The sequence below is a fragment of the Escherichia sp. S10b genome (assembly GCF_028421345.1).
Taxonomy (GTDB): domain Bacteria; phylum Pseudomonadota; class Gammaproteobacteria; order Enterobacterales; family Enterobacteriaceae; genus ECMA0423.
Genome location: NZ_JAHZSO010000165.1, coordinates 1 through 57,671, shown reverse-complemented (window position 1 = coordinate 57,671; position 57,671 = coordinate 1). Strand labels below are relative to the sequence as shown.

At 50.9% G+C, this 57,671-nt stretch carries 49 protein-coding genes, 1 tRNA gene and 2 pseudogenes (1 of these 52 running past the window's edge); 27 read left to right on the top strand and 25 right to left on the bottom strand.

Features of this window, described 5'->3' with window-relative positions:
• A pseudogene (locus FTE26_RS14355) lies at positions 1 to 933 on the top strand (phosphoethanolamine transferase) (its annotated part extends 252 nt beyond the left edge of the window); the annotation flags it as partial.
• Between the two features lie 316 nt (positions 934 to 1,249).
• Here the strand turns inward: FTE26_RS14355 and FTE26_RS14350 are convergent.
• Together FTE26_RS14350 and FTE26_RS14345 are read right to left on the bottom strand one after the other, a co-directional pair.
• Positions 1,250 to 2,515 (bottom strand): tyrosine-type recombinase/integrase, encoded by a 1,266-nt coding sequence (locus FTE26_RS14350; RefSeq protein WP_001218934.1) that lies wholly within the window; start codon positions 2,513 to 2,515, stop codon positions 1,250 to 1,252.
• A 186-nt stretch (positions 2,516 to 2,701) separates the two neighbouring features.
• Positions 2,702 to 2,786, bottom strand: a tRNA-Leu gene (locus FTE26_RS14345).
• Positions 2,787 to 2,981: 195 nt separating this feature from the next.
• Between FTE26_RS14345 and ahr the strand changes: the two genes are divergently transcribed.
• The gene (gene ahr, locus FTE26_RS14340; RefSeq protein ID WP_024198508.1) at positions 2,982 to 4,001 is read left to right on the top strand and encodes an NADPH-dependent aldehyde reductase Ahr; all 1,020 of its coding nucleotides are present in this window, start codon (positions 2,982 to 2,984) and stop codon (positions 3,999 to 4,001) included.
• 3 nt (positions 4,002 to 4,004) lie between these two features.
• Here the strand turns inward: ahr and idnK are convergent, their stop codons facing one another.
• A complete protein-coding gene (idnK, locus tag FTE26_RS14335; protein ID WP_000896738.1) occupies positions 4,005 to 4,568 on the bottom strand; it encodes a gluconokinase in 564 nt (187 codons plus the stop codon).
• Between the two features lie 216 nt (positions 4,569 to 4,784).
• Here idnK and idnD point away from each other — a divergent pair, with 216 nt between their 5' ends.
• The 5 genes from idnD (at position 4,785) to FTE26_RS14310 (ending at position 10,633) form a co-directional block, all read left to right on the top strand.
• The gene (gene idnD, locus FTE26_RS14330; protein ID WP_001197418.1) at positions 4,785 to 5,816 is read left to right on the top strand and encodes an L-idonate 5-dehydrogenase; all 1,032 of its coding nucleotides are present in this window, start codon (positions 4,785 to 4,787) and stop codon (positions 5,814 to 5,816) included.
• A gap of 23 nt (positions 5,817 to 5,839) precedes the next feature.
• Complete coding sequence (gene idnO, locus FTE26_RS14325) at positions 5,840 to 6,604, top strand: gluconate 5-dehydrogenase (RefSeq protein WP_000998700.1); 765 nt, start codon at positions 5,840 to 5,842, stop codon at positions 6,602 to 6,604.
• Between the two features lie 64 nt (positions 6,605 to 6,668).
• A complete protein-coding gene (gene idnT, locus FTE26_RS14320; protein ID WP_001128332.1) occupies positions 6,669 to 7,988 on the top strand; it encodes a gnt-II system L-idonate transporter in 1,320 nt (439 codons plus the stop codon).
• Positions 7,989 to 8,054: 66 nt separating this feature from the next.
• Positions 8,055 to 9,053: a DNA-binding transcriptional regulator IdnR gene (gene idnR / locus FTE26_RS14315; RefSeq protein ID WP_001348245.1), complete on the top strand. Its 999-nt coding sequence runs from the start codon at positions 8,055 to 8,057 to the stop codon at positions 9,051 to 9,053.
• A gap of 77 nt (positions 9,054 to 9,130) precedes the next feature.
• Complete coding sequence (locus tag FTE26_RS14310; RefSeq protein ID WP_001294563.1) at positions 9,131 to 10,633, top strand: helicase HerA-like C-terminal domain-containing protein; 1,503 nt, start codon at positions 9,131 to 9,133, stop codon at positions 10,631 to 10,633.
• Between the two features lie 160 nt (positions 10,634 to 10,793).
• Here the strand turns inward: FTE26_RS14310 and lptG are convergent, their stop codons facing one another.
• The 3 genes from lptG to ytgA form a co-directional block, all read right to left on the bottom strand.
• Positions 10,794 to 11,876, bottom strand: coding sequence for an LPS export ABC transporter permease LptG (gene lptG, locus FTE26_RS14305; protein WP_001295681.1), 1,083 nt, complete (start codon positions 11,874 to 11,876; stop codon positions 10,794 to 10,796).
• A complete protein-coding gene (gene lptF, locus FTE26_RS14300; RefSeq protein WP_000584114.1) occupies positions 11,876 to 12,976 on the bottom strand; it encodes an LPS export ABC transporter permease LptF in 1,101 nt (366 codons plus the stop codon). The genes lptG and lptF overlap by 1 nt, the downstream gene beginning before the upstream one ends.
• A 62-nt stretch (positions 12,977 to 13,038) precedes the next feature.
• Positions 13,039 to 13,089, bottom strand: a complete 51-nt coding sequence (gene ytgA, locus FTE26_RS14295; protein WP_211180521.1) for a protein YtgA — start codon at positions 13,087 to 13,089, stop codon at positions 13,039 to 13,041.
• Between the two features lie 153 nt (positions 13,090 to 13,242).
• Between ytgA and pepA the strand changes: the two genes are divergently transcribed.
• The 3 genes from pepA (at position 13,243) to valS (ending at position 18,313) form a co-directional block, all read left to right on the top strand.
• Positions 13,243 to 14,754, top strand: coding sequence for a leucyl aminopeptidase (gene pepA / locus FTE26_RS14290; RefSeq protein ID WP_000397144.1), 1,512 nt, complete (start codon positions 13,243 to 13,245; stop codon positions 14,752 to 14,754).
• A gap of 260 nt (positions 14,755 to 15,014) precedes the next feature.
• Positions 15,015 to 15,458, top strand: coding sequence for a DNA polymerase III subunit chi (holC, locus tag FTE26_RS14285; RefSeq protein WP_000786397.1), 444 nt, complete (start codon positions 15,015 to 15,017; stop codon positions 15,456 to 15,458).
• Positions 15,458 to 18,313 (top strand): valine--tRNA ligase, encoded by a 2,856-nt coding sequence (gene valS, locus FTE26_RS14280; RefSeq protein ID WP_000416421.1) that lies wholly within the window; start codon positions 15,458 to 15,460, stop codon positions 18,311 to 18,313. Before holC ends, valS begins: the two co-directional genes overlap by 1 nt.
• 53 nt (positions 18,314 to 18,366) lie before the next feature.
• Here valS and FTE26_RS14275 read toward each other — a convergent pair whose 3' ends face one another.
• Entirely contained in the window at positions 18,367 to 19,563 is a 1,197-nt protein-coding gene (locus tag FTE26_RS14275) for a YjgN family protein (RefSeq protein WP_000079650.1), read from the bottom strand.
• 192 nt (positions 19,564 to 19,755) lie between these two features.
• Here FTE26_RS14275 and FTE26_RS14270 point away from each other — a divergent pair, with 192 nt between their 5' ends.
• On the top strand, positions 19,756 to 20,259 hold the full coding sequence (locus FTE26_RS14270) for a GNAT family N-acetyltransferase (RefSeq protein ID WP_001059395.1): 504 nt from the start codon (positions 19,756 to 19,758) through the stop codon (positions 20,257 to 20,259).
• Between the two features lie 46 nt (positions 20,260 to 20,305).
• On the opposite strand, the gene rraB is transcribed toward FTE26_RS14270, so the two are convergent.
• On the bottom strand, positions 20,306 to 20,722 hold the full coding sequence (gene rraB / locus FTE26_RS14265) for a ribonuclease E inhibitor RraB (protein ID WP_000002960.1): 417 nt from the start codon (positions 20,720 to 20,722) through the stop codon (positions 20,306 to 20,308).
• Between the two features lie 161 nt (positions 20,723 to 20,883).
• Here rraB and argF point away from each other — a divergent pair, with 161 nt between their 5' ends.
• Positions 20,884 to 21,888 (top strand): ornithine carbamoyltransferase, encoded by a 1,005-nt coding sequence (gene argF, locus FTE26_RS14260; protein WP_000012907.1) that lies wholly within the window; start codon positions 20,884 to 20,886, stop codon positions 21,886 to 21,888.
• 57 nt (positions 21,889 to 21,945) lie between these two features.
• On the opposite strand, the pseudogene FTE26_RS14255 reads toward argF, so the two are convergent.
• From FTE26_RS14255 to FTE26_RS14245, 3 genes and pseudogenes are all read right to left on the bottom strand, one after another.
• Positions 21,946 to 23,544 (bottom strand): annotated as a pseudogene (locus FTE26_RS14255) (DNA-binding protein).
• A 122-nt stretch (positions 23,545 to 23,666) separates the two neighbouring features.
• Positions 23,667 to 24,119 carry a toxin-antitoxin biofilm protein TabA gene (gene tabA / locus FTE26_RS14250; RefSeq protein ID WP_001348242.1) on the bottom strand — a complete coding sequence of 151 codons (453 nt, stop codon included), beginning with the start codon at positions 24,117 to 24,119 and terminating at the stop codon, positions 23,667 to 23,669.
• 144 nt (positions 24,120 to 24,263) lie between these two features.
• A complete protein-coding gene (locus FTE26_RS14245) occupies positions 24,264 to 24,857 on the bottom strand; it encodes a TetR/AcrR family transcriptional regulator (protein WP_000256659.1) in 594 nt (197 codons plus the stop codon).
• A gap of 70 nt (positions 24,858 to 24,927) precedes the next feature.
• Between FTE26_RS14245 and bdcA the strand changes: the two genes are divergently transcribed.
• The 6 genes from bdcA to ridA all read left to right on the top strand — a co-directional run bounded on the left by bdcA (position 24,928) and on the right by ridA (position 28,415).
• Positions 24,928 to 25,602 carry an SDR family oxidoreductase gene (bdcA, locus tag FTE26_RS14240; protein WP_000500729.1) on the top strand — a complete coding sequence of 225 codons (675 nt, stop codon included), beginning with the start codon at positions 24,928 to 24,930 and terminating at the stop codon, positions 25,600 to 25,602.
• Between the two features lie 130 nt (positions 25,603 to 25,732).
• Positions 25,733 to 26,128 (top strand): RidA family protein, encoded by a 396-nt coding sequence (locus FTE26_RS14235; RefSeq protein ID WP_000230269.1) that lies wholly within the window; start codon positions 25,733 to 25,735, stop codon positions 26,126 to 26,128.
• 280 nt (positions 26,129 to 26,408) lie between these two features.
• Complete coding sequence (pyrL, locus tag FTE26_RS14230; RefSeq protein WP_001296693.1) at positions 26,409 to 26,543, top strand: pyr operon leader peptide; 135 nt, start codon at positions 26,409 to 26,411, stop codon at positions 26,541 to 26,543.
• 3 nt (positions 26,544 to 26,546) lie between these two features.
• Positions 26,547 to 27,482 carry an aspartate carbamoyltransferase gene (pyrB, locus tag FTE26_RS14225; RefSeq protein WP_000013046.1) on the top strand — a complete coding sequence of 312 codons (936 nt, stop codon included), beginning with the start codon at positions 26,547 to 26,549 and terminating at the stop codon, positions 27,480 to 27,482.
• Between the two features lie 12 nt (positions 27,483 to 27,494).
• A complete protein-coding gene (gene pyrI, locus FTE26_RS14220) occupies positions 27,495 to 27,956 on the top strand; it encodes an aspartate carbamoyltransferase regulatory subunit (RefSeq protein WP_000148581.1) in 462 nt (153 codons plus the stop codon).
• Positions 27,957 to 28,028: 72 nt separating this feature from the next.
• The gene (ridA, locus tag FTE26_RS14215; protein WP_000047539.1) at positions 28,029 to 28,415 is read left to right on the top strand and encodes a 2-iminobutanoate/2-iminopropanoate deaminase; all 387 of its coding nucleotides are present in this window, start codon (positions 28,029 to 28,031) and stop codon (positions 28,413 to 28,415) included.
• 205 nt (positions 28,416 to 28,620) lie between these two features.
• On the opposite strand, the gene mgtA is transcribed toward ridA, so the two are convergent.
• Together mgtA and mgtL are read right to left on the bottom strand one after the other, a co-directional pair.
• Positions 28,621 to 31,317 (bottom strand): magnesium-translocating P-type ATPase, encoded by a 2,697-nt coding sequence (mgtA, locus tag FTE26_RS14210; RefSeq protein ID WP_000471866.1) that lies wholly within the window; start codon positions 31,315 to 31,317, stop codon positions 28,621 to 28,623.
• Between the two features lie 140 nt (positions 31,318 to 31,457).
• Complete coding sequence (mgtL, locus tag FTE26_RS14205) at positions 31,458 to 31,511, bottom strand: mgtA regulatory leader peptide MgtL (RefSeq protein WP_001387276.1); 54 nt, start codon at positions 31,509 to 31,511, stop codon at positions 31,458 to 31,460.
• Positions 31,512 to 31,695: 184 nt separating this feature from the next.
• Between mgtL and treR the strand changes: the two genes are divergently transcribed.
• From treR to nrdG, 5 genes are all read left to right on the top strand, one after another.
• The gene (treR, locus tag FTE26_RS14200) at positions 31,696 to 32,643 is read left to right on the top strand and encodes a trehalose operon repressor TreR (RefSeq protein ID WP_001181338.1); all 948 of its coding nucleotides are present in this window, start codon (positions 31,696 to 31,698) and stop codon (positions 32,641 to 32,643) included.
• Positions 32,644 to 32,761: 118 nt separating this feature from the next.
• Positions 32,762 to 34,183, top strand: a complete 1,422-nt coding sequence (gene treB / locus FTE26_RS14195) for a PTS trehalose transporter subunit IIBC (RefSeq protein ID WP_001348239.1) — start codon at positions 32,762 to 32,764, stop codon at positions 34,181 to 34,183.
• Positions 34,184 to 34,232: 49 nt separating this feature from the next.
• Entirely contained in the window at positions 34,233 to 35,888 is a 1,656-nt protein-coding gene (gene treC / locus FTE26_RS14190; protein WP_001348238.1) for an alpha,alpha-phosphotrehalase, read from the top strand.
• Positions 35,889 to 36,281: 393 nt separating this feature from the next.
• Complete coding sequence (gene nrdD / locus FTE26_RS14185) at positions 36,282 to 38,420, top strand: anaerobic ribonucleoside-triphosphate reductase (RefSeq protein ID WP_000187776.1); 2,139 nt, start codon at positions 36,282 to 36,284, stop codon at positions 38,418 to 38,420.
• A 158-nt stretch (positions 38,421 to 38,578) separates the two neighbouring features.
• The gene (gene nrdG / locus FTE26_RS14180) at positions 38,579 to 39,043 is read left to right on the top strand and encodes an anaerobic ribonucleoside-triphosphate reductase-activating protein (protein WP_001106233.1); all 465 of its coding nucleotides are present in this window, start codon (positions 38,579 to 38,581) and stop codon (positions 39,041 to 39,043) included.
• Between the two features lie 44 nt (positions 39,044 to 39,087).
• Here the strand turns inward: nrdG and cybC are convergent, their stop codons facing one another.
• Together cybC and pmbA are read right to left on the bottom strand one after the other, a co-directional pair.
• Positions 39,088 to 39,474, bottom strand: coding sequence for a cytochrome b562 (gene cybC / locus FTE26_RS14175; RefSeq protein ID WP_001232246.1), 387 nt, complete (start codon positions 39,472 to 39,474; stop codon positions 39,088 to 39,090).
• Positions 39,475 to 39,528: 54 nt separating this feature from the next.
• Complete coding sequence (pmbA, locus tag FTE26_RS14170; RefSeq protein WP_001162171.1) at positions 39,529 to 40,881, bottom strand: metalloprotease PmbA; 1,353 nt, start codon at positions 40,879 to 40,881, stop codon at positions 39,529 to 39,531.
• Between the two features lie 93 nt (positions 40,882 to 40,974).
• Between pmbA and yjgA the strand changes: the two genes are divergently transcribed.
• Positions 40,975 to 41,526, top strand: a complete 552-nt coding sequence (gene yjgA, locus FTE26_RS14165) for a ribosome biogenesis factor YjgA (protein WP_000166270.1) — start codon at positions 40,975 to 40,977, stop codon at positions 41,524 to 41,526.
• A 155-nt stretch (positions 41,527 to 41,681) separates the two neighbouring features.
• Here yjgA and mpl read toward each other — a convergent pair whose 3' ends face one another.
• Positions 41,682 to 43,055: a UDP-N-acetylmuramate:L-alanyl-gamma-D-glutamyl-meso-diaminopimelate ligase gene (gene mpl, locus FTE26_RS14160; RefSeq protein ID WP_001219792.1), complete on the bottom strand. Its 1,374-nt coding sequence runs from the start codon at positions 43,053 to 43,055 to the stop codon at positions 41,682 to 41,684.
• Positions 43,056 to 43,230: 175 nt separating this feature from the next.
• On the opposite strand from mpl, the gene fbp reads away from it, so the two are divergent.
• The gene (gene fbp / locus FTE26_RS14155) at positions 43,231 to 44,229 is read left to right on the top strand and encodes a class 1 fructose-bisphosphatase (protein ID WP_000853753.1); all 999 of its coding nucleotides are present in this window, start codon (positions 43,231 to 43,233) and stop codon (positions 44,227 to 44,229) included.
• A gap of 32 nt (positions 44,230 to 44,261) precedes the next feature.
• On the opposite strand, the gene yjfF is transcribed toward fbp, so the two are convergent.
• The 4 genes from yjfF to ytfQ all read right to left on the bottom strand — a co-directional run bounded on the left by yjfF (position 44,262) and on the right by ytfQ (position 49,048).
• A complete protein-coding gene (gene yjfF, locus FTE26_RS14150; protein WP_000595986.1) occupies positions 44,262 to 45,257 on the bottom strand; it encodes a galactofuranose ABC transporter, permease protein YjfF in 996 nt (331 codons plus the stop codon).
• A complete protein-coding gene (ytfT, locus tag FTE26_RS14145) occupies positions 45,244 to 46,266 on the bottom strand; it encodes a galactofuranose ABC transporter, ATP-binding protein YtfT (RefSeq protein WP_024198507.1) in 1,023 nt (340 codons plus the stop codon). Before ytfT ends, yjfF begins: the two co-directional genes overlap by 14 nt.
• A gap of 13 nt (positions 46,267 to 46,279) precedes the next feature.
• Positions 46,280 to 47,782: a galactofuranose ABC transporter, ATP-binding protein YtfR gene (ytfR, locus tag FTE26_RS14140; protein ID WP_000205791.1), complete on the bottom strand. Its 1,503-nt coding sequence runs from the start codon at positions 47,780 to 47,782 to the stop codon at positions 46,280 to 46,282.
• Positions 47,783 to 48,091: 309 nt separating this feature from the next.
• A complete protein-coding gene (gene ytfQ / locus FTE26_RS14135; RefSeq protein ID WP_000265933.1) occupies positions 48,092 to 49,048 on the bottom strand; it encodes a galactofuranose ABC transporter substrate-binding protein YtfQ in 957 nt (318 codons plus the stop codon).
• A 309-nt stretch (positions 49,049 to 49,357) separates the two neighbouring features.
• Between ytfQ and ppa the strand changes: the two genes are divergently transcribed.
• A complete protein-coding gene (ppa, locus tag FTE26_RS14130) occupies positions 49,358 to 49,888 on the top strand; it encodes an inorganic diphosphatase (RefSeq protein ID WP_000055072.1) in 531 nt (176 codons plus the stop codon).
• Between the two features lie 79 nt (positions 49,889 to 49,967).
• Here ppa and chpB read toward each other — a convergent pair whose 3' ends face one another.
• From chpB to tamA, 5 genes are all read right to left on the bottom strand, one after another.
• Entirely contained in the window at positions 49,968 to 50,318 is a 351-nt protein-coding gene (chpB, locus tag FTE26_RS14125) for an endoribonuclease toxin ChpB (protein ID WP_000239579.1), read from the bottom strand.
• Positions 50,312 to 50,563 (bottom strand): type II toxin-antitoxin system antitoxin ChpS, encoded by a 252-nt coding sequence (gene chpS / locus FTE26_RS14120; protein WP_001223208.1) that lies wholly within the window; start codon positions 50,561 to 50,563, stop codon positions 50,312 to 50,314. Before chpS ends, chpB begins: the two co-directional genes overlap by 7 nt.
• A 212-nt stretch (positions 50,564 to 50,775) precedes the next feature.
• On the bottom strand, positions 50,776 to 51,117 hold the full coding sequence (locus tag FTE26_RS14115) for a gamma-glutamylcyclotransferase family protein (RefSeq protein WP_001219160.1): 342 nt from the start codon (positions 51,115 to 51,117) through the stop codon (positions 50,776 to 50,778).
• 2 nt (positions 51,118 to 51,119) lie between these two features.
• Positions 51,120 to 54,899: an autotransporter assembly complex protein TamB gene (tamB, locus tag FTE26_RS14110; protein ID WP_000060921.1), complete on the bottom strand. Its 3,780-nt coding sequence runs from the start codon at positions 54,897 to 54,899 to the stop codon at positions 51,120 to 51,122.
• Complete coding sequence (gene tamA / locus FTE26_RS14105; protein WP_001269331.1) at positions 54,896 to 56,629, bottom strand: autotransporter assembly complex protein TamA; 1,734 nt, start codon at positions 56,627 to 56,629, stop codon at positions 54,896 to 54,898. Before tamA ends, tamB begins: the two co-directional genes overlap by 4 nt.
• Positions 56,630 to 56,834: 205 nt before the next feature.
• Between tamA and msrA the strand changes: the two genes are divergently transcribed.
• Positions 56,835 to 57,473 carry a peptide-methionine (S)-S-oxide reductase MsrA gene (gene msrA, locus FTE26_RS14100; protein WP_001295196.1) on the top strand — a complete coding sequence of 213 codons (639 nt, stop codon included), beginning with the start codon at positions 56,835 to 56,837 and terminating at the stop codon, positions 57,471 to 57,473.
• Positions 57,474 to 57,671 lie beyond the last annotated feature (198 nt).

Here is a 57,671-nt window from a genome sequence, read left to right as displayed (position 1 = left end):
TTATATGATACGATTGTTATTGTCACTGGTGAGAGTGTGCGCAGGGATTATATGTCAGTGTATGGCTATCCCGTACCAACCACACCGTGGCTGAATACGGCACCCGGTTTATTTATTGACGATTATACCTCGACAGCCTCCAGTACAGTGTCTTCCCTGAGCCGGACACTGATTTATGACTATGAGCAGAACCCTGATTCCGGCAACAATGTGGTGGCGCTGGCAGCAAAAGCAGGATACAGCACATGGTGGATATCCAATCAAGGAAAACTGGGGGAGCATGACACACGCATCTCTGTTATTGCTTCTGATGCGGAGCATGCCACTTTCCTCAAGAAAGGCAGCTTCGCTTCCCGTAAAACAGATGACAAACTGTTGTTACAGGAAACAGAACGTGCGCTGGCGGATACATCCTCTCCGAAGATAATTTTCCTGCACATGATGGGTTCTCATCCAAATCCGTGTGACAGCCTTAACTCCTGGCCGAATAATTACCTGGAGCAGTATCCCCGAAAAATTGCCTGTTACCTCGCCAGCATCAGTAAACTGGATAACTTTCTTGGCCAGCTTGATGGTATCCTTCGCCGGTACTCACGTCATTTCGCCATGCTTTACTTTTCTGGCCTTGGGCTGTCGGTCAGCGACAGTGCCAATCCTGTTCATCATTATGGTCATGTGCAGGGAGGCTACAGTGTGCCACTGATTATTACCGCCAGTGACATAACGTCTCATCAGCCCGTCAGTAGAAAAATCAGTGCCCGTCATTTCGCAGGTATTTTTCAGTGGATGACCGGTATTTGTACTGAAAATATACCGCCATTCAATCCGCTGACAGACGAAGATAATTAAACTGTTATGGTTTTTAAGGGAGAGAGGAATATACCGGCAGACAGTTTGAAACCTCAGCCACTTATTCTTCCTGATCACAGGTAATCATATATGGCAGACTGTAATACAGTCGCTTGTACTGAAAAGTATTCTGTATAAAATATCCGTATTCATATCAGCACAAGGGATCATCAAATCCCTGCAGCACTCCTTACGTCAGTTATCCCGCATCACCCTGTGAGTACAGGATTTTTTATGAGGTTACTTTTTTATTGAAAGTATATAAATAATGAATAACCGCGGATTCTGATAATCCCCCCTGCAGGGAGCGGTAAATAGTAAATACATCAGTTAATACCGTTTGTCTTTTTTAACAAAGAAAATAATCCTAGAATAATTCCCGGGCATTTGCCCGGGATGATTACTGTTTTAATGGATTATTAATCTTTGCATATTCAAATGGACTGATAAATCTTTCTCTGTTTACATCCAGAAAATCGGCCCACCACTGTAGCATCAATCGCCGTTCTTCCAGATGCTCTGCTTTATGGATATACGCGGCCCTCACTGAATTTCGCTCCATGTGGCTCATCTGACGTTCAACAGCATCACGAGACCACAAACCTGATTCGACCAATGAACTACAGGCCATTGTTCGAAAGCCATGACCACAAACCTCTACTTTTGTATCATACCCCATGACCCGTAACGCACTATTTACCGTATTCTCACTCATGGGTTTGTGCGAATCGTGATCACCAATAAATATCAAGTCATGGGCCCCATAAAACTGTTTTATCTGCTTTAAAATTGCAAGAGCTTGCGTTGAAAGAGGCACTAGATGCGTTGTACGCATTTTTGAGCCTCTATGGGAATGTTTCACTCCAGGAATAGGCTCCCGCTCCGGTGGGATAGTCCATATAGACGCTTCGAAATCGATCTCTGACCAACGAGCAAAACGCAGCTCACTGGACCGAATAAAGATCAGCAAAGTGAGTTCTATCGCCCATCGGGTTAGCGGCCTACCAGTATAGCTATCTATTTTTGTAAGCAACTCAGGGATGCGCTTTAATTCAAGCGCGGGACGATGTTGTCGATTACAGGAAGCAACCGCCCCAGCCATCTCTTGTGCCGGGTTATAATCAATTAACCCACTTTGCACTGCATAGCGCATGATGGCTGTAGTGCGCTGCTGAAGACGAGCGGCCACTTCAAGACGTCCAGACATTTCTACGGCCTTAATAGGTGCTAATAAATCTCGAGTTTTTAACTCAGCGATATTACGTTCACCAAGCGCTGCAAAAAGATTATCTTCAAGACTTTTTAGCACACGATGGGCGTGATCTTCAGACCACTTTTTATTGGTGCCATGCCACTCAATCGCGACTTCTTTAAAGGTTCGTGCTTTACTCTGTTCAACCTTATCATTTTTCTTTTTGTCTCCCGGATCGACGCCATTCGCAAGCAGGTTACGCGCCTCGTCACGACGTACTCTGGCATCCGCTAGTGTGATTTCAGGATAAACCCCAAGTGCCAGCATTTTTTGCTTTCCCTCATAACGGTACTGCAAACGCCAGTACTTAGAACCATTTGGATGGACAAGCAGATGCATACCGCCACCATCAGTCAGCTTATATTGCTTATCCGTTGGCTTGGCTGCTCTGACTTTGATATCTGTTAATGCCATGCGTATTCCCTCCCTGTTGGTACAAGCATTATCGAACCGGAAATACCATCATCTGTACCAACATATGTTGGTAGATGTACGTTGATATCGGTTGACCTTGAGAGAGTTAATATAGCGGGAAAGATAGATAAACCCTGGATTTCAGGCATAAAAAAAGACCTCAGTTGAGGTCTATTTACATACTTTTGGTGCCGAAGGCCGGACTCGAACCGGCACGTATTTCTACGGTTGATTTTGAATCAACTGCGTCTACCGATTTCGCCACTTCGGCACTGAAGAGGTATGCGGAAAACGTTGTGGATTATACCTGTCGCACGCCACCATGCAAGCGCCAGCTTGCTCGCACCTCGCTAAGTGCTGAAATTTTCAGCATTGCATACAGCGATGTGTAACCTTTGTCACACTCCAGGCACCCCGCCCTACCATGCTCTACACTTCCCAGACAACACCAGAGAAGGACAAAAATATGTCGATGATAAAAAGCTATGCCGCAAAAGAGGCTGGCGGTAAACTGGAAGTTTATGAGTACGATCCCGGTGAACTGAAACCACAAGATGTCGAAGTGCAGGTGGATTACTGCGGGATCTGCCATTCCGATCTGTCGATGATCGACAACGAATGGGGATTTTCACAGTATCCGCTGGTTGCCGGGCATGAGGTGATTGGGTGCGTGGTGGCGCTCGGGAGCGCCGCGCAGGATAAAGGTTTGCAGGTCGGTCAGCGTGTCGGGATTGGCTGGACGGCGCGTAGCTGTGGTCACTGCGACGCCTGTATTAGCGGTAATCAGATCAACTGTGAGCAAGGTGCGGTGCCGACGATTATGAATCGTGGCGGCTTTGCTGAGAAGTTGCGTGCGGACTGGCAATGGGTGATTCCACTGCCAGAAAATATCGACATTGAATCTGCCGGGCCACTGTTGTGCGGCGGTATCACGGTCTTTAAACCACTGTTGATGCACCATATCACTGCCACCAGCCGCGTTGGGGTAATTGGTATTGGCGGGCTGGGGCATATCGCTATAAAACTTCTGCACGCAATGGGATGCGAGGTGACGGCCTTTAGTTCGAATCCGGCGAAAGAGCAGGAGGTGCTGGCGATGGGTGCCGATAAAGTGGTGAATAGCCGCGATCCGCAGGCACTGAAGGCTCTGGCGGGGCAGTTTGATCTCATTATCAACACCGTCAACGTCAGCCTCGACTGGCAGCCTTATTTTGAGGCGCTGACGTATGGCGGTAATTTCCATACAGTCGGCGCGGTCCTCACGCCGCTGTCTGTTCCGGCCTTTACGTTAATTGCGGGCGACCGCAGCGTCTCTGGTTCAGCAACCGGTACACCTCATGAGCTGCGTAAGCTGATGCGCTTTGCCGCCCGCAGCAAGGTTGCGCCGACTACCGAACTGTTCCCGATGTCGAAAATTAACGACGCCATTCAGCATGTACGCGATGGTAAAGCGCGCTACCGCGTGGTGTTGAAAGCAGATTTTTGAAAATCATTCGCAGCGCTGATCTGAGGCGCTGCCCTCTTTCGCACATATTCTGTTTTGTCTTATCGCCAGCACAGCCTGCCGACATTGTTCGGTGACATTGGCAATATCATGGTTGATATCAATGCGCACAATATCCTGTTCATCTGCTTGTGGTCGCTCCAGCGCCTCAAACTGACTTTTTAGTAACGCTACCGGCATAAAATGCCCAGCCCGACGCTGCATTCGCGCGAGAATAGTTTCATAATCGCCATCTAACCAGAGGAAATGAACATGGGGGCTACCCTTGCGTAAAATATCACGATACTGTTTTTTTAATGATGAACAGACAATAAATCCTGTTTCATTCTTTTTATAAAGACTGTATGAAGCATCATTTAAGCGTTCCAGCCAGGGAAGTCGATCTTCATCAGATAATGGAATGCCTTGCGACATTTTATCTATATTTTTGGCTGGATGAAGATCGTCACCATCAATAAATTTCGCAGACAATAACGCGGCAACCTTGCTACCAATTAATGTTTTACCACTCCCTGATACGCCCATCAAAATAAAGCTTTCACCCGCCATTTAAAATCTCCTGAATCATCTTACCTGCGGCGATACTACGCCTGGCGGCATAATAATTTCACGTTTTTTTATTTCTGTTGATAAGAATTACAAGGCACATCACGTTATGCGTAACATAGTAATGTAACAATTTTCTGACGTGATCTTCATCACAAATAATGACAATTAAAACCGCTTAAATGCTTCCGAGGTGTCTACCTGACCAGTGAGGAATTTATGCAAGTGAAAACACAGTCCTGCGTTGTTGCGGGCAAGAAAACTGTTGCCGTTACCGAGCAGACGATAGATTGGAATAATAATGGAACATTAGTACAAATAACCCGAGGTGGAATTTGCGGTTCCGATTTACATTATTATCAGGAAGGAAAAGTAGGTAATTTCATGATAAAGGCACCGATGGTGTTAGGTCATGAAGTTATCGGTAAAGTTATTCATAGCGACTCATCAGAATTACATGAAGGGCAAACGGTAGCCATTAATCCGTCTAAACCGTGCGGTCACTGCAAATACTGTATTGAACATAACGAGAATCAGTGTACAGAGATGCGTTTTTTTGGCAGTGCCATGTATTTCCCTCATGTTGATGGTGGCTTTACCCGTTATAAAATGGTCGAAACGTCGCAATGTGTCCCTTATCCGGCCAAAGCTGACGAAAAGGTTATGGCTTTTGCCGAACCTTTAGCCGTCGCGATTCATGCCGCACATCAGGCCGGCGAGTTACAGGGCAAGCGAGTATTTATTTCCGGTGTTGGGCCCATTGGCTGCCTGATTGTCAGTGCTGTGAAAACACTGGGGGCCTCGGAAATTGTCTGTGCCGATGTGAGTCCCCGTTCCCTTTTGCTGGCCAAAGAGATGGGGGCGGATGTGCTCGTAAACCCACAAAACGACGACATGGATCACTGGAAAGCGGAAAAAGGCTATTTCGATGTCAGCTTTGAAGTGTCCGGTCATCCTTCATCAGTGAATACCTGTCTGGAGGTCACTCGTGCACGCGGCGTAATGGTGCAGGTAGGTATGGGAGGCGCGATGGCAGAATTCCCAATGATGACGTTGATTGGTAAGGAGATTTCACTCAAAGGCTCTTTCCGTTTTACCAGCGAATTTAATACCGCAGTGTCATGGCTGGCGAATGGCGTTATCAATCCACTGCCTTTACTGAGTGCTGAATATCCCTTCACTGACCTGGAAGAGGCGCTACGTTTCGCCGGTGATAAAACCCAGGCAGCAAAAGTCCAGCTTGTTTTCTAGGAGATAAATAAAGGAATAATACAATGAACGATCTATTTTCACTGGCAGGAAAAAATATCTTGATTACCGGTTCAGCACAGGGCATTGGCTTTTTACTGGCAACCGGCCTGGGTAAATATGGCGCACAAATAATTATTAATGATATTACTGCCGAACGCGCAGAACTTGCTGTAGAAAAACTCCGCCAGGAGGGTATTCGGGCCGTTGCCGCACCTTTTAATGTTACCCATAAACATGAAATTGATACCGCCGTTGAACATATCGAAAAGGACATCGGCCCCATTGATGTGCTGGTGAATAACGCCGGTATCCAGCGCCGTCATCCTTTTACTGAGTTCCCTGAACAAGAGTGGAATGATGTGATCGCAGTAAACCAGACCGCCGTGTTCCTGGTGTCGCAAGCGGTAACTCGTCACATGGTTGAACGCAAGGCGGGTAAAGTTATTAATATTTGCTCGATGCAAAGCGAACTGGGACGTGACACCATCACCCCTTATGCCGCATCGAAAGGAGCGGTAAAAATGCTCACCCGCGGCATGTGCGTCGAGCTGGCGCGCCACAATATTCAGGTCAACGGTATTGCGCCGGGCTATTTCAAAACAGAAATGACTAAAGCACTGGTTGAGGACGAAGCCTTCACCGCCTGGTTGTGCAAACGGACCCCCGCCGCACGCTGGGGCGATCCGCAGGAACTGATTGGTGCTGCGGTGTTCCTTTCTTCAAAAGCCTCTGATTTCGTAAACGGCCACCTGTTGTTTGTTGATGGCGGCATGTTGGTGGCTGTTTAACAGCCACTACCCTGCGTGCAGCGCGAAAGCGCTGCTTTTCTGGCACTAATAAGAGATAAAGACTATGCCATTAATCATTATTGCGGCAGGCGTCGCGCTGCTTCTTATCCTGATGATCGGCTTTAAAGTTAACGGCTTTATTGCCCTCGTTCTGGTAGCTGCCGTCGTCGGATTTGCCGAAGGGATGGATGCACAGGCCGTCCTGCACTCTATACAAAATGGTATCGGCAGCACGCTCGGCGGGCTGGCAATGATCCTCGGTTTCGGGGCCATGTTAGGCAAGCTGATTTCTGATACGGGCGCGGCACAACGTATCGCCACTACGCTGATTGCTACTTTTGGTAAAAAACGCGTGCAATGGGCGCTAGTGATCACCGGTCTGGTTGTGGGCCTCGCCATGTTTTTTGAAGTGGGTTTTGTCCTGCTGTTGCCGTTGGTATTTACCATCGTAGCATCATCAGGATTACCCCTGTTGTATGTTGGCGTACCAATGGTAGCAGCGCTCTCTGTAACCCACTGTTTTCTGCTGCCACATCCTGGTCCTACTGCCATCGCGACTATCTTTGAGGCTAATCTCGGAACGACTCTACTGTATGGATTTATCATTACCATTCCGACAGTTATTGTCGCAGGACCGCTGTTTTCTAAACTGCTAACTCGCTTTGAGAAAGCACCACCAGAAGGCTTATTTAATCCTCATCTGTTTAGCGAAGAGGAGATGCCCTCCTTCTGGAACAGTATTTTCGCTGCCGTGATCCCGGTCATCCTGATGGCTATCGCCGCCGTTTGTGAAATTACGTTACCGAAAACTAACACCGTGCGCCTCTTCTTTGAATTTGTCGGTAACCCTGCCGTTGCGCTGTTTATTGCCATTGTTATTGCGATTTTCACACTGGGCCGACGTAATGGACGCACCATCGAGCAAATCATGGATATCATTGGGGATTCTATAGGCGCTATCGCGATGATTGTGTTTATTATCGCTGGCGGCGGCGCGTTTAAGCAGGTATTAGTAGATAGCGGTGTCGGGCAGTATATTTCACACTTAATGACCGGAACTACGCTTTCGCCGTTATTGATGTGCTGGACTGTTGCGGCGCTGTTGCGTATCGCTCTGGGCTCTGCCACCGTCGCGGCCATTACCACCGCGGGTGTGGTGTTGCCGATTATCAACGTTACCCATGCCGATCCCGCTTTAATGGTACTGGCAACCGGTGCGGGCAGCGTGATCGCGTCACACGTAAACGACCCTGGCTTCTGGCTATTTAAAGGGTATTTTAATCTGACGGTTGGTGAAACGTTGCGTACCTGGACGGTGATGGAAACCCTTATTTCTATTATGGGTTTGCTGGGCGTGTTAGCCATTAACGCCGTATTGCACTGAAAGAATAAAATATTGTGATGTAGTTTCGGGGGAAGATTGAAGATTCCCCCGACGTTGGGAGAAGTTATGCGCAATCACAGAATTTCTTTACAGGATATCGCTACGCTGGCTGGCGTAACAAAAATGACCGTGAGTCGTTATATCCGCTCGCCGAAAAAGGTGGCAAAGGAAACAGGCGAGCGCATCGCCAAAATTATGGAAGAGATCAATTATATCCCTAATCGCGCTCCCGGCATGTTGTTGAATGCACAAAGTTATACCCTCGGTATCTTGATTCCGTCATTTCAAAATCAACTCTTCGCTGACATTCTCGCGGGAATAGAATCCGTCACCTCTGAGCATAATTATCAGACCCTTATTGCTAATTACAATTACGATCGCGATTCCGAAGAAGAGTCGGTGATTAACCTGCTCTCTTATAACATTGACGGGATTATTCTTTCGGAAAAATATCACACCATCAGGACGGTGAAATTTCTGCGTTCAGCCACCATTCCGGTCGTGGAATTGATGGATGTACAGGGAGAACGGCTGGATATGGAGGTCGGTTTTGATAATCGGCAGGCCGCTTTTGACATGGTGTGTACCATGCTGGATAAGCGAGTCAGGCGCAAAATTCTGTATCTCGGTTCCAAAGATGACACCCGCGATGAACAGCGTTATCAGGGGTATTGCGATGCGATGATGCTGCATAATCTTTCCCCGTTACGCATGAATCCACGCGCCATCTCATCCATTCATTTAGGAATGCAATTAATGCGTGATGCCCTTAGCGCAACCCCGGATTTAGACGGTGTATTTTGCACCAATGACGATATTGCGATGGGTGCGCTTCTGCTGTGCCGCGAGCGAAACCTCGCCGTGCCAGAACAAATTTCCATTGCGGGTTTTCATGGGCTGGAGATTGGCAGGCAAATGATCCCAAGCCTCGCCAGCGTAATTACTCCCCGTTTTGATATTGGTCGGATGGCCGCCCAAATGTTGCTGAGCAAAATTAAAAATAACGATCACAACCACAACACTGTTGACCTCGGGTATCAGATTTATCACGGTAACACGCTTTAGGTTATTTTCTCTTCATTACACGTATTCTCTTTGCCGGACGTTGCCTATACTCCAGGCAGGAAACTGGAGGAAATCTCATGAGCGAACCCCTGTTAATTGCCCGCACGCCGGACACAGAACTGTTTTTACTGCCGGGAATGGCTAACCGTCACGGGCTGATTACTGGCGCAACGGGGACGGGTAAAACCGTTACGCTGCAAAAACTGGCAGAGTCATTGTCGGAAATCGGTGTTCCGGTGTTTATGGCCGATGTGAAAGGTGATTTAACGGGAGTAGCGGAGGAAGGTACATCTTCGGAAAAACTGCTCGCAAGGCTTAAAAATATCGGCGTCAATGACTGGCAACCACATGCTAATCCGGTGGTGGTGTGGGATATCTTTGGCGAGAAAGGCCACCCGGTGCGGGCGACGGTTTCAGACCTGGGGCCGCTGTTGCTGGCGCGACTGTTGAATCTCAACGATGTGCAATCTGGCGTGCTGAATATTATCTTCCGCATTGCGGACGATCAGGGATTGTTGCTGCTCGACTTTAAAGATTTGCGGGCGATTACCCAGTACATCGGCGATAACGCCAAATCCTTCCAGAATCAGTACGGTAATATCAGTAGCGCATCGGTTGGTGCCATCCAGCGCGGGCTGTTATCGCTGGAACAGCAAGGCGCAGCACACTTCTTTGGTGAGCCGATGCTGGATATCAAAGACTGGATGCGTAGCGATACCAACGGTAAAGGCGTTATCAATATCCTCAGCGCCGAGAAGCTTTATCAGATGCCGAAACTGTATGCAGCCAGCCTGCTGTGGATGCTTTCAGAGTTGTATGAACAATTGCCGGAAGCAGGCGATCTGGAAAAACCAAAACTGGTGTTTTTCTTCGACGAAGCGCATCTGCTATTTAACGATGCACCGCAGGTACTGCTGGATAAGATTGAGCAGGTGATAAGGCTTATTCGCTCAAAAGGCGTGGGCGTCTGGTTCGTTTCGCAAAACCCGTCAGATATTCCGGATAATGTGCTCGGACAGCTCGGTAATCGCGTTCAACACGCTTTGCGGGCTTTTACGCCCAAAGATCAGAAAGCAGTAAAAGCTGCGGCGCAAACCATGCGGGCCAATCCGGCGTTTGATACCGAAAAGGCGATTCAGGAACTGGGGACCGGCGAGGCGTTAATCTCGTTTCTCGATGCGAAAGGAAGTCCTTCAGTGGTGGAACGGGCGATGGTGATTGCCCCCTGTTCACGAATGGGGCCGGTGACGGAAGATGAGCGTAACGGCCTGATTAATCACTCCCCGGTGTATGGCAAGTACGAGGATGACGTGGACCGGGAATCCGCCTATGAGATGTTGCAAAAAGGCTTTCAGGCCAGTACCGAGCAGCAAAATAATCCTGCCGTGAAAGGGAAAGAGGTGGCGGTGGATGACGGTATTCTTGGTGGATTGAAGGATATTTTGTTTGGCACTACCGGACCACGCGGCGGGAAGAAAGATGGTGTGGTGCAAACAATGGCGAAAAGCGCCGCCCGCCAGGTGACGAATCAGATTGTGCGTGGTGTGCTGGGGAGTTTGCTGGGGGGGAGAAGAAGGTAAGTCAGGTGCGATTTGTCTTTGCCTGATGCGACGCTGGCGCGCCTTATCATGCCTACACTACTGCAATATATTGAATTTTCATGATTTTTCAGGCATGAACGAAGCACACTTTGCTAACAATAATAAAGGGAGCTTTCGCTCCCTTTATTCGTTCATCAGGTTACGATTTTCTCATTAACAGCCACAGGCTGATTAAGAAGAAGCTGGCGCTTGGCAGCAACGCGCCGATAATCGGCGGGATGCCGTAAACCAACGTCAGCGGGCCGAAGATCTGGTCCAGTACGTAGAAGACAAAACCGAAGCTGATACCGGTGACCACACGCACGCCCATCGGTACGCTACGCAGTGGGCCAAAGATAAACGACAGCGCCATCAGCATCATCACCGCCACGGATAGCGGCTGGAAGATTTTGCTCCACATGTTGAGCTGATAACGTCCGGCATCCTGACCGCTCGACTTCAGATACTTCACATAGTTGTGCAAACCACTGATGGAGAGGGCATCCGGGTCCAGTGCCACCACGCCCAGTTTGTCCGGCGTGAGGTTGGTTTTCCAGGTACCGCTCACCGTCTGTGAACCAGTGATCTGTTTCGGATTGGTCAGATCAGATTCATCAACCTGCGACAGACGCCATACTTTATGTTCCGGGTCAAACTTCGCGGTAGCGGCATAGCGTACAGATTGCAGACGACGATTCTCATTAAAGGCATAGATACTGATGCCACCTAACTCTTCGTCACCTTTAACCCGCTCAATGTAGACGAAGTTGTTGCCATCTTTTGCCCATAAACCTTGCTGGGTAGAGAGCAACGAGCCACCGTACATCGCCTGCGCGCGGTAGTTACGCGCCATCTGCTCGCCCTGCGGTGCGACCCATTCGCCAATCGCCATCGTCAACAAGACCAGCGGAATGGCGGTTTTCATCACCGACAGCGCCACCTGCATACGGGTAAAACCAGAAGCCTGCATGACCACCAGTTCGCTGCGCTGCGCCAACATCCCAAGACCAAGCAACGCCCCAAGCAGAGCCGCCATCGGGAAGAAGATTTGCACATCTTTCGGCACGCTCAGCAAGGTATACATTCCTGCGCCTAACGCGTCGTAACTCCCCTGCCCGGCTTTTTTCAGCTGATCGACAAACTTGATAATGCCCGACAGCGACACCAGCATGAACAGCGTCATCATGATGGTGGTGAAAATAGTTTTACCGATATAGCGGTCAAGTACGCCAAAAGGTTGCATCACACCGCTCCTTTACGCGAAAAACTGGCGCGCAGGCGGCGGACCGGCACGGTGTCCCAAAGGTTGAGAACAATCGCCAAAGCCAGATAAATCAGGTTAACGGTCCACATCCACAGCGTCGGGTCCAGCTTACCTTTACCGCCGTTCGATTTCAGGGAGGTCTGGATCAGGAAGAAAAGTAGATACAGCAGCATGGCTGGCAGCATCGACAGTACGCGCCCCTGACGCGGGTTAACCACGCTCAGCGGAACGACCATAAGCGCCATCATAAACACGGTGAATACCAGCGTGATACGCCAGTTCAGTTCTGCGCGGGCACGATCGGTGTCAGTGTTCCACAATGTGCGCATGTCCATCTGGTCGGTATCGTTCGGGTCGAGCGCCACCGCCTGGTGACCAATGATCGCCTGATAATCCTGGAAGTCCGTAATGCGGAAATCGCGTAACAGTGCAGTGCCTTCGAAGCGCGTTCCCTGGTTGAGAGTGACGACCTGGGAGCCGTCGCGCAGCTGGGTTAAATGTCCGGAATCGGCCACCACCACAGAAGGACGTGCATTACCTTTTGGTCGAATTTGCGCGAGGAACACATCTTTGAAATCGCTGCCGTCAACGCTTTCGATGAACAGCACCGAGCTGCCATTAGTCGCTTGCTGGAATTGCCCTTGCGCCAGCGCTGCCATGCCAGGGTTCGCTTTCGCTTCTGCTAACACTTCATCCTGATGTCGCGATGACCACGGTCCCGCCCACATGACGTTAACCGCCGCGACGATTGCCGTGAATACCGCAAGGATCATTGCCGCTTTCACCAACACCGCTTTGCTCAGGCCGCAGGCATGCATTACCGTAATTTCACTTTCGGTATACAGTTTGCCCAGCGTCATCAGCAGCCCGAGGAACAGGCTTAATGGCAGGATAAGCTGCGCCATTTCCGGCACGCCCAACCCGAGGAGGGAGAGCACCAGATTCGCCGGAATATCGCCATCAACCGCTGCGCCGAGGATCCTCACTAACTTTTGACAGAAAAAGATCAAAAGCAAGATGAAGAGTATCGCCAGCTGGCTTTTGAGCGTCTCCCGCACCAGATATCTTATGATTATCACTTTAAATACGCCCGTAAAAACTCGTCTTTTGCAGGATTTTAGCTTGTTTCATGGCTTAAACGTCATTTATTCTCTTGAGTCGTCGAAATCGTCGCTAAGATAATTATACTCAACGGATTCACCTCTCAGATTTTGTTCTGACGTGCCAATGCCGTAATAACGTTAAGATTAACACGAAGTCATCGCAACAGCGGACATGAGTTACGAAAGCTTGCAATTCTATCTGTAGCCACCGCCGTTGTCTTTAAGATTCAGGAGCGTAGTGCATGGAGTTTAGTGTAAAAAGCGGTAGCCCGGAGAAACAGCGGAGTGCCTGCATCGTCGTGGGCGTCTTCGAACCACGTCGCCTTTCTCCGATTGCAGAACAGCTCGATAAAATCAGCGATGGGTACATCAGCGCCCTGCTGCGTCGGGGCGAACTGGAAGGAAAACCAGGGCAGACACTGTTGCTGCACCATGTTCCAAATGTACTTTCCGAGCGAATTCTCCTCATCGGTTGCGGTAAAGAACGTGAACTCGATGAGCGCCAGTACAAACAAGTCATTCAGAAAACCATTAACACGCTGAATGATACTGGCTCAATGGAAGCGGTCTGTTTCCTGACCGAACTGCACGTTAAAGGCCGTAACAACTACTGGAAAGTGCGTCAGGCTGTCGAGACGGCAAAAGAGACGCTCTACAGTTTCGATCAGCTGAAAACGAACAAGAGCGAGCCGCGTCGTCCGCTGCGTAAGATGGTGTTCAACGTGCCGACCCGCCGTGAACTGACCAGCGGCGAGCGCGCGATCCAGCACGGTCTGGCGATTGCCGCCGGGATAAAAGCAGCGAAAGATCTCGGTAATATGCCGCCGAATATCTGTAACGCCGCTTATCTCGCCTCTCAGGCGCGCCAGCTGGCTGACAGCTACAGCAAGAATGTCATCACCCGCGTTATCGGCGAACAGCAGATGAAAGAGCTGGGGATGCATTCCTATCTGGCGGTCGGTCAGGGTTCGCAAAACGAATCGCTGATGTCGGTGATTGAGTACAAAGGCAACGCGTCGGAAGATGCACGCCCAATCGTGCTGGTCGGTAAAGGTTTAACCTTCGACTCCGGCGGTATCTCCATCAAGCCTTCAGAAGGCATGGATGAGATGAAGTATGATATGTGCGGTGCGGCGGCGGTTTACGGCGTGATGCGTATGGTCGCGGAGCTGCAACTGCCGATTAACGTTATCGGCGTGCTGGCAGGTTGCGAAAACATGCCTGGCGGCCGAGCCTATCGTCCGGGCGATGTGTTAACCACCATGTCCGGTCAAACCGTTGAAGTGCTGAACACCGACGCCGAAGGCCGTCTGGTACTGTGCGACGTGTTAACTTACGTTGAGCGTTTTGAGCCGGAAGCGGTGATTGACGTGGCGACGCTGACCGGTGCCTGCGTTATCGCGCTAGGCCATCACATTACCGGTCTGATGGCGAACCACAATCCGCTGGCCCATGAGCTGATTGCTGCATCTGAACAATCCGGTGACCGCGCATGGCGTTTACCGCTGGGTGACGAGTATCAGGAACAGCTGGAGTCCAATTTTGCCGATATGGCGAACATTGGCGGTCGTCCTGGCGGGGCGATTACCGCAGGTTGCTTCCTGTCGCGCTTTACCCGTAAGTACAACTGGGCACACCTGGATATCGCCGGTACCGCCTGGCGTTCTGGTAAAGCAAAAGGCGCAACCGGTCGCCCGGTGGCGTTGCTGGCACAGTTCCTGCTCAACCGCGCCGGGTTTAACGGCGAAGAGTAATTGCATCAGGCTGTGTTGTTATTGTCGGATGCGGCGTGAACGCCTTATCCGACCTACACAGAGCACCGGACCCGTAGGCCTGATAAGACGCGACAGCGTCGCATCTGGCAATGTTGTTATTGTCGGATGCGGCGTGAACGCCTTATCCGACCGACACAGAATACCGGACCCGTAGGCCTGATAAGACGCGACAGCGTCGCATCAGGCAACGCTGTGTATTACCAAATGCATATTTAAATCCACCACAAGAAGCCCCATTTATGAAAAACGCAACGTTCTACCTTCTGGACAATGACACCACCGTCGATGGCTTAAGCGCCGTTGAGCAACTGGTGTGTGAAATTGCCGCAGAACGTTGGCGCAGCGGTAAGCGCGTGCTCATCGCCTGTGAAGATGAAAAGCAGGCTTACCGGCTGGATGAAGCCCTGTGGGCGCGTCCGGCAGAAAGCTTTGTTCCGCATAATTTAGCGGGAGAAGGACCGCGCGGCGGTGCGCCGGTGGAGATCGCCTGGCCGCAAAAACGCAGCAGCAACCCGCGCGATATATTGATTAGTCTGCGAACAAGCTTTGCAGATTTTGCCACCGCTTTCACAGAAGTGGTAGACTTCGTTCCTTATGAAGATTCTCTGAAACAACTGGCGCGCGAACGCTATAAAGCCTACCGCGTGGCTGGTTTCAACCTGAATACGGCAACCTGGAAATAATGGAAAAGACATACAACCCACAAGATATCGAACAGCCGCTTTACGAGCACTGGGAAAAGCAGGGCTACTTTAAGCCTAATGGCGATGAAAGCCAGGAAAGTTTCTGCATCATGATCCCGCCGCCGAACGTCACCGGCAGTTTGCATATGGGTCACGCCTTCCAGCAAACCATCATGGATACCATGATCCGCTATCAGCGTATGCAGGGTAAAAATACCCTGTGGCAGGTCGGTACTGACCACGCCGGGATCGCTACCCAGATGGTCGTTGAGCGCAAGATTGCCGCAGAAGAAGGTAAAACCCGTCACGACTACGGCCGCGAAGCTTTCATCGACAAAATCTGGGAATGGAAAGCGGAATCCGGCGGCACCATTACCCGTCAGATGCGTCGTCTCGGTAACTCCGTCGACTGGGAGCGCGAACGCTTCACGATGGACGAAGGCCTGTCCAATGCGGTGAAAGAAGTTTTCGTTCGTCTGTATAAAGAAGACCTGATTTACCGTGGTAAACGCCTGGTAAACTGGGACCCGAAACTGCGTACCGCAATCTCTGACCTGGAAGTGGAAAACCGCGAATCGAAAGGTTCGATGTGGCACATCCGCTATCCGCTGGCTGATGGCGCGAAAACCGCAGACGGTAAAGATTATCTGGTGGTTGCGACTACCCGTCCGGAAACCCTGCTGGGCGATACCGGCGTGGCCGTTAACCCGGAAGATCCGCGTTACAAAGATCTGATTGGCAAATATGTCATTCTGCCGCTGGTTAACCGTCGTATTCCGATTGTTGGCGACGAACACGCCGATATGGAAAAAGGCACCGGCTGTGTGAAGATCACTCCGGCGCACGACTTTAACGACTATGAAGTCGGTAAACGTCACGCCCTGCCGATGATCAACATCCTGACCTTTGACGGCGATATCCGTGAAAGCGCTCAAGTGTTCGATACTAAAGGTAACGAATCTGACGTTTATTCCAGCGAGATCCCAGCAGAGTTCCAGAAACTGGAGCGTTTTGCTGCGCGTAAAGCGGTCGTTGCCGCGGTTGACGCACTCGGCCTGCTGGAAGAAATTAAACCGCACGACCTGACCGTTCCTTACGGCGACCGTGGCGGCGTGGTTATCGAACCGATGCTGACCGACCAGTGGTACGTACGTGCCGACGTGCTGGCGAAACCGGCGGTTGAAGCGGTTAAGAGCGGCGACATTCAGTTCGTACCGAAGCAGTACGAAAACATGTACTTCTCCTGGATGCGCGATATTCAGGACTGGTGTATCTCTCGTCAGCTGTGGTGGGGTCACCGCATCCCGGCATGGTATGACGACGCGGGTAACGTTTATGTTGGCCGCAACGAAGACGAAGTGCGTAAAGAAAATAACCTCGGTGCTGATGTTGCCCTGCGTCAGGACGAAGATGTTCTCGACACTTGGTTCTCCTCCGCACTGTGGACCTTCTCTACCCTTGGCTGGCCGGAAAACACCGACGCCCTGCGTCAGTTCCACCCAACCAGCGTGATGGTATCTGGTTTCGACATCATCTTCTTCTGGATTGCCCGCATGATCATGATGACCATGCACTTCATCAAAGATGAAAATGGCAAACCGCAGGTGCCGTTCCACACCGTTTACATGACCGGTCTGATTCGTGATGACGAAGGCCAGAAGATGTCCAAATCCAAGGGTAACGTGATTGACCCGCTGGATATGGTTGACGGTATTTCGCTGCCGGAACTGCTGGAAAAACGTACCGGTAATATGATGCAGCCGCAGCTGGCGGACAAAATCCGTAAGCGCACCGAGAAGCAGTTCCCGAACGGCATTGAGCCGCACGGTACTGACGCGCTGCGCTTCACCCTGGCGGCGCTGGCTTCTACCGGTCGTGACATCAACTGGGATATGAAGCGTCTGGAAGGCTACCGTAACTTCTGTAACAAGCTGTGGAACGCCAGCCGCTTTGTGCTGATGAACACAGAAGGTCAGGATTGCGGCTTCAACGGCGGCGAAATGACGCTGTCGCTGGCGGACCGCTGGATTCTGGCGGAGTTCAACCAGACCATCAAAGCGTACCGCGAAGCGCTGGACAGCTTCCGCTTCGATATCGCCGCCGGCATTCTGTATGAGTTCACCTGGAACCAGTTCTGTGACTGGTATCTGGAGCTGACCAAGCCGGTAATGAACGGTGGAACAGAAGCCGAACTGCGCGGTACTCGCCATACGCTGGTGACTGTACTGGAAGGTCTGCTGCGCCTCGCGCATCCGATCATTCCGTTCATCACCGAAACCATCTGGCAGCGTGTGAAAGTACTTTGCGGCATCACCGCTGACACCATCATGCTGCAGCCGTTCCCGCAGTACGATGCGTCTCAGGTCGATGAAGCCGCACTGGCCGACACCGAGTGGCTGAAGCAGGCGATCGTTGCGGTACGTAACATCCGTGCAGAAATGAACATCGCGCCGGGTAAACCGCTGGAGCTGCTGCTGCGTGGTTGCAGCGCGGATGCAGAACGTCGCGTAAATGAAAACCGTGGCTTCCTGCAAACGCTGGCGCGTCTGGAAAGTATCACCGTGCTGCCTGCCGATGACAAAGGTCCGGTTTCCGTTACGAAGATCATCGACGGTGCAGAGCTGCTGATCCCGATGGCTGGCCTCATCAACAAAGAAGATGAGCTGGCGCGTCTGGCGAAAGAAGTGGCGAAGATTGAAGGTGAAATCAGCCGTATCGAGAACAAACTGGCGAACGAAGGCTTTGTCGCCCGCGCACCGGAAGCGGTCATCGCGAAAGAGCGTGAGAAGCTGGAAGGCTATGCGGAAGCGAAAGCGAAACTGATTGAGCAGCAGGCTGTTATCGCCGCGCTGTAATCAACACCGTGATGAAAACGAAGGCCGGAGCATGCTCCGGCCTTTTTTATCTCTTACAGAAATGGTAAAGAAGGCATAACTCCCCGAGAAATACTGGCTAAGAAGCCTTTATCTGGTTGTTCTTCTTTATTGATTAAAGGAAGGTCATCCAAATCGCCCAGCAAATACGTATTTTTTGCCTGCCAGTCAATCATCCATATTTTCAACAGTGGATAAGCCAGACCGCCCGTAATCCCGGATATCACCACCAACGCACACATGCGATAAAGCATACCGTGGTACGTTAAAGTTGAGCGAAAACGAATACGCCCATCATTCAGTGACAGGTTGCTCATAAAATGGTTTCGCAACGACACCGTTAAATAACTGGTGCTAACAGCAATCCCAAAATAATAGATTAACTGCGCGATTATCATTTTACGTTGCATTTCCATAAATTGCTGTAAATTCTCAATGTCATCATTTGCATATACAGAACTATCATACGCATTTAATATTTGATCGAAGATAATATAACCAGCAACAGCGAGAAAAGGCAATAAAGCTAAAAATGCGAGAATGGCATATTTTATACAATACGTAGTATCTAATTTCACCTTGAAACGATGTATACCGAAACTGGTATTACTCCAGAGAAAACTCATTACCAGACTATATAAAGTACCATTAAAAATACCAATGGAAACAATACCAACTATTGCCATCAGAACCATAGATATAATAACACTACTTGAACTATTGGCATGTAGCATCTTTGTCGAGATAAAGAAAACAGTCCCCATCCCAACGGCCATTAAAATCGGCAAGAAAAAGGTCACCCACCAGAACCCTTTCATAGAGCAATTAAAACTAAATCTTACGCCGTTGAGACTGGTCATTAAGGCCTGATGACGCAGTCCTTTTGCTGCCATAAATATAAGCAAAACCAACAGTAACAAAGTCAAAACACAACCAACAAGCGGCATATCTGCTGACACTGTCATTAAGATTGCGAAATAGAAAAAAACAAAAACAAGACAACTAACAAAAACATTCCCACCGGTAATTCCATAAGAAAATCGTTGTCCGTTAACTTCCATATTAGCATAAAGATAACGCTTACATTTCATTAATGCCCATGGTAAATAGATACCTAACGTTATAATCGTTAACAACACATTCACCACACAAATAAGAAAATATCTCTCACCTGTACCATGAAAAACAAACGAATGGGACGGAACATCCATTTCATTAATAACTTGAGCCATAAAAAATCCCTGAATTAAAAAATCCATTGATATAACTTATATATACAGACAGTAAAATGTTCTGCAACGTTACAATACTCTTATCAGTAATAGGCTGGCAAAAACTTTATTACTTTATAAGTCGCTTGCGCACGTAAGAAGAGAGTGGTATTAAACAAATGTATAATTACTTTATTTTTATTGGGTTAAACTATGAATAACATTGCGCCGCAATCACCTGTAATGCGTCGCCTGACGCTGCAGGATAATCCTGCTATCGCCCGCGTCATTCGTCAGGTATCCGCCGAATACGGTCTTACCGCTGATAAAGGCTACACCGTCGCCGATCCGAATCTTGACGAGCTGTATCAAGTGTATAGTCAGCCTGGTCATGCGTATTGGGTGGTTGAGTACGATGGTGAAGTGGTCGGCGGTGGTGGAATTGCGCCATTGACAGGTAGTGAAGCGGACATTTGCGAACTGCAAAAGATGTATTTTCTTCCCGCTATTCGCGGCAAAGGGCTGGCAAAAAAACTTGCTTTAATGGCGATGGATCACGCACACGAGATGGGCTTCAAACGCTGTTACCTGGAAACAACGGCTTTTCTGACAGAAGCAATTGCTCTGTATGAGCATTTAGGCTTTCAACATATCGACTACGCACTTGGCTGCACGGGGCATGTCGACTGTGAAGTACGGATGCTACGTGATCTCTAAAAAAAATGCCCGACAGTGTGAGCTATCGGGCATTTCAATCCATTAATTAGTGGCGAACCCCGTCATCGTCATCGTCGATGTACTCTTCATCGTCGCCATCTTCACCATTTGGATCTTCAAAGTAAGTGCCCCAACCGTCATACTCGACGTCAAATTTCTCCGCCAGCGTCATCAGTTGTTCCACCTGAGCATCAATCAGGTCGGCATTCAGGGCGCATTCACTGAGGATGTCGCAGCAAATCACCACATCACCATCCTCTACTTCCAGTTCTTCCGGATCGGTGACTTCATATCCGAGTTTAAACGCTTCTACCGCTGCTTTCTCCAGCGTTTCAAGGTCGTCTGCGGAAAGATGGTGCTCAATGGTGTACAGCGCATCTGGATCGCTGCCATCTTCCAGTAATTCTTCAATAATCAGACGTGTCTCTTCACGCTGCTCTTCCAGTTGTTCCGGGTTTGCCATGGCTCATTCCTCTTAATGTCCTGCCGATACTCTTATTGTCACACACCACTGACATTGCCTCCACCTTTGTGATAAAGATTTATGCTTTAGACTTGCAAATGAATAACCATACATATAAATTGAATTTTAATTCATTTAGGCGTTAGCCACAGGAGGGATCTATGTCCGGGTTTTATCATAAGCATTTCCTGAAATTACTCGATTTCACGCCAGCTGAACTTAACAGCCTGCTGCAGTTAGCCGCGAAGCTGAAAGCCGATAAGAAAAGCGGTAAAGAAGAAGCCAAACTCACTGGTAAAAACATCGCGCTCATCTTCGAAAAAGACTCGACCCGTACCCGATGCTCTTTCGAAGTTGCCGCATATGACCAGGGTGCTCGCGTTACTTATCTCGGTCCAAGCGGCAGCCAAATTGGTCATAAAGAGTCGATTAAAGACACTGCCCGCGTGCTTGGTCGCATGTATGACGGTATTCAGTATCGCGGCTATGGTCAGGAGATTGTCGAAACACTGGCGGAATACGCTGGCGTGCCGGTATGGAACGGCCTGACCAATGAGTTTCACCCCACGCAGCTGCTGGCGGATCTCCTCACCATGCAGGAGCATTTGCCCGGCAAAGCGTTCAACGAAATGACGCTGGTCTATGCAGGTGACGCACGTAACAACATGGGCAATTCGATGCTCGAAGCTGCAGCGCTTACCGGTCTGGATTTGCGTCTGGTCGCGCCACAGGCGTGCTGGCCAGAAGCTGCGCTGGTTACGGAATGCCGCGCCCTGGCACAACAAAATGGCGGGAATATTACGCTGACGGAAGATGTAGCTAAAGGAGTTGAAGGTGCTGACTTTATCTATACCGATGTATGGGTGTCGATGGGTGAAGCAAAAGAAAAATGGGCTGAACGCATTGCATTACTGCGTGATTATCAGGTGAACAGCAAGATGATGCAGTTGACCGGTAACCCGGAGGTCAAATTCCTCCACTGCCTGCCCGCGTTTCATGACGACCAAACGACGCTTGGCAAAAAAATGGCGGAAGAGTTTGGCCTACATGGCGGAATGGAAGTGACTGATGAGGTCTTCGAATCTGCCGCCAGCATTGTATTTGATCAGGCGGAAAACCGCATGCATACCATCAAAGCGGTGATGGTCGCGACGCTCAGTAAATAATTGACATCTCTATAAAGATGCCGGGAAATACAAAAAATATCCCGGCATCATATTATTTTATGCAGTGTGAGTTCTATTCTTCCACCCCCATTTTTCTATTACTGCTCGTAAATTTTCCGGAGGATTTAATTTTTCTAACTGTTTTTCATTAATATAATTATATATATTGATTTTCCCATCCCGGAGGACTTCCATCATTCTTGTTCTAATTTTTAATTCATTAACCATCTTTTCTTCAAAAATCTTAACGACATAACCCGGAAGTTTATTTACAATTTCTTTTGTTTTTTCTTCATCACCATAAACATATCCTAACTCATTAAGATACAGCTGTTCGCCCTCATAACACTTAAGTAATTGATAGAAGTACCACTTAGCAAAATCAGGTTGCTTCATGAAAAAACCCTTCAAAAAAATATCATTTACTAAAATGCTGACAGGCACTTCATTAAATAGCAACTTAACATCATCAAATAACTTTAGTATTAAGCGTGATTTTTCTTGATTGCTTAAGTTAAAATCATTGACATATGCAACCAACTTATCCCAAATCAATCCCTGTAATTTACAGCTATTTTTATAGGGTTCTTTATCGAGAAGGGAAAATAATGCCTCAGCTCTTTTAGACTGATCACAACCAGACTTAATATTTTTTATCACGTCGCATGCATAATCTATCTTTGCAGCAGCATTAAAATATTCGATACTTTTATTAAAACACCACTCCAGTATTTTTACATCACTCATATATGGCGATTTTAAAAAAGTTTCTAACATCGAACGGATGACCGGTGAGAGGTCAACCGGCGCATCATCTAAGGAATCAATAAGAATATGCGCTAGATCAATTTTGATCTTATTAATTTCATCATTACTTTTTTTATTATTAGTAAAGGCATCGTCAGACGCGCTGAGATTATCTATCTCTTCAAGTATGCCTTCTTCGCCCAGTAAGTCTGGAATAATTTCATTACATACATGAGGCATTATTAGCAGATGCTCTTGCTTTATTGTTGACAATGTTGTAGCCAAGGCATCTTTAAAAAAATCTTTATAGTCCTGGGCTTGCCAATTCATCTAGTTATTATTTAACTGAAGTGCTATTTCGTTGTTAATTTCACGCTGGTAACACGCCAGAACTTTATTAGTAATCAGTAGTAATGAACTCTCATCTTTTGTTTCAAAATCCGTCCCTTCAAAACGAAAAATTGACTTACCAGATTCTGTTACATCATCAAATATAATGGCTGTACGCCCTTGACGAGCCCCATTCACAGAGGGAGGGGTAAGTCTAACTTCTAAAATAACCGGGCGTATATCATCTTCCCACCCTTCAGGATTATTCATGTAAAATCGCATTATTTCACTACCATCATCTTTTTTTAAATAAGATGAGGATTTTATATTACCCATCATTTTTCTTCCCGCTTCATTGCGGCTTTCACTAAAATCTACATGTCCCAAGGTAAATATCCATGCCAGAAACTCCAAAAATGCCTTAGGAGAAAGGATATTTCTTTTGTTATGCTGCCCCTCGGCAATACGGGAAAAATTATTGATTCCCACACACCAGCTATTTAAAACATCATGTTTTGGTTTAAAATTCCTGCAGGAAGCAACGTAGTGAAAATAATCCGAATGCGATATTTTGCTCATGACGAACTCCTTGAGTTAATAAGAACGTCTAAGCATTACAAATTTTACTCACAAAAAAATATCAAAAAACGCTCTTTTCACAAACTCGCCGTAAACCTGGAGTTATTTACGGCGAAAAGTCATCACGCCATCAGCATCTTCACTACTGCTTTGCGAACCTGGGCTGGCGCGCCCACTGCGCACAGCGGTTTATGCACTTCCCCCGGATAAAACACAACAAAATCACCTTCATTAAGGATAACTGTTTTCTCATCAACGCCTTCCGGCAAAAATGCGATGTCTTTGTCTGCTAACCAGTCGGTATCCGGGGTGCCTGCAGGTTGTGTACTGAAGGTCATGCCTTCCTGACCTTTTAACACAATCTGAATGTCGAGATAGCGGGCATGGTACTCCGCACGGCGAGCTTCGTACGGCTCGGTCATATCTTCCGAGATAAGATAAAACAGACGATTGCCTTCGATATCGTGCTTGCCCTTGGGCGTTTCTGCCGTAACGTTTGCTTTGATATGCTCAATCGCCTGGCGTAACTCCTGGGGTAGCCACGACTGAAGATTATGAATATTTCCGATGATCATCTTTTCCACTCCTTAATTAAAACAACGTTTCATTTCTATCGTTATACGAAAAGATGATCAATTCCGCTAGCCTTAACGCGTGAATTATTGTCTTATCACAACTTATCGGCAGGCGCGTTCCCGCCTTTCGGGTCAAGGCCCGCATCACTCCTTGAGAATAGTTTTTATCGCTCCCCCCGCCAGTGCAGCTGTTGCACAGAGTTGTTCGAGGGAGTGCCCCTCTCGTGCCTTCGCAGAAAGCCCTGACATCACGGTACTCATAAAATCAGTCACACATTGTGCGCTTTGTGGATGCCGCCTGGCGATATAGTCATAAATGGCCGTTTCTGCGGCGTGATAATATTGAACGGCAATATCACGCGCTTGTGGATCATGACTATGAATGCCTTCAAGAACCATACAGCCAGCGCAGCCGCCGTTTTGGCTATATCTGCGCGCCGCTTCTTTTAATACCTCAGCCAGGCACTCCCCTACCGGACGATCATCACGAAGAATATCGACAAGCGGAATAGCTTCCGTACCGACGTATTCATTGAGTACACGGCTAAATAACCCAGCTTTACTGCCAAAAGCCGCGTAGAGGCTCGGGGGGTTAATACCAAGATAATCAGTAACTTCAGCAACACTGACAGCATCGAAACCTTTTTGGTGAAAAAGCACTTTTGCCGCAGAGATTGCCTGCTCAGGAGCGAAACGTCTGGGACGACCTGGAACGCGAGATTGTTTTTTAGTGACCATTACAAAACCTGTTGACAGAAAGTTAAAACAGTTTTGTAATGCATGTTACATAATAAATCAAGGAGTCCTTATGGGCGCTTTTACAGGTAAGACAGTTCTCATCCTCGGTGGCAGTCGTGGTATCGGTGCCGCTATCGTACGTCGTTTCGTCACCGATGGGGCCAATGTACGATTCACCTATGCGGGGTCGAAAGATGCCGCTAAACGCCTGGCACAAGAGACTGGAGCGACAGCAGTATTCACAGATAGTGCTGACAGAGACGCTGTCATTGATGTCGTTCGTAAGAGCGGCGCATTGGATATCCTGGTGGTAAATGCAGGTATTGGCGTCTTTGGCGAGGCCCTGGAATTAAATGCCGACGATATTGATCGCCTTTTCAAAATCAATATTCATGCTCCTTATCATGCCTCTGTTGAAGCCGCCCGGCAGATGCCCGAAGGCGGGCGCATCTTAATCATCGGCTCCGTGAATGGCGATCGTATGCCTGTTGCAGGCATGGCGCGCGGGCTGGCCCGTGATTTTGGACCGCGTGGGATCACCATTAACGTCGTCCAGCCAGGGCCAATTGATACCGACGCTAATCCCGCCAACGGGCCAATGCGCGATATGTTGCATAGTTTGATGGCTATCAAAAGACATGGGCAACCGGAAGAGGTCGCTGGTATGGTCGCATGGTTAGCAGGGCCAGAAGCCAGTTTTGTTACCGGCGCGATGCATACCATTGATGGCGCGTTTGGCGCATAACCGACTACGCTCAATTAAGCCCAGCCATTATCCATGATGTCTGGGTTTTGTTTACTCACGTCGTCCGCTAAAAGCGGCTCCCGGTAAAGAGAAATCTTCTGTTCATGTCGTAAATCTTGAGGATAACCAAATGGTAGAAAGAACCGCTGTTTTCCCTGCTGGCCGACATTCACTATATGCTGAGCATCGTTATTCTGCGGCTATTCGTTCCGGCGATTTGCTGTTTGTTTCCGGGCAAGTAGGAAGTCGAGAGGACGGAACACCAGAACCCGATTTTCAGCAACAAGTCAGACTGGCATTTGATAATTTGCATGCGATCCTGGCAGCTGCGGGATGCACTTTTGACGATATCATTGATGTTACGAGCTTCCATACCGATCCAGAAAACCAATTTGAAGACATCATGACGGTGAAAAATGAAATATTTAGCGCCCCACCTTATCCAAACTGGACGGCGGTGGGTGTTACATGGCTGGCAGGCTTTGATTTTGAAATTAAAGTGATAGCGCGCATCCCTGAGCAGTAAGCAATAGTGTTAGCCGTTCGCTTTCACACTCCGCCCTATAAGTCGGATGAATGGAATAAAATGCATATCTGATTGCGTGAAAGTGAAAAAGGAAAAAGCAGGGAATGTCTGCAATTATTGATACCGAAGGACAGTTCCCCTGCAGAATCACATCAAATAAAAATGCATATACCTTGACTTTTAATTCAAATAAACCGTTTGCGCTGACAAAATATTGCATCAAATGCTTGCGCCGCTTCTGACGATGAGTATAATGCCGGACAATTTGCCGGGAGGATGTATGGTTCAGTGTGTTCGACATTTTGTCTTACCGCGTCTGAAAAAAGACGCTGGCCTGCCGTTTTTCTTCCCGTTGATCACCCATTCCCAGCCCCTCAATCGAGGGGCTTTTTTTTGCCCAGGCGTCAGGAGATAAAAGATGGCTAATCCGCTATATCAGAAACATATCATTTCCATAAACGACCTTAGTCGCGATGATCTTAATCTGGTGCTGGCGACAGCGGCGAAACTGAAAGCAAACCCGCAACCAGAGCTGTTGAAGCACAAAGTCATTGCCAGCTGTTTCTTCGAAGCCTCTACCCGTACCCGCCTCTCTTTCGAAACATCTATGCACCGCCTGGGTGCCAGCGTGGTGGGCTTCTCCGACAGCGCCAATACATCACTGGGTAAAAAGGGCGAAACGCTGGCCGATACCATTTCGGTTATCAGCACTTACGTCGATGCGATAGTGATGCGTCATCCGCAGGAAGGTGCGGCGCGCCTGGCCACCGAGTTTTCCGGCAATGTACCGGTACTGAATGCCGGTGATGGCTCCAACCAACATCCGACGCAAACCTTGCTGGACTTATTCACTATTCAGGAAACCCAGGGGCGTCTGGACAATCTCCACGTCGCAATGGTTGGTGACCTGAAATATGGCCGCACCGTTCACTCCCTGACTCAGGCGTTAGCGAAGTTCGACGGCAACCGTTTTTACTTCATCGCGCCGGACGCGCTGGCAATGCCGCAATACATTCTGGATATGCTCGATGAAAAAGGGATCGCATGGAGTCTGCACAGCTCTATTGAAGAAGTGATGGCGGAAGTAGACATCCTGTACATGACCCGCGTGCAAAAAGAGCGTCTGGACCCGTCCGAGTACGCCAACGTGAAAGCGCAGTTTGTTCTTCGCGCCAGCGATCTCCACAACGCCAAAGCCAATATGAAAGTGCTGCATCCGCTGCCGCGTGTTGATGAGATTGCCACCGATGTGGATAAAACGCCACACGCCTGGTACTTCCAGCAGGCAGGCAACGGGATTTTCGCTCGCCAGGCGTTACTGGCACTGGTTCTGAATCGCGATCTGGTACTGTAAGGGGAAATAGAGATGACACACGATAATAAATTGCAGGTTGAAGCTATTAAACGCGGCACGGTAATTGACCATATCCCCGCCCAGATCGGTTTTAAGCTGTTGAGTCTGTTCAAGCTGACCGAAACGGATCAGCGGATCACCATTGGTCTGAACCTGCCTTCTGGCGAGATGGGCCGCAAAGATCTGATCAAAATCGAAAATACCTTTTTGAGTGAAGATCAGGTAGATCAACTGGCATTGTATGCACCGCAAGCCACGGTTAACCGTATCGACAACTATGAAGTGGTGGGTAAATCGCGCCCCAGTCTGCCGGAGCGCATCGACAACGTGCTGGTCTGCCCGAACAGCAACTGTATCAGCCATGCCGAACCGGTTTCTTCCAGCTTTGCCGTGCGAAAACGCGCCAATGACATCGCGCTCAAATGCAAATACTGTGAAAAAGAGTTTTCCCATAATGTGGTGCTGGCCAATTAATTGCGGTTGGTAATAAAAGTCTGGCTCCCTATAATGAGCCAGACTTTTTACCGCTGTAATAAAGGAGAAATCATGAGCAAAACTATCGCGACGGAAAATGCACCGGCAGCTATCGGTCCTTACGTACAGGGCGTTGATCTGGGCAATATGATCATCACCTCCGGTCAGATCCCGGTAAATCCGAAAACGGGTGAAGTACCGGCAGACGTCGCTGCACAGGCACGTCAGTCGCTGGATAACGTAAAAGCGATTGTCGAAGCCGCTGGCCTGAAAGTGGGCGATATCGTTAAAACCACCGTGTTTGTGAAAGATCTGAACGACTTCGCAACCGTAAACGCCACTTACGAAGCCTTCTTCACCGAACACAACGCCACCTTCCCGGCACGTTCTTGCGTTGAAGTTGCCCGTCTGCCGAAAGACGTAAAAATTGAGATCGAAGCGATCGCTGTTCGTCGCTAATCTTGATGGAAATCCGGGCTATCATGCCCGGATTAAGTCTGATGACAAACGCAAAATCGCCTGATGCGCTACGCTTATCAGGCCTACGTGATTCCTGCAATTTATTGAATTTGTTGGCCGGATAAGGCATTTACGCCGCATCCGGCATGAACAAAGCTTACTTTGTCTGCAATCTGAATCGGGGCTATCGTGCCCAGTTTATTCTTTATTGCCAGCCGTAACGACGGCTATAGAACCCTTTCACCAACTGGGTTAATGTCATATACCCTGCCAGAATCGCAACCAGCCACGGGAAATAGCTTAACGGCAGCGCCTGTAATTGCAGATAACTGGCCAGCGGTGAAAACGGCAATGCGATCCCGACAATCATCACGATCACGGTCATGATCATTAACGGCCACGATGCACAGCTCTGAATAAACGGCACACGGCGGGTACGGATCATATGCACAATCAGCGTTTGCGACAGTAAGCCCACCACAAACCATCCCGACTGGAACAGCGTTTGCGTTTCCGGCGTGTTGGCATGGAATACCCACCACATCAGGCAAAACGTCAGAATATCGAAGATCGAGCTGATCGGTCCGAAGAAGATCATAAAGCGCCCCAGATCCGCCGGGTTCCAACGCTGCGGCTTTTGAATTTGCTCGTCGTCGACGTTATCAAACGGGATCGCCACCTGTGACACATCATACAGCAGGTTCTGAATAAGCAAGTGTAACGGCAACATCGGCAGGAAGGGCAAGAAAGCACTCGCCACCAGCACGCTGAACACATTACCGAAGTTGGAGCTCGCCGTCATTTTGATGTATTTCAGCATGTTGGCGAAAGTGCGACGTCCTTCAATAACCCCCTCTTCCAGCACCATCAGGCTTTTTTCCAGCAGGATGATATCAGCCGCTTCACGGGCAATATCTACCGCGCCGTCCACAGAAATGCCGATATCCGCAGCGCGTAAGGCGGGCGCATCATTAATACCATCGCCCATAAAGCCAACCACATGCCCTTCGCGCTTCAGTAAGGTCACAATGCGTTCTTTATGCATCGGCGTCAGACGAGCAAACAGCGTGGTGCGCTGTGCGAGATTTGCCAGTTCGTCGTCAGATAGCGTTTCAATATCACTACCAATGACCACCTCTCCCGCGTCCAGCCCCACTTCATGGCACACTTTCGCTGCAACTAACTCACTGTCGCCAGTAAGGATTTTTACGGTAATTCCACTCGCTTTTAATGCCTTCAGTGCCGGAGCAGTTGTCTCTTTTGGCGGATCAAGAAAAGCAATATATCCTTCGAGGATCAGGTCGGATTCATCCGCCCGCTGGTAATCTCCTTCACGCGCTGGCAGGTATTTCGTCGCCACCGCAACCACGCGCAGCCCCTGACGATTCAGCGTATCAGTAACCCGCTTAATCTTACGCAGCATGATGTCATCGAGCGGCACAATCTCGCCATTGTGACGCACCTGCGAACACACATTGAGGATTTCCTGCAATGCACCTTTGCAAACCAGCTGATGGTGCTCGGTATTTTCTGCCACTACCACCGACATCCGGCGACGCTCGAAATCAAACGGAATCTCATCGATTTTTTGCCAACGACTGGCCAGCGAGCGCGCTGACTCTTCATCCGTACCTTCGAGCACCGCTGTATCGAGCAGGTTTTTAAGTCCGGTCTGATAATGACTGTTCAACCACGCGCTATGCAGCACGCGTTCGCTGGTTTTACCGGAGATATCGGTATGATTCTCCAGCACAATTTTGTCCTGTGTCAGGGTGCCAGTTTTATCAGTGCACAGAATATCCATTGCGCCAAAGTTCTGAATAGCATCCAGATGTTTGACGATCACTTTCTGTTTCGACAGCTTTACTGCGCCGCGCGCCAGCGTCGAGGTAACAATCATCGGCAACATTTCCGGCGTTAAGCCTACCGCGACCGAAAGCGCAAACAGTGCCGCTTCCCACCAGTCGCCTTTGGTGTAACCATTGATTAACAGCACCACCGGAGCCATCACCAGCATAAAGCGAATCAGCAGCATACTGACGCGGCTGATCCCTTGCTGAAAGGCATTCGGCTCGCTTTCCTGCTCACTAACACGCCCCGCCAGTTGACCAAACCAGGTATTGGCACCTGTAGCAATCACCATTGCTTGTGCCGTGCCGCTCACCACGGTGGTGCCCATAAAACACAGGGTGTCGCACTCCAGCGGATTGCTGTGCTCCGGCTGGCGAGTGGTAGCTGCTTTTTCTACGGGCAGAGACTCACCGGTTAACGACGCCTGAGCGACGAACAGATCCCGCGCCTGCAAGATACGTAAATCTGCCGGGATCATATCCCCCGCCGCCAGTTTTATAATATCGCCGGGCACCAGCTGGTCGATCGGGATCTCCAGCCAGCCATTTTCGCCTTTGTCGTTAATTACGCGCAGCACCGTCGCAGTATTGCTGACCATCGCTTTCAGGGCATCTGCCGCTTTAGTGGAACGTGCTTCCTGAATAAAGTTCAGCAACGTAGAAATAGCGACCATTAGCGCGATAACGCCCGCGGCAAATAAATCTTCCGTGGCGTAAGAAATAGCGCCGAGAATGGTGAGTAAAATATTAAATGGGTTGCGATAGCAGACCCATAAATGTACCCACCACGGCGACGGTTGTTGTGCGGGTAATTTATTTTCACCATGTTGTTCGCGGGCAGATTCCACTTCCGCCTGATTTAACCCTTCCGGATGGGTGTCGAACGTTTTCCATAATTCTTCTTCGGGCATCACCGCCATTTTCAGGCAATGCGCACTTAAGGACGGCGGGACCGCCGTATTCACTGTCTGTTGCGCGCCAGGCAATGGATCGCGATGAACCAGACGGGAAGGTAAATGGCGAATGAGCCGGGTAAAAATTTCTTTAAACATAAGGAGTCCCTCCGCACTGTCTGAAACAGTACAGAAATGTCTTCAGGCGTGGCGAAGCCTTACCTGAAGGTAATAAAGCTGAGCAGGGACGTTAAAACGTCACGGCCTTACGCATCCGGTAACGCCGTGAAAAGACGGGCTTACCGGAAAAGTTTTAATCTCCGTCGAGGGAGAGGCGTGGGATCAGGTTCCATATAACCTCCGGTAAGTGAAAAAAGCGCCGCAAATAATAAGGAGAATCCAATAATATTCGTAGCATCTATGGCGATATAATACCTGCTGGCAACTAAACCAACGATAAACCAGACTTTACCCATTGCTGAATGCACGGGTAAAGTTAGGCTCAAATAATTAAACAACACGTTACAGGACAACAGGATGCAAAATCGGCTGACCATCAAAGACATCGCACGCTTAAGCGGCGTGGGGAAATCTACAGTTTCCCGGGTGCTGAATAACGAAAGCGGCGTGAGCCAGCGCACCCGCGAGCGTGTTGAAGCAGTGATGAATCAGCATGGATTTTCCCCTTCCCGCTCTGCGCGCGCTATGCGTGGGCAAAGCGATAAAGTGGTCGCCATCATTGTTACCCGTCTGGATTCGTTGTCAGAAAATCTCGCCGTTCAAACCATGCTGCCAGCGTTCTATGAACAAGGTTACGACCCAATCATGATGGAAAGTCAGTTTTCCCCACAATTAGTTGCCGAACATTTGGGGGTGCTGAAACGGCGTAATATCGACGGCGTAGTGCTGTTCGGTTTTACTGGCATAACAGAAGAAATGTTAGCCCACTGGCAGTCATCGCTGGTTCTGCTGGCGCGTGACGCAAAAGGCTTTGCTTCGGTCTGTTATGACGACGAAGGGGCAATCAAGATCCTGATGCAACGGCTGTATGGCCAGGGACATCGTAATATCAGTTATCTCGGCGTGCCGCATAGTGACGTGACAACCGGTAAGCGACGTCACGAAGCCTACCTGGCGTTCTGCAAAGCGCATAAACTGCATCCCGTTGCCGCTCTGCCAGGGCTTGCTATGAAGCAAGGCTATGAGAACGTGGCAAAAGTGATTACGCCTGAAACTACTGCGTTACTGTGCGCAACCGACACGCTGGCACTTGGCGCAAGTAAATACCTGCAAGAGCAACGCATCGACACCTTGCAACTGGCGAGCGTCGGTAATACACCGTTAATGAAATTCCTCCATCCGGAGATCGTCACCGTAGATCCCGGTTACGCCGAAGCTGGACGCCAGGCGGCCTGCCAATTGATCGCACAGGTAACCGGGCGCAGCGAACCGCAACAAATCATCATCCCCGCCACCCTGTCCTGATCGTTTCCTGAACGATAAATTGTGATCTTCGCTGCGTTTCGGGAACGTTCCCGTTTTTAAATTTTTCCGCGCAATATATTCTGCAGCCAACCAAAAATGTCATCTGCCATGGGGCTTTATGATGAGCAAAATAAACCAAACGGATATCGATCGGTTGATTGAACTGGTCGGCGGGCGCGGCAATATTGCGACGGTGAGCCACTGTATTACTCGCCTGCGCTTTGTCCTCAACCAACCGGCCAATGCCAGACCGAAAGAAATTGAGCAACTCCCCATGGTGAAAGGCTGTTTCACCAATGCCGGGCAATTTCAGGTGGTGATTGGCACCAATGTGGGTGATTACTATCAAGCACTGATTGCGTCAACCGGACAGGCGCAGGTTGATAAAGAGCAGGTAAAAAAAGCTGCCCGGCAGAATATGAAATGGCATGAGCAGTTGATCTCTCATTTCGCGGAGATCTTCTTCCCGTTGCTGCCCGCGTTGATTAGCGGCGGTTTGATCCTCGGTTTTCGCAATGTGATCGGCGATTTGCCCATGAGCAACGGTCAAACGCTGGCGCAAATGTACCCTTCCCTGCAAACGATCTACGATTTTCTGTGGTTGATCGGTGAAGCGATCTTCTTCTACCTGCCGGTCGGGATTTGCTGGTCAGCGGTGAAAAAAATGGGCGGCACGCCGATCCTCGGTATCGTGCTTGGCGTGACACTGGTTTCTCCACAGCTGATGAACGCTTATCTGCTCGGGCAGCAGCTGCCGGAAGTGTGGGACTTTGGCATGTTCAGCATCGCCAAAGTAGGCTATCAGGCGCAGGTGATCCCGGCACTGTTAGCCGGACTGGCGCTGGGCGTTATTGAAACTCGCCTTAAACGCATCGTGCCGGATTACCTCTATCTGGTGGTGGTACCCGTCTGTTCGCTGATCCTCACGGTGTTCCTCGCCCATGCGCTGATTGGTCCGTTTGGTCGCATGATTGGCGATGGCGTTGCCTTTGCGGTACGTCACCTGATGACCGGCAGCTTTGCTCCGATTGGTGCGGCATTGTTTGGCTTCCTGTACGCGCCGCTGGTGATCACCGGCGTACACCAGACCACCCTTGCTATTGATTTGCAGATGATTCAAAGCATGGGTGGCACGCCAGTGTGGCCGCTGATTGCGCTGTCGAATATCGCTCAGGGCTCCGCCGTGATAGGCATTATCATTTCCAGCCGCAAGCACAATGAACGCGAGATCTCCGTGCCTGCCGCTATCTCCGCCTGGCTTGGGGTCACTGAGCCTGCAATGTACGGCATCAACCTGAAATATCACTTCCCGATGCTGTGCGCGATGATTGGTTCTGGTCTGGCAGGATTGCTATGCGGCCTGAACGGCGTTATGGCGAATGGCATCGGCGTAGGCGGCCTGCCGGGAATTCTCTCGATTCAACCGAGCTACTGGCAGGTATTTGCGCTGGCAATGGCTATCGCCATCATCATCCCGATTGTACTCACCTCGTTTATCTATCAGCGGAAATACCGCCTGGGCACGCTGGACATTGTTTAATTTTCTTCGGGGCGCAATTGCGCCCTCTCGCATTTGCAGGAATAACGTAATGACTAATCTTCCCCACTGGTGGCAAAACGGCGTTATCTACCAGATTTATCCAAAGAGTTTTCAGGACACCACGGGTAGCGGCACCGGCGATTTACGTGGCGTTATCCAACGCCTGGACTATCTGCATAAACTGGGCGTTGATGCCATCTGGCTAACCCCCTTTTATGTCTCTCCCCAGGTCGATAACGGTTACGATGTAGCGAACTATACGGCGATTGATCCCACCTACGGCACGCTGGACGATTTTGACGAACTGGTGACGCAGGCAAAATCGCGCGGGATTCGTATCATTCTCGATATGGTGTTTAACCATACCTCTACCCAACATGCCTGGTTTCGCGAGGCGCTGAACAAAGAAAGCCCTTACCGCCAGTTTTATATCTGGCGCGATGGCGAACCAGAAACGCCACCGAACAACTGGCGTTCAAAATTTGGCGGTAGTGCGTGGCGCTGGCATGCGGAAAGCGAACAGTACTATTTGCATCTCTTTGCACCAGAACAGGCGGATCTCAACTGGGAGAATCCAGCGGTACGCGCAGAGCTGAAAAAAGTCTGTGAATTCTGGGCCGATCGTGGGGTCGACGGGTTGCGCCTGGATGTGGTGAATCTGATCTCCAAAGACCCGCGTTTCCCTGAAGACCTGGATGGCGACGGGCGTCGCTTCTACACCGACGGGCCACGAGCACACGAGTTTTTGCACGAGATGAACCGCGATGTGTTTACGCCACGCGGGTTAATGACCGTAGGTGAAATGTCCTCCACCAGCCTTGAGCATTGCCAGCGATACGCGGCACTGACAGGCAGTGAATTGTCGATGACCTTTAATTTTCATCACCTGAAGGTCGATTATCCCGGTGGTGAAAAATGGACGCTGGCTAAACCTGACTTTGTGGCGTTGAAAACCTTGTTCCGCCACTGGCAACAAGGAATGCACAACGTAGCATGGAATGCCTTGTTCTGGTGTAACCACGATCAGCCGCGCATTGTTTCTCGCTTTGGTGATGAAGGTGAATACCGCGTGCCTGCGGCAAAAATGCTGGCGATGGTGCTGCATGGCATGCAGGGAACGCCGTATATCTACCAGGGCGAAGAGATTGGCATGACCAACCCGCATTTCACGCGCATTACTGACTATCGCGACGTGGAGAGCCTCAATATGTTTGCCGAGCTGCGCAACGATGGGCGTGATGCCGACGAGTTATTGGCAATCCTCGCCAGTAAATCCCGTGACAACAGTCGCACGCCCATGCAATGGAGCAACGGCGATAATGCCGGGTTTACGGCTGGCGAACCGTGGATTGGCCTGGGCGATAACTATCAACAAATCAACGTAGAAGCCGCGCTGACCGATGAGTCCTCGGTGTTTTACACCTACCAAAAGTTAATCGCACTGCGTAAGCAAGAAGCCGTTCTGACATGGGGCAATTACCAGGATCTGCTGCCAAACAGCCCTGTATTGTGGTGCTATCGCCGTGAATGGAAGGGGCAAACCTTGCTGGTCATTGCCAACCTTAGCCGTGGGATCCAACCCTGGCAGCCAGGGCAAATGCGCGGCAACTGGCAGCTTGTGATGCATAACTACGAAGAAGCCTCACCACAACCCTGTGCCATGAATTTACGGCCTTTTGAGGCTGTCTGGTGGTTACAGAAGTAAATCTTCCCTAAGCCCCGGTAATGCCGGTCATTCCGGGGTTTTGTCTGTCAGCATGTTGTTTTTGTTGATTTTTCAACCAGCAAATTCATTAAAAAATTTACATAACGCTGTAGCGCCCGTCATCCGTACGCTCTGCTTTTTACTTTGAGCTACATCAAAAAAAGTTCAAACATCCTTGATGCAAAGCACTATATATAGACTTTAAAATGCGTCCCAACCCAATATGTTGTATTAATCGACTATAATTGCTACTACAGCTCCCCACGAAAAAGGTGCGGCGTTGTGGATAAGCGGATGGCGATTGCGGAAAGCACCGGAAAACGAAACGAAAAAACCGGAAAACGCCTTTCCCAATTTCTGTGGATAACCTGTTCTTAAAAATATGGAGCGATCATGACACCGCATGTGATGAAACGAGACGGCTGCAAAGTGCCGTTTAAATCAGAGCGCATCAAAGAAGCGATTCTGCGTGCAGCTAAAGCAGCGGAAGTCGATGATGCCGATTATTGCGCCACTGTTGCTGCGGTTGTCAGCGAGCAGATGCAGGGCCGCAACCAGGTGGATATCAACGAGATCCAGACCGCAGTTGAAAACCAGCTGATGTCGGGTCCATACAAACAACTGGCTCGTGCTTACATCGAGTACCGTCACGATCGCGACATTGAACGTGAAAAACGCGGTCGCCTGAACCAGGAGATCCGTGGTCTGGTCGAGCAGACCAACGCCTCGTTACTCAACGAAAACGCCAACAAAGACAGCAAGGTGATTCCAACCCAGCGCGACCTGCTGGCCGGGATCGTGGCTAAACACTATGCACGCCAGCACCTGCTGCCGCGTGACGTGGTGCAGGCACATGAGCGTGGCGATATTCACTATCACGATCTCGATTACTCGCCGTTCTTCCCGATGTTCAACTGCATGTTGATTGACCTGAAAGGCATGCTGACCCAGGGCTTTAAAATGGGGAACGCCGAGATTGAACCGCCGAAGTCGATCTCTACGGCAACCGCTGTAACTGCGCAGATTATTGCTCAGGTCGCCAGCCATATTTATGGCGGCACCACCATTAACCGTATCGATGAAGTGCTGGCACCGTTTGTCACCGCCAGCTACAACAAACATCGCAAGACCGCAGAAGAGTGGAACATCCCGGACGCCGAAGGCTACGCTAACTCTCGTACCATTAAAGAGTGCTACGATGCCTTCCAGTCGCTGGAGTACGAAGTAAACACCCTGCACACCGCCAACGGTCAGACGCCGTTTGTAACCTTTGGTTTTGGTCTGGGCACCAGCTGGGAATCGCGCCTGATTCAGGAATCTATCCTGCGTAACCGTATCGCAGGCCTCGGTAAAAACCGTAAAACTGCGGTGTTCCCGAAACTGGTGTTTGCGATTCGCGATGGTCTGAACCATAAAAAAGGCGATCCGAACTACGACATCAAACAGCTGGCGCTGGAGTGCGCAAGCAAGCGCATGTATCCGGATATCCTGAACTACGATCAGGTAGTGAAAGTCACCGGTTCGTTTAAAACCCCGATGGGCTGCCGCAGCTTCCTCGGCGTGTGGGAAAATGAAAACGGCGAGCAGATCCACGATGGTCGTAACAACCTCGGCGTGATCAGCCTGAACCTGCCGCGTATTGCTCTGGAAGCAAAAGGCGATGAAGCCACCTTCTGGAAGCTGCTGGATGAACGTCTGGTGCTGGCACGTAAGGCGCTGATGACCCGTATCGCTCGTCTCGAAGGCGTGAAAGCGCGCGTGGCCCCGATCCTCTATATGGAAGGTGCTTGTGGCGTGCGTCTCAATGCTGACGATGATGTTTCTGAAATCTTCAAAAACGGTCGTGCGTCTATTTCGCTGGGTTACATCGGCATCCACGAAACCATTAACGCGCTGTTCGGCGGCGAGCATGTTTACGACAACGAGCAGCTTCGCGCGAAAGGTATCGCCATTGTTGAACGTCTGCGTCAGGCAGTGGATAAGTGGAAAGAAGAAACGGGTTATGGTTTCAGTCTCTACAGCACGCCGAGTGAAAACCTGTGCGACCGCTTCTGCCGTCTCGATACTGCTGAGTTTGGCGTGGTGCCGGGCGTGACCGATAAAGGTTACTACACCAACAGTTTCCACCTCGATGTGGAGAAGAAGGTGAACCCGTACGACAAGATCGACTTTGAAGCGCCTTACCCGCCGCTGGCGAACGGTGGTTTCATTTGCTACGGCGAGTATCCAAACATTCAGCACAACCTGAAGGCGCTGGAAGATGTCTGGGATTACAGCTATCAGCATGTACCGTATTACGGCACCAATACACCGATTGATGAGTGCTACGAGTGTGGCTTTACCGGTGAGTTCGAGTGCACCAGCAAAGGCTTCACTTGCCCGAAATGTGGTAACCATGACGCCTCCCGTGTGTCGGTGACTCGCCGCGTGTGCGGATATTTAGGTAGCCCGGATGCACGTCCATTTAACGCCGGTAAGCAGGAAGAAGTTAAGCGCCGCGTTAAACATTTGGGGAATGGGCAGATAGGTTAATCTTCACTCTACGTTAAGCAAATGCCGGATGCGGCGTAAACGCCTTATCCGGCCTACATGGCAACAACGATTGTAGGCCTGATAAGACGCGACAGCGTCGCATCAGGCGTTGATTACCGGATGCATCCTATACGCGGACTGATAAGCCAGGCGAAACAATGAATTATCATCAGTACTATCCTGTCGACATCGTCAACGGCCCCGGCACTCGCTGCACCCTGTTTGTCTCCGGGTGTGTTCATGAATGCCCCGGTTGCTATAACAAAAGCACCTGGCGGGTAAATTCCGGTCAGCCATTTACCAAAGCAATGGAAGACCAGATCATTAACGATCTGAATGACACTCGCATCAAACGCCAGGGTATTTCCCTCTCCGGCGGCGATCCGCTGCATCCGCAAAACGTGCCGGATATTCTGAAACTGGTACAACGCATCCGCGCCGAGTGTCCGGGTAAAGACATCTGGGTGTGGACAGGCTATAAACTCGACGAACTCAACGCTGCGCAAATGCAGGTTGTTGATTTGATTAACGTGCTGGTCGACGGCAAATTTGTGCAGGATTTAAAAGACCCTTCCCTGATCTGGCGCGGCAGCAGCAATCAGGTGGTGCATCATTTGCGATGATAAGTTCCCTGTTACCTGAGTGCAGGCAACAGGGAAATGAGGAATTAACGATACTTCTGGTGATAGGCGTTGCGGGTCGTTTTCAGTTGCTCTGCGGCAGCCTGCGCTTCTTTTACTTTACCTTCATTAGCCAGCTTCAGCGCGTCGTCAATCTGGCCAACCAGAATGTCGAAACCGTGGCGGAAGTCTTTCATTTCCGGGCTGTCTGGCGATTTTCCTTCCAGCTTCGGCGGCGTTGCTTTTTGCGCATCCAGCGCTGCGGCGCGCATCTTCGTTAACGCGTCTTTGACTTGCGCCGCGTTATCGGCTTTTTCGACCACTTTTAAATTGTCGTTGAGGGTTTCCATATTGTCTTCAAGATCAGCGGCAAACGACGCCGAACTGAATACCAACGAGGAGACTGCAAGAATAGCTAACAGGCTTTTACGCATTGCTCACTTCCTTTTTTATTATGAAGATTTGGCGCGGCAGGTCGCGCCATTTTTTTACTGCCCGGCGATTTTCATCTCCGGCAACAGCACAGAACCACACTGTATATTACTGCGTGTTTCAATATCGTTACCGACGGTGACAATATTGCGCCACATATCTTTTAAATTACCTGCGATGGTGATTTCGCTAACCGGATACTGAATTTCGCCGTTTTCTACCCAGAAGCCCGCCGCACCACGGGAATAATCACCGGTAATTGCACTCACGCCCTGGCCCATCAGCTCCGTCACCACCAGCCCGGTGCCCATCTCTTTGAGCATTTGTTCGAAGCTTAGCCCTTGTCCGGCAATCCGCCAGTTGTGAATACCGCCCGCATGTCCGGTGCTTTTCAGCCCCAGTTTTCGCGCCGAATAGCTGGTCAGCAGCCACTGAGTCAGGATGCCATCTTTAATAATATCGCGACGCTCGGTGCGCACACCTTCGCTGTCGAATGGCGTCGACGCCAGCCCTTTCAGCAGATGCGGATGCTCTTCAATGGTCAGCCAGTCCGGCAGAATTTGTTTACCCAGCGAATCCAGCAGAAAGGTAGATTTACGGTAAACCGAGCCACCCGCTATCGCCCCCACCAGATGGCCAAAAAGCCCGGTTGCCACTTCATTGGCAAAAATGACCGGCGCTTTCATGGTGGAGAGTTTACGCGGTGACAGGCGCGATAAAGTACGGCGAGCACAGTCGGCCCCAACCCACTCTGGCGTTTGCAGATCGCTCATCGCACGACCAATGGTGTAGGCGTAATCACGCTCCATATCGCCATTTTCTTCGGCAATTACACAGCTGGAGAGCGAATGACGCGTTGAGCAGTAACCCTGCAACATGCCGTGGCTGTTGCCAAAAACTTTGACACCGTAGTGGCTGTTAAAGCTGCCACCTTCGGTATTGGTGATGCGTTTGTCCGCCTGCAATGCCGCCTGTTCTGCGCGGGCCGCCAGTTCAATGGCTTCATCCGGGGAAACTTCCGCAGGGTGGAACAAGTCGAGATCTGGTGCGTCAAAGGCCAGCAGCTCTTTGTCTGCCACGCCGGCACAGGGATCTGGCGAGGTATAACGGGCAATATCCAGCGCCGCCTGTACAGTACGGGCAATGGCCTGCGGGCTTAAATCGGTGGATGATGCGCTACCTTTGCGGTTCTGGTGATAAACAGTGATCCCCAGCGCGCCATCGCTATTGAATTCAACATTCTCCACTTCACCATAACGCGTGCTTACGCTAATGCCGGTGGTCTTGCTGACGGCAACTTCCGCACCGTCCGATTTGCCTGAGGCCAACTCCAGCGCAGTGGAAACTGCTTCTTCCAGAATCTTGCGCTGCGCTTCAACTTGAGAGATTACTTTCATTGCAAGTGCCATAATGTAGAGAGTTTCTCTGAAGTCTAACAGAGAACCGTTTTTCAGTGCGCATCTTAACTGGTAACATTAGCCTCTTTTTTTAAGGAGCCTGAGATGACTAAGCAGCCCGAAGACTGGCTCGACGACGTTCCCGGTGATGACATCGAAGACGAAGACGATGAAATTATCTGGGTCAGTAAAAGTGAAATTAAACGTGATGCCGAGGAGCTAAAACGCCTTGGCGCGGAAATTGTTGATCTGGGGAAAAACGCGCTGGATAAGATCCCGTTAGATGCGGATCTGCGCGCGGCTATTGAGCTCGCCCAGCGTATTAAGATGGAAGGTCGCCGCCGCCAGTTGCAGCTCATCGGTAAGATGCTGCGCCAGCGCGATGTAGAACCGATCCGTCAGGCGCTGGATAAGCTGAAAAACCGTCACAACCAGCAGGTGGTGCTGTTCCATAAACTGGAAAACCTGCGCGATCGTCTGATCGATCAAGGTGATGACGCCATCGCTGAGGTATTAAATCTGTGGCCCGATGCCGATCGTCAGCAGCTGCGTACTCTGATCCGCAACGCGAAGAAAGAGAAAGAAGGGAATAAGCCGCCGAAATCCGCACGCCAGATTTTCCAGTATCTGCGCGAACTGGCGGAGAATGAAGGGTAATTTTCGTTGTTGATGTGAGTATGGTTTGCCGGATGCGGTGCACCTGTAGGCCTGATAAGACGCATCAAGCGTCGCATCAGGCACTATGCTCAAATGCCGGATGCGGCGTGAACGCCTTATCCGGCCTACGCACACTATATCAGGCTGAGGCCGAATTACTGCGCAGCTTCCGCCTTCTTCGCCAGACCATCCAGCAGTTTCTGATGGATCCCACCAAAACCGCCGTTGCTCATCACCAGAATATGGTCGCCAGGCTGAGCGGTTTTCACCACCATATCTGCCAGCGTATCCACATCGCCACTCCAGTGTGCAGGCTGAACGCAGGCTTCTGCCACTTCTGCCACCTGCCACGGAATATGCGCCGGTTGCAGCAGGAAGACTTCATCGGCACGACCTAATGAAGGTGCCAGATCGTCTTTGCAGATCCCCATTTTCATGGTATTCGAGCGCGGTTCCAGCACAGCAATAATGCGCGCCGTACCACCAACTTTGCCACGCAGCGCCGCCAGCGTTGCCAGAATCGCCGTCGGGTGATGGGCAAAATCGTCATATACCGTGACGCCATTCGCTTCACCACGCAACTCCAGACGGCGACGAGCATTAATAAACGAACCCAGCGCGTTAGCGGCATCTGCCGGCGCTACACCAACATGGCGAGCCGCTGCAATCGCCATCAGGCCATTGTGCATATTATGTTCGCCTACCAGCGACCATTTCACTTCGCCCACTTTTTCGCCATCCAGCAAAACTTCCCATTCGGAAGCATCGGTGGTCAGCTTTTTCGCCTGCCAGTGACCCTGCTCACCCACCAGCTCCTGCTCGCTCCAGCAGCCCATCGCCATGGTCTGTTTCAGGTTGATGTCATTTTCCGGCCAGATAATACGGCCCTGCCCCGGAACGATACGCACCAGATGGTGGAACTGTTTCTGGATCGCTTTCAGGTCGTCAAAGATATCGGCGTGATCGAACTCAAGGTTGTTGAGGATCAGCGTACGCGGGCAGTAATGGACAAATTTAGAGCGTTTGTCGAAGAAGGCGCAGTCGTACTCATCCGCTTCGATAACAAAGAAGTCGCTTTCGCCCAGACGCGCCGAAACCTCAAAGTTCCCCGGCACACCGCCGATCACAAATCCCGGTTTGTAACCGCACTGTTCCAGAATCCAGGTCGCCATTCCCGCGGTGGTAGTTTTGCCGTGTGTACCGGCAACGGCCAGCACCCAGCGGTCGCGCAGCACAAAATCGTGCAGCCACTGTGGACCTGACATATAAGGGATGTTTTTTTCCAGTACCGCTTCCACACACGGATTTCCACGGGTCATGGCGTTGCCAATAATCACCAGATCCGGCTGCGGATCGAGCTGGCTGGCATCGTAACCCTGAATCAGCTCAATGCCTTGCTTCTCAAGTAAGGTGCTCATCGGCGGATACACATTGGCGTCCGAACCCGTTACTTCATGGCCTAACTGGCGCGCCAGCATCGCCAGACCGCCCATAAATGTGCCACAAATTCCTAAAATATGAATGCGCATACGTCACTATCCTTTTTTAATCTGCCGCTCATTTTACGCATATGTCGGGCAAGTGAGAAACGCATTTCAGGATAATCCGCAATTTGCTGGCGCGATTCACCTGAGCGCAACATTGAGATTATTTGTTAAGATTGTTGCGGTCGCTTTACTCCATAAACATTGCAGGGAAAGTTTTATGAAAACGTTAGGTGAATTTATTGTCGAAAAGCAGCACGAGTTTTCTCATGCTACCGGTGAGCTCACTGCTTTGCTGTCGGCAATAAAACTGGGCGCCAAGATTATCCATCGCGATATCAACAAAGCAGGACTGGTTGATATCCTGGGTGCCAGCGGTGCTGAGAACGTGCAGGGCGAGGTTCAGCAGAAACTCGACTTGTTCGCTAATGAAAAACTGAAAGCCGCACTGAAAGCACGCGATATCGTTGCGGGCATTGCCTCTGAAGAAGAAGATGAGATTGTTGTCTTTGAAGGCTGTGAACATGCAAAATACGTGGTGCTGATGGACCCACTGGATGGCTCGTCCAACATCGATGTTAACGTCTCTGTCGGTACCATTTTCTCCATCTACCGCCGAGTTACGCCCGTCGGCACGCCGGTAACGGAAGAAGATTTCCTCCAGCCTGGTAACAAACAAGTTGCGGCAGGTTACGTGGTATACGGCTCCTCTACCATGCTGGTTTACACCACCGGATGCGGTGTTCACGCCTTTACTTACGATCCTTCGCTGGGCGTTTTCTGTCTGTGCCAGGAACGGATGCGCTTCCCGGAGAAAGGCAAAACCTACTCCATCAACGAAGGAAACTACATTAAGTTTCCGAACGGGGTGAAGAAGTACATTAAATTCTGCCAGGAAGAAGATAAATCCACCAACCGCCCGTATACCTCACGTTATATCGGTTCACTGGTCGCGGATTTCCACCGTAACCTGCTGAAAGGCGGTATTTATCTCTACCCAAGCACCGCCAGCCACCCGGACGGCAAACTGCGTTTGCTGTATGAGTGCAACCCGATGGCATTCCTGGCGGAACAAGCGGGCGGTAAAGCGAGCGATGGCAAAGAGCGTATTCTGGATATCATCCCGGAAACCCTGCACCAGCGCCGTTCATTCTTTGTCGGCAACGACCATATGGTTGAAGATGTCGAACGCTTTATCCGTGAGTTCCCGGACGCGTAATCTCCTGCGCCTCTCCACACGGAGAGGCGTTTTTATCGCTGCGCAATGTTGACTCTTGTCACTGGCGAACTCTGACGATTCTCCCACAGCACCGTTAACCCACGCTGTAATGCTATAAAAATAAACAACAAAATACCGATGGCGATTTTCGTCCACCAGGAACTCAGCGTGCCGTCAAAGTTGATGTAAGTCTGGATCAGTCCCTGAATTGCCACGCCAAAAAGCGTCCCAAGCACCGTCCCGACGCCACCACTTAACAACGTACCGCCAATCACCACCGACGCGATGGCGTCCAGTTCCACACCTACGCCCGCCAGTGCATATCCGGCCTGGGTATAAATCGAGAAGACAATCCCCGCCAGTGTTGCCAGTCCGGTGGAGAGCATATAAATGCGAATAGTGGTGCTGCGAGTAGAAATCCCCATCAGGTTCGCCGACGTCGCGTTGCCGCCAATAGCGTACACCTGATTGCCAAAACGGGTACGATGCGCAAGGAAAATACCGATAACCACCACCGCCAGCATCAACAGCCCCATCGCACTAAGGCGACCGCCGCCGGGGATTTTCCACGCAAGGCTTGAGAGCGTGTCATAAATGGGATGGTTTATCGGAATCGACTCTTCCGAAACGAGATAGCTGACGCCGCGCAAAAAGAACATCCCCGCAAGCGTAATGATAAATGCCGGGATCTTCAGGGCGTCGATCAGAAGCCCCATAAATGCGCCGAAGGCACAGCCCATCACCAGCACTAGCGGAAACGCCAGCAGCGGCGAGAGGCCGAAATCGCCAACCACTTTTGCCAGAAACACGCCAGTAAAGGCGATCACCGAACCGACGGAGAGATCGATACCGCCAGAGAGGATCACAAAGGTCATGCCAACGGCGATTATCCCAAGAAAGGCGTTATCTGTCAGGATATTGCAGATCACTCTTGTGGAAGCAAAACCGGGAAACTGCGTCAGGCAGTAGAAATAGCCCAGCACAAAGACGCCGATGGTGATCATCAGTGGCAAATTACGTTTTATCATGGCTACGTACTCCTTTAATCAGACTGATAAAGCGTTGCGACTGAACAATCAGCACACAAAGCACCACCACCGCTTTTACGACCTGGTTCATCTCCGGCGGAAAGCCAGAAAGTAAAATTCCGGTGTTCATCCCCTGAATAATCAGCGCCCCCACGACTGAGAGCAGCAGGTTAAAGCGCCCGCCCATCAGCGATCCGCCGCCAATCACCACCGCAAGAATGGCGTCCAGCTCCAGCCATAACCCGGCGTTATTGGCATCGGCACCGCGAATATCCGCCGCCACGATAATGCCCGCAATCGCCGCACACAGCCCGCTCAACACGTAGGTGAGCATGACGATGATCCGCGTGTTTACCCCGGCATTTTTTGCCGCCCGAATGTTGATACCAACGGCTTCGATAAACATCCCCAGCGCCGTTTTGCGGGTCAACAGCCAGAACAGGAGAAGCGTCATCACCGCGATAATGACCGGCGTTGGCAGGAACAACAGCGATCCGCTGCCAAACCATGAGAGATCCGGCGAGTTAAACGTGACGATCTGCCCGGCGGTGATCAGTTGCGCCACGCCGCGCCCGGCGACCATCAGGATCAGGGTGGCGACAAACGGCTGAATTTTGAGGATCGCTACCAGTATGCCGTTCCACAATCCCGCCAGGATGCCGGTGCCCAGGGCGCTTAACAAAACAATCGGCAGGCTGAATCCCGCGACCGTCATCGCAGCCGTTGTGGCTCCGGCGATAGCCATCACCGCCCCTACGGAGAGATCAATCCCACCGGTGGCGATCACCAGCGTCATACCAATCGCCAGTAACGCAACGGGAGCTGCACGGTTAAGAATGTCGATAGGGCTACCGAACAAACGCCCATCCTGAAGCACCACCTGCCAGAAATGCGGGGCTACCAGGCTATCGACCAGCAGCACCAGCAATAGCGCCGCCAGCTGCGGCATTCCCGTTGGCCAGCGAAAGCGCCTTTTCGGCGGCGTAGTGTCCGGGAGAGATTGAGGCATCACACTGTTCTCCTTACGCCGCAATGGCGTTCATGATCGCCGGAACGGAAAGCTCTGCCAGCGGGATCTCCGCCACCTGTTTGCGATCGCGCATGATAATCACCCGATCGGCATAGCCCACCAGCTCTTCCAGTTCGGAGGAGATCACCAACAGCGCCAGACCGTCAGCACACAGCGTTTCAATCAGGCGGATGATCTCGGCGTGGGCACCAACATCAATGCCGCGGGTTGGCTCGTCGAGGATCAGAAATTGCGGTCGGGTCAGTAGCCAACGTGAAAGCAACACTTTTTGCTGATTGCCGCCAGAGAGAAATTCAATCGGTTGTTCAGTTGAAGGTGTGCGAATGCCAAGCTGGCGGATAAAGCGTTCGGCAATCTCTTGCTGCTCTTTGCGGGAAATGGGTCGTAGCCAGCCGCGCTGGGCCTGGAGAGCGAGGATGATATTTTCCCGTACCGAGGCGGCGGCGATGATGCCATCGGTTTTCCTGTCTTCCGGGCAGAAGCCGATGCCCAGTACCGAAGCCTGATGTGGCGATCGCAGGTTTTGCGGTTTGCCTTTGATCAACGCCGTGCCGCTGTCAGCAGGTTTGATACCGAAGATCACTTCGGCGGTTTCGGTACGTCCGGATCCCAGCAAGCCTGCCAGGCCGACGATCTCGCCGGGGCGTACTTCGAGATCAAACGGTGCGATCGTTCCTTTTTTGCCGTAATTTTTGAACGCGGCAACGGGTTTGTCGCTCAACAATGTTCGCCCGGCACGCTGTAGCGCGTGGGTATCCAGCTCGCGCCCCAGCATCATTTTTACCAGTTCGATCTGCGGTAGCTCGCGCGTTTCCCGACAGCCTACGAAACTGCCGTTGCGTAAGACGGTGATCCGATCGCTGACCTGATAGACCTGATCGAGAAAGTGAGTGACAAAGATCAGGCTGACGCCGCGATCGCGCAACTGACGCATCAGGCCAAACAGTAACTCTACTTCCTGGGTGTCGAGGCTGGCGGTGGGTTCATCGAGGATCAGCACTTTGGCGGAGAGATCGATAGCCCGGCAAATGGCGACGATTTGCTGCATCGCCACCGAAAAACGGTTAAGCGGTTCACGCACGTCGAGGGAGAAACCGTAAGATGTCATCAGTTCGGTGGCACGCTTTTCCATCTCTTTGCGGCGTAGAAAGCCGAAACGTTTGGGTTCGCGACCTATGAATAGATTATCAGCGACCGACATATTGGGTAGCAGGTTGACTTCCTGATAAACGGTTCCGATGCCGAGTTGTTGTGCATGGGCGGTATTTTTCGGTGAGATAGCCTGGCCTTCCAGCCAGATGGTGCCGCGATCGGCGTGGTATACACCGGTTAATGCTTTGATTAGCGTCGATTTTCCCGCCCCGTTTTCACCGAGCAGCGCCATGATTTCGCCACGGCGCAGGCTGAAATCAACGTTGTCTAACGCTTTGACGCCGGGGAAAAATTTACTTAATCCTTCGGTGCGGAGGATTTCCTGGTGTTGGTCGGTCGTCATGGTTTCCCCCTTAGCCACGCTCTAAAAGTCTGGGAATAGATCGTGCCTGATGTTAAGAGCTGCGCCGTTTGTCCCCCTCACCCTAACCCTCTCCCCGAAGGGGCGAGGGGACAGATTGTGCACGGTGTTAAGTCCGGTGTTGCACCACTGCCGGATGCGGCGTGAACGCCTTATCCGGCCTACACAGAGCACCGAACTCGTAGGCATGATAAGACGCGGTAAGCGTCGCATCAGGCTTCAGCGCACCACCGCCGGATGCGGCGCGAGCGCCTTATCCGGCCTACGAATCGGCATCAGGCATTGATACCCTCAATACCCCATATTTTTCTTCTTCTCTAACTCTTCTTTTGCGGTATCAGGCAGATAAAGGGTGGATTTGGTCAGCGTTAGCTTTTCAGGCATGGTGCCGTCTTTTTTGTATTTCTCCAGCGCGTCGAAGGCGGGACCTGCCATATTCGGCGTCAGTTCAACACTGGCGTTCGCTTCGCCATCAATCATCGCTTTGTAGATATCCGGTACGCCATCAATGGAACCCGTGAGGATATCTTTACCCGGCTTCAGGCCCGCTTCTTTAATTGCCTGAATTGCACCAATCACCATGTCATCGTTATGGGCGTAAACCATGCAGATGTTTTTGCCGTTGTTTTCCGCTTTGATAAAGCTCTCCATGACTTCTTTGCCTTTACTGCGGGTGAAGTCACCTGACTGCGAGCGGATAATTTTGATATTTGGCGCATTCTTAATGGCTTCGGCAAAGCCTTTCTTACGGTCAATGGCGACGCTGGCCCCAACGGTGCCCTGCAGCTCCACCACGTTGCATGGTTTGCCATTCACTTCTTTTACCAGCCAGTCACCAATCAACTTGCCTTCGAGGATGTTGTCGGCGGTGACAGTGGTCATATAGAGAGATTTGTCTTTCACATCGATGGAACGGTCAAGCAAGAAGACCGGGATTTCGGCATCTTTCGCCTCTTTTAATACCGGCTCCCAACCCGTCGCTACCACTGGAGCGATAAAGATCGCATCCACCCCTTGTGCAACGAAGGAACGTACCGCTTTAATCTGGTTTTCCTGCTTTTGTTGACCATCGGCAATTTTCAACGTAATTCCGCGTTTTTCGGCCTCACTTTTCGCCACATTGGTTTCTGCGGCACGCCAGCCGGATTCCGATCCGACCTGCGAAAATCCTACGGTTAATGGAGCGGCCAACGCCATAGACGACATGGCTGCCGAGACTGCAGAGACTACAAGTAAGCGTTTCCACATAGGGTTGTCCTCGTCGGGGTAATTATTATTGGTGAAAAGATGTTCGCGGAAAAACTATAGACAATTCGTTATGTAACGGATTGCGTTACATCACACTTCATAAAAGTAAATAAAACGTTAATCACAAGTTTGTAATCGCTTTCATCTCACTATGAAAAATGCGGCTACGGTTATGGATTTTCCTGCTCTGTATACCGTCTTAAAACTGGCGAAAAAGGAAAATGAAGACGAAAACAAGCGAAGACATTCGGCGCGAGTTGGCTATAATACTCGGCACTTGTTTGCCACATATTTTTAAAGGAAACAGACATGAGCTTACTCAACGTCCCTGCGGGTAAAGATCTGCCGGAAGACATCTACGTTGTTATTGAGATCCCGGCTAACGCAGATCCGATCAAATACGAAATCGACAAAGAGAGCGGCGCACTGTTCGTTGACCGCTTCATGTCCACCGCGATGTTCTATCCGTGCAACTACGGCTATATCAACCACACTCTGTCTCTGGACGGTGACCCGGTTGACGTACTGGTCCCGACTCCGTACCCGCTGCAGCCGGGTTCTGTGATCCGTTGCCGTCCGGTTGGCGTTCTGAAAATGACCGACGAAGCCGGTGAAGATGCGAAACTGATTGCTGTTCCGCACACCAAGCTGAGCAAAGAATACGATCACATTAAAGACGTTAACGATCTGCCAGAGCTGCTGAAAGCGCAGATCGCTCACTTCTTCGAGCACTACAAAGACCTCGAAAAAGGCAAGTGGGTGAAAGTTGAAGGTTGGGAAAACGCAGAAGCCGCTAAAGCTGAAATCGTTGCCTCCTTCGAGCGCGCAAAGAATAAATAAGTTCTTCTGGCGCAATAACCCTGAACACCGGGCTTCGGTTAGTAAGGGTTTTTTTATGCCCGCGATAAATAAACACACCTTATTCCACCACCGCCTGCAAGCGTAATAACGCCTCTTCCACCACCTCATCCGCAGCCAGACCAATACGCTTTGCCAGCCGGGCGCGTAGATCCATCATCCGCACCTGATTCACCAGCACCACGCCGTGCACATCGCCTTCTTCGCAATGTAAAGGAACGCTAAATCCGGCATAACGGGCAAAATTTCCGCCCTGCGTAATGGGGGCCACCAGCGTCATTCCCAGTTGATTAAAGGCTTGAACGGAGAGCACAAGCGCAGGTCGACCAGCACCTTGCTGTTCATGGCCGCTTGCTGGATCAAAGCCAACCAGCACAATGTCTCCCCGTTCAAATTCACTTTTCTTTACCATATTTCGTCACCCGCAGGGGTGGATTTACCCCAGACATCCTGCTCGCTAAGTTCCGCGGCGTTCATGTCACACTGTGCCAGCAGTTCATCAAGCGAGTAGCGCCTGGAGATGGGTGTCAGAATCAGTTGGTTGTTGCTCACCTGCGCTTCCACGCTCTGCCCCGGCTGTAAGTTAAGTTCTTTCATTACGATATTGGGAATGACCATACCTGCACTGTTCCCCCATCTTTTTATGGTAATACGCATCTGCACCTCCTTAAGTTATACAAAGTATAACTCACGGTGCTACAGGAAACGTTTTACCCCTGCACATTTGTGAACGCCAGCAGAGTTTTTTATGCGATTGCAGATATGGAAAGCGGCTCGGAGAGAAAAGCAAAAGATGGAAAAGTTACAAAAAAAAATCGCGAGATACATCGCATAAAACAACGCCACCCGAAGGTGGCGTGCTTTTATTATTACTTATCCCTGTCTAACCAGTCGCCGCTTTCAATTAGCTTTAATCCATCGACGGGTCGTTGATAAACGTACATCCATGCACTCCCGTACGGCGTCTGAATCAACTGGCGCGCGTATTCACCGCCCCTGGTGCGCAAGGCATCAAGTTCGGCCAGCGTGGCGTTGTCAATACGATAAACTTCACCGTGTACTGTTCCGTTCCCCGGAACTGCGCCTGGATAGTGGCCCAGGCTATACAACTGGTAGTTATCGATACTGAAATCGCCCAGTAACTGGGCATTGGTCATCCAGTGACTGTTGCCTTGTTTGTGGCGTAAACTGCCGTAGACAAATATTCGCATTGCTAAAACTCGAACTGATAGAGCAAATCCAGTGCCTGGTCTACACCAGACACGGCTTCCAGATATAGCTTAGGCATCAGGCGATAACGTAACGTGAGTGTTGCTATAGAGTCAAATATACCCACGCCGTATTTCACTTGCAGACCTGGCAATACATAGCCGCTGACCACTACCTGGGAGGAGTCGCCTACTCCCTGGGTGTCGAGCGCTAAATTGCTTACGCCAAACGTCTCGCCGATTTTACCCACAATCTGGCCACTTTGCGCAACCCCCAGGCCAATCAGCATTGAGGTCATCGCCGCACTGTCGCTCTGATCGCTCTCCAGCCCTTGTCCACGTAGCAAATAAGACAATGCAGCTTGTTGCGACATAGCCGGGTCAGAGAAGATCTCCGCTTTCGGTTCGTCCGCCAGACCAGTGACGCGAACTCCGGCGATTACGTCGTCTTCTGTAGCATCCGGGTTACGAATAGCTTCAATATTAAGATACGGTTGATCTGGCGGACCAGAGAACAGTAGCTCACCCTTACGCACAATCAGATCCTGACCATAGGCATGGAAGCGCCCTTCAGGGATGTTGATCTGCCCGTTCAGGCCCAGCCCTTGTTTGTCCTGAACGACGTTAAGATCGCCCGTCAGCCGCGCTTTCAGGCCAAAGGCGTCAATGCGCACATTGTTGCCAACGTGGACAATCAGGTTACTGTTAATCGGAATCGACGCCGTTTTCGGCTCTTCCGGTTGCAGGTTATCGTTAAGCATCACCACATCGCTGGAGACGCCTACTGCGCTTTCCGGCAGATCGTGCACCACGATGCGCGCCCACGGGACATCCACGCGACCATCGAGGGTAAACAGGTTTGGTGTAGCCTCGAATACAACATCTGGCGATACATCCATTCGTACCATCGGCGGCACGGTGATCCGCACTTTACTGCCTTTCGCCGTTACTCGTGCCCGCCAGTTTTCAATTTGGCTCCAGTCGGCATCACCGTTCAGGTAGATTTCACCCTGCTGGGTCCGTACTGTACCGGCAAGCGTCGAGCGCATACCGTTAAAGTTGACCGCAAGCTGGCTCGGCTGCATATCAAACGGCATAAAGTTGCCGTCGATATCCACACCCGTAACCTGAAGCTGACCAAACAACTGCGGGCTTTGCACATCACCACCCAGACGCAAGTTGGCACTCACCATCCCCGCTGCTTTTTCCCCACGGGTAAAGATGGGGTTTATCATCGCAAGGTTGAAGTTACGGATATTGACGTTGCCACCAAGATTACGGCGGCCTTGCGGATCGGTCACCTGCACCTGTCCATCAAACTGGCCGTTATTGGTCAGGCGGATGGTCCAGCCCAATTCGGCACGGTTGTTACGCAATTCCGCCGTCAGATTCAGTGTCTGAAACGCCACCGGCAGCGCCGCATCGTTGACGGTTTGCGTTACCTGCACGTTACGCCCCGAAAGGGTGATACTGCCCTGCGGCAGCCCCTCTTTCGTGGTGTCCCAGGCAACATCCGCTTTACCCGTGAAGATACCGCTGGCCTGAGTGGTTTCTGGCATAAACGGTTTCAGCATGGCGAGGTCGAAGCGGTTGAGATTCACCACCGCACGCCCTTCGGCCCCCGCATCGATAGTTTGCGGCACGCACAGTTCCGCATTCGGGTTAAGCCAGCAGTGTGGCCCGATGCTGATTTTTTGCTCCTTATTGCGGTAATCCAGCGCAATATCGCGGGTCAGCGACCACGGGCCGACCGGCGTCTGGAAGCGGGTATTGCTAAGAGTTCCCTTCCAGCGTTCTTCTTTGCGATCAAAACTTCCTGCCAGATTAAGCTGCCCGGAGACAGGCTCGCCCTGAATCCGCAACTGTAGCTCGTGCTGCTTTTCGCTGCCTTTGGCATTCAGGGTGACGAGGTTGATATTTACATCCGGCTGCGAAATTTGCTCAACGCGTACGTCGAGTTTCCCGGCGATCTGATCGGTGGATTTAATGTCGCCTTCCACGCGAACCTGCGCCACGGAAAGTTCCTGCCAGCGCAGGCCGCGCGCGGTGATATCTGCCAGTAGTTGTGGCGCTTCCACCGTGCCGCGTACTTTCACCAGCCCTTTCGCTGTACCGCCAAGCCCCGGCAGCGCGTTATCCAGCCCCGGCGCGTTGATGGTGGCATCAAGATTGAGATCTTTTACCCCCAGCTCGCCTTTCACTTCGGCACTGTTTGGCCCGAGTTCCAGATGAAGCCCAGGGATCATCCACTGCATATAACTGTTGCCTTTCAGCGTGCCGTCAACGTTCACTTTGTTCTGTTTGACGTTACCGGTCAGCTTCAGTTCTGGCACCTCCATCTGCCAGGTGCCGCCGTACAGGCTACCGCGGGTTTTAATCAAGCCATTGAGTTTCGACGGCCACTCCGGGAACTCTTTGGCGGTGTTAATGCCATTAAGCGTTAGCTCACCGCGCCAACTAATGGCCTGCTGCCAGTCGAGCAACGCCTTGAGTTCAGTTTTCCCTTCCAGCGCCGCGACGGTGAGTTTGTCGAGATTGACCTGCTGTTCATTACCTTTGGCATCAAGGGTAATGGTGGCTGGCGGGATCTCCTGTCCCTTCACTGCCGTACGCATAGAGAGCGTGTAATCGGTCATTTTGCCGGTAAGTTTCAGTTTCAGATCATCCGCCTGATACTGCTTCTCACCAGTGAACGGCCAGTAAAGCTGTTTGCTGTTCACTTCCACGTTGAGCGGCAATCCGGCTTCCGCCAGTCGCGTCTGGGCGCGTAAATCCATATCCACCGGACCGGAAAGATTAACGCCAATCTCCAGCTGTTCGCGCAGCGCGCCACCCACTTTTAGCTTCACTTTTTCACCTTTCAACGGCTCCACGTTCAGTGTGCTGTTGAGGGTGATATCCACCGGCCAGTTGTCTGACAGCTGCGCCGTGCCGCTGGCGTTGACGATCCCCTGGTTGGAATCGATATCCAGGGCGTCCAGTTTAGTATTGCCGTCAATGCTGCTCACTTTCAGCAGCATGGTGCGCACGGTGATGTCCGTGTCGCCCGTCACACGTAACTGCTCGCCTTTAAACTCTTCAATGTTCAGGTTAAGCGGCAAATGCAAGTCGGTCATTTCCGGCAATACCGGGCGAGAAAAGAGATCTTTCAGCGTTTCGCCGAGCGGCTTTTCCTCCGGCTGCGGATTTTCAATTTTCGGTTCGACCACTTCTTCCTGCGCCACTTCCGCCACTTTCGGCAGAGCAATCAGCAGGCCTTTCAGCGACGTCGGTTTCAGGGTCAGGGTTTTCTCCTGCCAGTTCAGGCCGGAGGTGAAGTCCATCACCGACACCGTGGTGTCATCAATCTTGATGTTGACGTTGTCCAGCGCCACCCGTGTCAGGGTGATGGGATACGGCGTGGAGAGATCCAGCGGACCGCTATCTTCCTCTTCTTCAACCTGTTCAGAAGGAGGCATTTTTTTACTGTCGATGTTGACCTGAATGTCTTTCAGCGCCAGGTCATTAATACAAACGCTACTGTTCCACAGGCACTCAAGACCGACCGCCAGATGCAGATTACCCGCTTTTACCGCCACGCCTGGCTGCTCATAACGAACGTCAGACAAGGTGAGATCGCGCCAGCCGCCGGTGACCTTGCCAATATCCAGTCCTGGCACCCAGCGATCCGCCGCTTTAAATACCAGATGCAGGCCGCTGGTGGTGCCCACCAGAAACGCCACCGATCCCAGCAACAGTAAGATAACGATAACCACGCCGAGGCTGATTTTTTTCCATAAACTCATAATTCTGGCCCCAGACCGATGTAAAACTGTAACCCGTGCTCGTCTTTATCCGCGACCGGTACGGCAAAATCGAGTTTGATTGGCCCGACCGGCGATTCCCAGCGTACGCCGACCCCGGTACCGGTTTTAAAGTCGCTGCGGCGAATATCGCTTACCGCTTCGCCACTATCGACAAACACCGCGCCCCACCATTTTCCGGTCACGTTGTACTGGTATTCCAGCGATCCGGTTATCAGCTTCGAGGCCCCTTTCAGGTCACCGTTGGCGTATTTCGGGGCGATAGATTTGTATTTGTAGCCGCGAATACTGCGATCGCCCCCGGCGAAGAAACGCAGATCCGGCGGTACTTTGTCGAAATCACCCGTTTCAATCCAGCCCAGCGTGCTGCGTGTCACAAAACGATGGCGATCGTACAGTGTGCGGATCCAGACGTTCTGCGCCTGGAAAACGGAGAAATCGACATCTGAGCCCCAGGCCGTGTTGGAGTAGTCGATAGAGTAGCGTTGCGAGTCGCCCCAGGTTGGCATCAGGCCACCACGAGAACGCGTGCGGCTAATCATCACCCCAGGATAAAACAGCATCGTGGTGTTGGTAATTTCACCCTGGGTAAAGTGGTCGAGGCTCCAGCGCAGGTTAATGGCACGCTGCCAGCCGCTGGAGAGATCCCAGTAGCGAGAAGCCACCAGCGTAGTGGAGTCAGATTCGGTATCGTTCAGGTCAGTGCGCTTAAAACCGCCCTGCACCAAATAATATTGTTCCAGTGGATTCTTCAGCAGCGGCATTTTATAGCTGAAGTCGAGGGTCTGTTCCGGCGCGGAAATACTGGTACTGGTGGTCAGACTGTGACCATAAGAGTTCATCCACGGCTTTTTCCACGTCGCTTTCACGCGCGGTCCCACGTCCGTAGAGTAACCGACCCCGGTTTCGATGGTGTTTTCAGTTCGCGGCGAAACCACGCCCGTCAAGGGTAATACTTTCGTTTCGCGCGCTTTATCAAATTGTGGAGCCACCACCACCGAGTTAAACCAGCCGGTAGCAGAAAGTCGGCGGTTCAGTTCCGCCAGATCTTTCGATTCGTACTCATCGCCCTCTTTAAACGGCACCAGATTTTGCAGGTATTCATCGCGGATTTGTGATCCTTCAAAGGTCACATGCCCAAAGCGGTAACGTTCGCCACTGTTATAATCAATATCCCAGAAGGCTTTATGCAGGCCGAGCGCAATGCCCAGCTGCGCTTTGGTAAATTCGCTATCGAAATAACCTTTACGCAACGCAATGCTGGTTAAGGACTTTTTGAAATTTTCATAATCGCCCTGGTTCAGCACCGTGCCAATAGCCGGGCGAGTATCGAGCAATTTCAAATAGTCTTTATCGGTCCGCGCGCCGCCGCGCAATACCACATCGGTGCCGCCAATTAACACCGGCACACCTGGCGTGACTTTGGCGATCAATACCTGCCGCCCTTTCTTTGGCGGTGGACGGAGATCAAATTCAATGGTCGGCTGGTAATAACCCAGCGCTTTCAGACCTTCACGGATGGCATCATCGACGCGTGCGCGAAAGCGACGGTCTGGCGTCACTTCATCACTTTCAATCGTAGAAAGCTGCGCACGAACGTTCTTTTCCAGCTGTCCCGATAACCCCTCGACCTGTAGACGGACGTTCGCGGCGACGGCAGATCCGCTTAAGCAGAGTAAGCTTACACAGCATAACTGTCGGATATAGCGCACATTTTCTCCTGAATATCCTTTTTTCCTGCCCCTGGAACGCCGTTAAACGGCTTAACAAAAATCCAGTAATATGGATTAAAAAGCAGACTAAACCCCAAATATTTCTTATGTTTTACTTTAGACCTATTCACGGTGGTTATTGTGTGCAAATACGCCTCTTGTTACAACCTTAACCCCAATGACCGATTTTCGGGAGAGCGACACCATGAGTTTATTTGATAAAAAGCATCTGGTTTCCCCCGCCGATGCCCTGCCTGGACGTAACACCCCGATGCCCGTAGCCACGCTGCATGCGGTCAACGGTCACTCAATGACCAATGTACCTGATGGAATGGAGATTGCCATTTTTGCGATGGGTTGTTTCTGGGGTGTGGAGCGTCTGTTCTGGCAGTTACCCGGCGTTTACAGCACCGCCGCAGGCTATACCGGAGGCTATACGCCAAATCCGACTTATCGGGAAGTGTGCTCCGGTGATACGGGTCATGCCGAAGCGGTACGCATTGTTTACGATCCTTCCGTCATCAGCTATGAGCAGTTGCTACAGGTATTTTGGGAGAATCACGATCCCGCCCAGGGAATGCGTCAGGGCAATGACCACGGCACGCAGTATCGTTCAGCGATTTATCCGCTGACCCCAGAACAGGATGCCGCAGCTCGCGCCAGTCTGGAACGTTTTCAGGCGGCGATGCTTGCCGCCGATGATGATCGTCACATCACCACGGAAATCGCTAACGCCACACCGTTTTATTATGCCGAAGATGACCACCAGCAATATCTGCATAAAAACCCGTATGGTTACTGTGGAATTGGCGGAATTGGCGTCTGTCTGCCACCGGAAGCATAGCGTTACGGGTACAAATGTAGATTGTTGATAAAGTGCGCTTTATTTATGCCAGATGCGGCGTAAACGCCTTACCAGGCCTACAAAATCGTCCAAATTCAATATATTGCAAGGACTGCGTAGATACTGTTATGGCCTGCAAGTTTTTTCCTGGTCCGGTTTCCCGGATTGCAGGCATGCCAGACACAGCGCCGTCAGGCG

Excerpts from the sequence above, each read along its gene's own strand:
- idnD (WP_001197418.1), top strand. The coding sequence starts at position 4,785 with ATGCAAGTGAAAACACAGTCCTGCGTTGTTGCGGGCAAGAAAACTGTT.
- valS (WP_000416421.1), top strand. The coding sequence starts at position 15,458 with ATGGAAAAGACATACAACCCACAAGATATCGAACAGCCGCTTTACGAG.
- rraB (WP_000002960.1), bottom strand. The coding sequence starts at position 20,722 with ATGGCAAACCCGGAACAACTGGAAGAGCAGCGTGAAGAGACACGTCTG.
- FTE26_RS14350 (WP_001218934.1), bottom strand. The coding sequence starts at position 2,515 with ATGGCATTAACAGATATCAAAGTCAGAGCAGCCAAGCCAACGGATAAG.
- treC (WP_001348238.1), top strand. The coding sequence starts at position 34,233 with ATGACTAATCTTCCCCACTGGTGGCAAAACGGCGTTATCTACCAGATT.
- nrdG (WP_001106233.1), top strand. The coding sequence starts at position 38,579 with ATGAATTATCATCAGTACTATCCTGTCGACATCGTCAACGGCCCCGGC.
- cybC (WP_001232246.1), bottom strand. The coding sequence starts at position 39,474 with ATGCGTAAAAGCCTGTTAGCTATTCTTGCAGTCTCCTCGTTGGTATTC.
- mgtA (WP_000471866.1), bottom strand. The coding sequence starts at position 31,317 with ATGTTTAAAGAAATTTTTACCCGGCTCATTCGCCATTTACCTTCCCGT.
- argF (WP_000012907.1), top strand. The coding sequence starts at position 20,884 with ATGTCCGGGTTTTATCATAAGCATTTCCTGAAATTACTCGATTTCACG.
- pyrB (WP_000013046.1), top strand. The coding sequence starts at position 26,547 with ATGGCTAATCCGCTATATCAGAAACATATCATTTCCATAAACGACCTT.
- FTE26_RS14115 (WP_001219160.1), bottom strand. The coding sequence starts at position 51,117 with ATGCGAATATTTGTCTACGGCAGTTTACGCCACAAACAAGGCAACAGT.
- bdcA (WP_000500729.1), top strand. The coding sequence starts at position 24,928 with ATGGGCGCTTTTACAGGTAAGACAGTTCTCATCCTCGGTGGCAGTCGT.
- yjgA (WP_000166270.1), top strand. The coding sequence starts at position 40,975 with ATGACTAAGCAGCCCGAAGACTGGCTCGACGACGTTCCCGGTGATGAC.
- tamB (WP_000060921.1), bottom strand. The coding sequence starts at position 54,899 with ATGAGTTTATGGAAAAAAATCAGCCTCGGCGTGGTTATCGTTATCTTA.
- fbp (WP_000853753.1), top strand. The coding sequence starts at position 43,231 with ATGAAAACGTTAGGTGAATTTATTGTCGAAAAGCAGCACGAGTTTTCT.
- yjfF (WP_000595986.1), bottom strand. The coding sequence starts at position 45,257 with ATGATAAAACGTAATTTGCCACTGATGATCACCATCGGCGTCTTTGTG.
- pyrI (WP_000148581.1), top strand. The coding sequence starts at position 27,495 with ATGACACACGATAATAAATTGCAGGTTGAAGCTATTAAACGCGGCACG.
- pmbA (WP_001162171.1), bottom strand. The coding sequence starts at position 40,881 with ATGGCACTTGCAATGAAAGTAATCTCTCAAGTTGAAGCGCAGCGCAAG.
- ahr (WP_024198508.1), top strand. The coding sequence starts at position 2,982 with ATGTCGATGATAAAAAGCTATGCCGCAAAAGAGGCTGGCGGTAAACTG.
- ytfR (WP_000205791.1), bottom strand. The coding sequence starts at position 47,782 with ATGACGACCGACCAACACCAGGAAATCCTCCGCACCGAAGGATTAAGT.
- msrA (WP_001295196.1), top strand. The coding sequence starts at position 56,835 with ATGAGTTTATTTGATAAAAAGCATCTGGTTTCCCCCGCCGATGCCCTG.
- FTE26_RS14270 (WP_001059395.1), top strand. The coding sequence starts at position 19,756 with ATGAATAACATTGCGCCGCAATCACCTGTAATGCGTCGCCTGACGCTG.
- chpB (WP_000239579.1), bottom strand. The coding sequence starts at position 50,318 with ATGGTAAAGAAAAGTGAATTTGAACGGGGAGACATTGTGCTGGTTGGC.
- FTE26_RS14235 (WP_000230269.1), top strand. The coding sequence starts at position 25,733 with ATGGTAGAAAGAACCGCTGTTTTCCCTGCTGGCCGACATTCACTATAT.
- mpl (WP_001219792.1), bottom strand. The coding sequence starts at position 43,055 with ATGCGCATTCATATTTTAGGAATTTGTGGCACATTTATGGGCGGTCTG.
- treB (WP_001348239.1), top strand. The coding sequence starts at position 32,762 with ATGATGAGCAAAATAAACCAAACGGATATCGATCGGTTGATTGAACTG.
- treR (WP_001181338.1), top strand. The coding sequence starts at position 31,696 with ATGCAAAATCGGCTGACCATCAAAGACATCGCACGCTTAAGCGGCGTG.
- ytfQ (WP_000265933.1), bottom strand. The coding sequence starts at position 49,048 with ATGTGGAAACGCTTACTTGTAGTCTCTGCAGTCTCGGCAGCCATGTCG.
- idnR (WP_001348245.1), top strand. The coding sequence starts at position 8,055 with ATGCGCAATCACAGAATTTCTTTACAGGATATCGCTACGCTGGCTGGC.
- pyrL (WP_001296693.1), top strand. The coding sequence starts at position 26,409 with ATGGTTCAGTGTGTTCGACATTTTGTCTTACCGCGTCTGAAAAAAGAC.
- tabA (WP_001348242.1), bottom strand. The coding sequence starts at position 24,119 with ATGATCATCGGAAATATTCATAATCTTCAGTCGTGGCTACCCCAGGAG.
- ytfT (WP_024198507.1), bottom strand. The coding sequence starts at position 46,266 with ATGCCTCAATCTCTCCCGGACACTACGCCGCCGAAAAGGCGCTTTCGC.
- ppa (WP_000055072.1), top strand. The coding sequence starts at position 49,358 with ATGAGCTTACTCAACGTCCCTGCGGGTAAAGATCTGCCGGAAGACATC.
- ridA (WP_000047539.1), top strand. The coding sequence starts at position 28,029 with ATGAGCAAAACTATCGCGACGGAAAATGCACCGGCAGCTATCGGTCCT.
- FTE26_RS14310 (WP_001294563.1), top strand. The coding sequence starts at position 9,131 with ATGAGCGAACCCCTGTTAATTGCCCGCACGCCGGACACAGAACTGTTT.
- holC (WP_000786397.1), top strand. The coding sequence starts at position 15,015 with ATGAAAAACGCAACGTTCTACCTTCTGGACAATGACACCACCGTCGAT.
- pepA (WP_000397144.1), top strand. The coding sequence starts at position 13,243 with ATGGAGTTTAGTGTAAAAAGCGGTAGCCCGGAGAAACAGCGGAGTGCC.
- idnO (WP_000998700.1), top strand. The coding sequence starts at position 5,840 with ATGAACGATCTATTTTCACTGGCAGGAAAAAATATCTTGATTACCGGT.
- FTE26_RS14275 (WP_000079650.1), bottom strand. The coding sequence starts at position 19,563 with ATGGCTCAAGTTATTAATGAAATGGATGTTCCGTCCCATTCGTTTGTT.
- lptG (WP_001295681.1), bottom strand. The coding sequence starts at position 11,876 with ATGCAACCTTTTGGCGTACTTGACCGCTATATCGGTAAAACTATTTTC.
- nrdD (WP_000187776.1), top strand. The coding sequence starts at position 36,282 with ATGACACCGCATGTGATGAAACGAGACGGCTGCAAAGTGCCGTTTAAA.
- chpS (WP_001223208.1), bottom strand. The coding sequence starts at position 50,563 with ATGCGTATTACCATAAAAAGATGGGGGAACAGTGCAGGTATGGTCATT.
- idnT (WP_001128332.1), top strand. The coding sequence starts at position 6,669 with ATGCCATTAATCATTATTGCGGCAGGCGTCGCGCTGCTTCTTATCCTG.
- idnK (WP_000896738.1), bottom strand. The coding sequence starts at position 4,568 with ATGGCGGGTGAAAGCTTTATTTTGATGGGCGTATCAGGGAGTGGTAAA.
- FTE26_RS14245 (WP_000256659.1), bottom strand. The coding sequence starts at position 24,857 with ATGGTCACTAAAAAACAATCTCGCGTTCCAGGTCGTCCCAGACGTTTC.